Source organism: Winogradskyella immobilis, from assembly GCF_021887715.1.
Classification (GTDB): domain Bacteria; phylum Bacteroidota; class Bacteroidia; order Flavobacteriales; family Flavobacteriaceae; genus Winogradskyella; species Winogradskyella immobilis.
In genome coordinates, this window is sequence record NZ_JAIQXX010000007.1 from 57,672 (window position 1) to 115,342 (window position 57,671).

Annotated in this window: 50 protein-coding genes and 1 tRNA gene (1 of these 51 only partly in view); 26 read left to right on the top strand and 25 right to left on the bottom strand. The window is 32.0% G+C overall.

Translation table 11 applies throughout. The features are described 5' to 3' along the window. Positions 1–110 precede the first annotated feature (110 nt). Complete coding sequence (locus K8Z87_RS07045; RefSeq protein WP_227476785.1) at positions 111–599, top strand: alpha-ketoglutarate decarboxylase; 489 nt, start codon at positions 111–113, stop codon at positions 597–599. 14 nt (positions 600–613) lie between these two features. Here the strand turns inward: K8Z87_RS07045 and K8Z87_RS07050 are convergent, their stop codons facing one another. Together K8Z87_RS07050 and K8Z87_RS07055 are read right to left on the bottom strand one after the other, a co-directional pair. Next, positions 614–964 (bottom strand): hypothetical protein, encoded by a 351-nt coding sequence (locus tag K8Z87_RS07050; RefSeq protein WP_227476786.1) that lies wholly within the window; start codon positions 962–964, stop codon positions 614–616. Continuing rightward, entirely contained in the window at positions 964–1,935 is a 972-nt protein-coding gene (locus K8Z87_RS07055; protein WP_227476787.1) for a polyprenyl synthetase family protein, read from the bottom strand. Before K8Z87_RS07055 ends, K8Z87_RS07050 begins: the two co-directional genes overlap by 1 nt. Before the next feature lie 131 nt (positions 1,936–2,066). Between K8Z87_RS07055 and K8Z87_RS07060 the strand changes: the two genes are divergently transcribed. Genes K8Z87_RS07060 through K8Z87_RS07075 form a run of 4 tightly spaced genes read left to right on the top strand, consistent with a single transcriptional unit; the run spans position 2,067 to position 8,717 of the window. Further along, positions 2,067–2,672 carry a TetR/AcrR family transcriptional regulator gene (locus K8Z87_RS07060; protein WP_227476788.1) on the top strand — a complete coding sequence of 202 codons (606 nt, stop codon included), beginning with the start codon at positions 2,067–2,069 and terminating at the stop codon, positions 2,670–2,672. Between the two features lie 2 nt (positions 2,673–2,674). Further along, positions 2,675–3,991, top strand: coding sequence for a TolC family protein (locus tag K8Z87_RS07065; RefSeq protein WP_227476789.1), 1,317 nt, complete (start codon positions 2,675–2,677; stop codon positions 3,989–3,991). A gap of 27 nt (positions 3,992–4,018) precedes the next feature. Beyond that, on the top strand, positions 4,019–5,206 hold the full coding sequence (locus K8Z87_RS07070; RefSeq protein WP_227476790.1) for an efflux RND transporter periplasmic adaptor subunit: 1,188 nt from the start codon (positions 4,019–4,021) through the stop codon (positions 5,204–5,206). After that, positions 5,199–8,717 (top strand): efflux RND transporter permease subunit, encoded by a 3,519-nt coding sequence (locus K8Z87_RS07075; protein ID WP_227476791.1) that lies wholly within the window; start codon positions 5,199–5,201, stop codon positions 8,715–8,717. The genes K8Z87_RS07070 and K8Z87_RS07075 overlap by 8 nt, the downstream gene beginning before the upstream one ends. A 55-nt stretch (positions 8,718–8,772) precedes the next feature. On the opposite strand, the gene K8Z87_RS07080 is transcribed toward K8Z87_RS07075, so the two are convergent. Continuing rightward, positions 8,773–10,098, bottom strand: a complete 1,326-nt coding sequence (locus K8Z87_RS07080) for a RagB/SusD family nutrient uptake outer membrane protein (RefSeq protein WP_227476792.1) — start codon at positions 10,096–10,098, stop codon at positions 8,773–8,775. 12 nt (positions 10,099–10,110) lie between these two features. Beyond that, the gene (locus K8Z87_RS07085; protein WP_227476793.1) at positions 10,111–13,029 is read right to left on the bottom strand and encodes a SusC/RagA family TonB-linked outer membrane protein; all 2,919 of its coding nucleotides are present in this window, start codon (positions 13,027–13,029) and stop codon (positions 10,111–10,113) included. Positions 13,030–13,231: 202 nt separating this feature from the next. Here K8Z87_RS07085 and aspS point away from each other — a divergent pair, with 202 nt between their 5' ends. The 4 genes from aspS (at position 13,232) to K8Z87_RS07105 (ending at position 17,326) form a co-directional block, all read left to right on the top strand. Continuing rightward, positions 13,232–14,986: an aspartate--tRNA ligase gene (gene aspS, locus K8Z87_RS07090; protein ID WP_227476794.1), complete on the top strand. Its 1,755-nt coding sequence runs from the start codon at positions 13,232–13,234 to the stop codon at positions 14,984–14,986. A gap of 46 nt (positions 14,987–15,032) precedes the next feature. Continuing rightward, on the top strand, positions 15,033–16,811 hold the full coding sequence (locus K8Z87_RS07095) for a chloride channel protein (RefSeq protein WP_227476795.1): 1,779 nt from the start codon (positions 15,033–15,035) through the stop codon (positions 16,809–16,811). Beyond that, entirely contained in the window at positions 16,808–17,044 is a 237-nt protein-coding gene (locus tag K8Z87_RS07100; RefSeq protein WP_227476796.1) for a hypothetical protein, read from the top strand. The genes K8Z87_RS07095 and K8Z87_RS07100 overlap by 4 nt, the downstream gene beginning before the upstream one ends. A 90-nt stretch (positions 17,045–17,134) precedes the next feature. Beyond that, complete coding sequence (locus tag K8Z87_RS07105; protein WP_227476797.1) at positions 17,135–17,326, top strand: cold-shock protein; 192 nt, start codon at positions 17,135–17,137, stop codon at positions 17,324–17,326. Positions 17,327–17,381: 55 nt separating this feature from the next. On the opposite strand, the gene K8Z87_RS07110 is transcribed toward K8Z87_RS07105, so the two are convergent. Next, entirely contained in the window at positions 17,382–17,831 is a 450-nt protein-coding gene (locus tag K8Z87_RS07110) for a nucleoside deaminase (RefSeq protein ID WP_227476798.1), read from the bottom strand. Between the two features lie 72 nt (positions 17,832–17,903). On the opposite strand from K8Z87_RS07110, the gene dxs reads away from it, so the two are divergent. Beyond that, positions 17,904–19,682, top strand: coding sequence for a 1-deoxy-D-xylulose-5-phosphate synthase (dxs, locus tag K8Z87_RS07115; RefSeq protein WP_227476799.1), 1,779 nt, complete (start codon positions 17,904–17,906; stop codon positions 19,680–19,682). On the opposite strand, the gene K8Z87_RS07120 is transcribed toward dxs, so the two are convergent. The 3 genes from K8Z87_RS07120 to K8Z87_RS07130 form a co-directional block, all read right to left on the bottom strand. Then, positions 19,665–19,847, bottom strand: a complete 183-nt coding sequence (locus K8Z87_RS07120; protein WP_227476800.1) for a hypothetical protein — start codon at positions 19,845–19,847, stop codon at positions 19,665–19,667. The genes dxs and K8Z87_RS07120 overlap by 18 nt on opposite strands. Positions 19,848–19,965: 118 nt before the next feature. Next, positions 19,966–21,306, bottom strand: coding sequence for a deoxyguanosinetriphosphate triphosphohydrolase (locus K8Z87_RS07125; RefSeq protein ID WP_227476801.1), 1,341 nt, complete (start codon positions 21,304–21,306; stop codon positions 19,966–19,968). Between the two features lie 97 nt (positions 21,307–21,403). Next, entirely contained in the window at positions 21,404–24,214 is a 2,811-nt protein-coding gene (locus tag K8Z87_RS07130; RefSeq protein WP_227476802.1) for a S9 family peptidase, read from the bottom strand. A gap of 239 nt (positions 24,215–24,453) precedes the next feature. On the opposite strand from K8Z87_RS07130, the gene K8Z87_RS07135 reads away from it, so the two are divergent. Together K8Z87_RS07135 and K8Z87_RS07140 are read left to right on the top strand one after the other, a co-directional pair. Then, on the top strand, positions 24,454–27,255 hold the full coding sequence (locus K8Z87_RS07135) for a TonB-dependent receptor (protein ID WP_227476803.1): 2,802 nt from the start codon (positions 24,454–24,456) through the stop codon (positions 27,253–27,255). Between the two features lie 48 nt (positions 27,256–27,303). Then, positions 27,304–28,485 (top strand): multidrug transporter, encoded by a 1,182-nt coding sequence (locus K8Z87_RS07140; protein ID WP_227476804.1) that lies wholly within the window; start codon positions 27,304–27,306, stop codon positions 28,483–28,485. Between the two features lie 115 nt (positions 28,486–28,600). Here the strand turns inward: K8Z87_RS07140 and K8Z87_RS07145 are convergent, their stop codons facing one another. Continuing rightward, a complete protein-coding gene (locus K8Z87_RS07145; protein WP_227476805.1) occupies positions 28,601–28,966 on the bottom strand; it encodes a toxin-antitoxin system YwqK family antitoxin in 366 nt (121 codons plus the stop codon). 383 nt (positions 28,967–29,349) lie between these two features. Here K8Z87_RS07145 and K8Z87_RS07150 point away from each other — a divergent pair, with 383 nt between their 5' ends. Beyond that, positions 29,350–30,573 carry a porin gene (locus K8Z87_RS07150; RefSeq protein WP_227476806.1) on the top strand — a complete coding sequence of 408 codons (1,224 nt, stop codon included), beginning with the start codon at positions 29,350–29,352 and terminating at the stop codon, positions 30,571–30,573. Positions 30,574–30,637: 64 nt separating this feature from the next. Further along, positions 30,638–32,914 carry an inorganic phosphate transporter gene (locus K8Z87_RS07155; RefSeq protein ID WP_227476807.1) on the top strand — a complete coding sequence of 759 codons (2,277 nt, stop codon included), beginning with the start codon at positions 30,638–30,640 and terminating at the stop codon, positions 32,912–32,914. Positions 32,915–32,974: 60 nt separating this feature from the next. Here K8Z87_RS07155 and chrA read toward each other — a convergent pair whose 3' ends face one another. Continuing rightward, entirely contained in the window at positions 32,975–34,099 is a 1,125-nt protein-coding gene (gene chrA / locus K8Z87_RS07160) for a chromate efflux transporter (protein ID WP_227476808.1), read from the bottom strand. A 77-nt stretch (positions 34,100–34,176) separates the two neighbouring features. Here chrA and K8Z87_RS07165 point away from each other — a divergent pair, with 77 nt between their 5' ends. Further along, on the top strand, positions 34,177–34,896 hold the full coding sequence (locus K8Z87_RS07165; protein ID WP_227476809.1) for a DUF6503 family protein: 720 nt from the start codon (positions 34,177–34,179) through the stop codon (positions 34,894–34,896). 58 nt (positions 34,897–34,954) lie between these two features. On the opposite strand, the gene K8Z87_RS07170 is transcribed toward K8Z87_RS07165, so the two are convergent. The 4 genes from K8Z87_RS07170 to K8Z87_RS07185 form a co-directional block, all read right to left on the bottom strand. After that, the gene (locus K8Z87_RS07170) at positions 34,955–37,423 is read right to left on the bottom strand and encodes a ribonucleoside-diphosphate reductase subunit alpha (RefSeq protein ID WP_227476810.1); all 2,469 of its coding nucleotides are present in this window, start codon (positions 37,421–37,423) and stop codon (positions 34,955–34,957) included. A 202-nt stretch (positions 37,424–37,625) separates the two neighbouring features. Then, on the bottom strand, positions 37,626–38,606 hold the full coding sequence (locus K8Z87_RS07175; RefSeq protein WP_227476811.1) for a ribonucleotide-diphosphate reductase subunit beta: 981 nt from the start codon (positions 38,604–38,606) through the stop codon (positions 37,626–37,628). A 309-nt stretch (positions 38,607–38,915) separates the two neighbouring features. Then, positions 38,916–39,569 carry a DUF547 domain-containing protein gene (locus tag K8Z87_RS07180; protein ID WP_227476812.1) on the bottom strand — a complete coding sequence of 218 codons (654 nt, stop codon included), beginning with the start codon at positions 39,567–39,569 and terminating at the stop codon, positions 38,916–38,918. A 5-nt stretch (positions 39,570–39,574) separates the two neighbouring features. Beyond that, a complete protein-coding gene (locus K8Z87_RS07185) occupies positions 39,575–40,150 on the bottom strand; it encodes a DUF3109 family protein (protein ID WP_227476813.1) in 576 nt (191 codons plus the stop codon). Positions 40,151–40,402: 252 nt separating this feature from the next. Between K8Z87_RS07185 and K8Z87_RS07190 the strand changes: the two genes are divergently transcribed. Both K8Z87_RS07190 and K8Z87_RS07195 read left to right on the top strand, forming a co-directional pair. Then, the gene (locus K8Z87_RS07190; RefSeq protein WP_227476814.1) at positions 40,403–40,984 is read left to right on the top strand and encodes a MarC family protein; all 582 of its coding nucleotides are present in this window, start codon (positions 40,403–40,405) and stop codon (positions 40,982–40,984) included. Between the two features lie 12 nt (positions 40,985–40,996). Further along, entirely contained in the window at positions 40,997–41,191 is a 195-nt protein-coding gene (locus K8Z87_RS07195) for a hypothetical protein (protein WP_227476815.1), read from the top strand. A gap of 22 nt (positions 41,192–41,213) precedes the next feature. Here K8Z87_RS07195 and K8Z87_RS07200 read toward each other — a convergent pair whose 3' ends face one another. From K8Z87_RS07200 to K8Z87_RS07230, 7 genes are all read right to left on the bottom strand, one after another. Continuing rightward, the gene (locus tag K8Z87_RS07200) at positions 41,214–42,821 is read right to left on the bottom strand and encodes a S41 family peptidase (protein WP_227476816.1); all 1,608 of its coding nucleotides are present in this window, start codon (positions 42,819–42,821) and stop codon (positions 41,214–41,216) included. After that, positions 42,814–43,251, bottom strand: a complete 438-nt coding sequence (locus K8Z87_RS07205; protein WP_227476817.1) for a deoxycytidylate deaminase — start codon at positions 43,249–43,251, stop codon at positions 42,814–42,816. The genes K8Z87_RS07200 and K8Z87_RS07205 overlap by 8 nt, the downstream gene beginning before the upstream one ends. A gap of 93 nt (positions 43,252–43,344) precedes the next feature. Then, positions 43,345–43,932: a HupE/UreJ family protein gene (locus tag K8Z87_RS07210; protein ID WP_227476818.1), complete on the bottom strand. Its 588-nt coding sequence runs from the start codon at positions 43,930–43,932 to the stop codon at positions 43,345–43,347. A gap of 160 nt (positions 43,933–44,092) precedes the next feature. Then, the gene (locus K8Z87_RS07215; RefSeq protein WP_227476819.1) at positions 44,093–44,527 is read right to left on the bottom strand and encodes a DUF1801 domain-containing protein; all 435 of its coding nucleotides are present in this window, start codon (positions 44,525–44,527) and stop codon (positions 44,093–44,095) included. Next, complete coding sequence (locus tag K8Z87_RS07220) at positions 44,527–44,907, bottom strand: VOC family protein (protein WP_227476820.1); 381 nt, start codon at positions 44,905–44,907, stop codon at positions 44,527–44,529. Before K8Z87_RS07220 ends, K8Z87_RS07215 begins: the two co-directional genes overlap by 1 nt. A 92-nt stretch (positions 44,908–44,999) precedes the next feature. Next, entirely contained in the window at positions 45,000–46,115 is a 1,116-nt protein-coding gene (locus K8Z87_RS07225) for an alpha/beta hydrolase family protein (protein ID WP_227476821.1), read from the bottom strand. A gap of 87 nt (positions 46,116–46,202) precedes the next feature. After that, on the bottom strand, positions 46,203–46,580 hold the full coding sequence (locus K8Z87_RS07230) for a hypothetical protein (RefSeq protein ID WP_227476822.1): 378 nt from the start codon (positions 46,578–46,580) through the stop codon (positions 46,203–46,205). A gap of 223 nt (positions 46,581–46,803) precedes the next feature. On the opposite strand from K8Z87_RS07230, the gene K8Z87_RS07235 reads away from it, so the two are divergent. The 4 genes from K8Z87_RS07235 to K8Z87_RS07250 are packed head-to-tail and all read left to right on the top strand — an operon-like array spanning position 46,804 to position 51,167. Next, entirely contained in the window at positions 46,804–47,952 is a 1,149-nt protein-coding gene (locus K8Z87_RS07235) for an alpha/beta hydrolase family protein (protein ID WP_227476823.1), read from the top strand. A gap of 1 nt (position 47,953) precedes the next feature. After that, on the top strand, positions 47,954–49,360 hold the full coding sequence (locus K8Z87_RS07240; RefSeq protein WP_227476824.1) for an alpha/beta hydrolase: 1,407 nt from the start codon (positions 47,954–47,956) through the stop codon (positions 49,358–49,360). A 41-nt stretch (positions 49,361–49,401) separates the two neighbouring features. Further along, a complete protein-coding gene (locus K8Z87_RS07245) occupies positions 49,402–50,445 on the top strand; it encodes a sensor histidine kinase (protein WP_227476825.1) in 1,044 nt (347 codons plus the stop codon). Continuing rightward, a complete protein-coding gene (locus tag K8Z87_RS07250; protein WP_227476826.1) occupies positions 50,442–51,167 on the top strand; it encodes a LytR/AlgR family response regulator transcription factor in 726 nt (241 codons plus the stop codon). The genes K8Z87_RS07245 and K8Z87_RS07250 overlap by 4 nt, the downstream gene beginning before the upstream one ends. Positions 51,168–51,233: 66 nt before the next feature. Here the strand turns inward: K8Z87_RS07250 and K8Z87_RS07255 are convergent. After that, positions 51,234–51,315: transfer RNA gene (locus tag K8Z87_RS07255), tRNA-Leu, on the bottom strand. A 133-nt stretch (positions 51,316–51,448) separates the two neighbouring features. Between K8Z87_RS07255 and K8Z87_RS07260 the strand changes: the two genes are divergently transcribed. The 3 genes from K8Z87_RS07260 to pth all read left to right on the top strand — a co-directional run bounded on the left by K8Z87_RS07260 (position 51,449) and on the right by pth (position 53,873). Further along, positions 51,449–52,390, top strand: coding sequence for a ribose-phosphate pyrophosphokinase (locus tag K8Z87_RS07260; protein ID WP_227476827.1), 942 nt, complete (start codon positions 51,449–51,451; stop codon positions 52,388–52,390). A 142-nt stretch (positions 52,391–52,532) separates the two neighbouring features. Further along, a complete protein-coding gene (locus tag K8Z87_RS07265; protein WP_227476828.1) occupies positions 52,533–53,174 on the top strand; it encodes a 50S ribosomal protein L25/general stress protein Ctc in 642 nt (213 codons plus the stop codon). Positions 53,175–53,306: 132 nt separating this feature from the next. Beyond that, on the top strand, positions 53,307–53,873 hold the full coding sequence (gene pth / locus K8Z87_RS07270) for an aminoacyl-tRNA hydrolase (RefSeq protein WP_407704198.1): 567 nt from the start codon (positions 53,307–53,309) through the stop codon (positions 53,871–53,873). Positions 53,874–53,899: 26 nt separating this feature from the next. On the opposite strand, the gene K8Z87_RS07275 is transcribed toward pth, so the two are convergent. Beyond that, positions 53,900–54,364, bottom strand: a complete 465-nt coding sequence (locus K8Z87_RS07275; RefSeq protein WP_227476830.1) for a hypothetical protein — start codon at positions 54,362–54,364, stop codon at positions 53,900–53,902. A gap of 321 nt (positions 54,365–54,685) precedes the next feature. Between K8Z87_RS07275 and K8Z87_RS07280 the strand changes: the two genes are divergently transcribed. Then, positions 54,686–55,312 carry a hypothetical protein gene (locus tag K8Z87_RS07280; protein ID WP_227476831.1) on the top strand — a complete coding sequence of 209 codons (627 nt, stop codon included), beginning with the start codon at positions 54,686–54,688 and terminating at the stop codon, positions 55,310–55,312. Between the two features lie 50 nt (positions 55,313–55,362). Next, the gene (locus K8Z87_RS07285) at positions 55,363–56,430 is read left to right on the top strand and encodes an XRE family transcriptional regulator (protein WP_227476832.1); all 1,068 of its coding nucleotides are present in this window, start codon (positions 55,363–55,365) and stop codon (positions 56,428–56,430) included. 22 nt (positions 56,431–56,452) lie between these two features. Here K8Z87_RS07285 and K8Z87_RS07290 read toward each other — a convergent pair whose 3' ends face one another. Next, positions 56,453–57,361 (bottom strand): PorP/SprF family type IX secretion system membrane protein, encoded by a 909-nt coding sequence (locus tag K8Z87_RS07290; protein WP_227476833.1) that lies wholly within the window; start codon positions 57,359–57,361, stop codon positions 56,453–56,455. Positions 57,362–57,382: 21 nt separating this feature from the next. Continuing rightward, a protein-coding gene (locus K8Z87_RS07295; protein ID WP_227476834.1) for a thrombospondin type 3 repeat-containing protein crosses the window boundary here: on the bottom strand, positions 57,383–57,671 show its end. The gene runs 3,398 nt beyond the window's last position; 289 of the gene's 3,687 nt are visible here — the last part of the coding sequence; the start codon falls outside the window, past its right edge; the stop codon is at positions 57,383–57,385.

A 57,671-nucleotide genomic window follows, 5' to 3' on the forward strand; every position in this document is an offset into this window, starting at 1 on the left:
AAACAGTAAGTATTTTATTATTTTTATAAAATTACAACAAAACAATTACAATGTCTTTTTTTATAGGTCTATTAAAACAGAAAAGCTTACGAATTAGTTTAATAATTTGTATGTTTTCTTTTTTTATGACTAATGCACAAAACTTTAATACTGATTCATCTCATTTTTGGAGCAATGTGCAATATGGCGGAGGTATTGGTTTAAGTTTTGGAGATGGTTTTTTTAGTGGTGTATTAGCACCTAACGCTATATATCGCTTTAATAATTATGTAGCATCTGGTGTTGGGTTAAATTTTAGTTATAGTAGCCAAGAAGATGTGTTTCAATCTACCGTCGTTGGCGGAAGTATTATTGGTCTTTTTAATCCAATTCCTGGAATACAATTATCTACAGAATTTGAGGAACTTTATGTCAATAGAGATATTGATGATGGGTTTATTTCATCCATAGATGACAATTATTGGTATCCTGCTCTATTTTTAGGAGTTGGTTATATTTCTGGTAATATAACTTTTGGCATTAGATACGACGTTTTGTTTGATAGAGACACTAGTATTTATAATGAGGCTTGGTTACCGTTTGTGCGTTTCTTTTTCTAGCACTAAAAAACCCGTTAAGAATATTTGGTTTTATACCAAACCTTTTGCCACTCGCGTTGTAATATTAAAAATGTAATAGACTCTGAAAGCTTTAAAGTATCGTTACCATCTAGAGTTCTTACTTTAATTTCGGACACATCTATAATATATAATAAGTTGAGATATTCTGAAAATTTATTTTGGATCAGATTATATACTTCTTCCTGAAGTATTAATTTTAAACTTGTGGGTAAAACTTCTTCGTCAAATTCTAAATCTACATTAGCATAAAGTAAATCTTTATTTAATTGTTTAACGAGTTTTTTATAGAGTTGAAGTGCGCTAGCATCTTCTATTAAGGCTTCAAAAGTTGTTGGAAGTTTCATTAGGTATTTCTGGTCATTAAACCAATGCCAAATTGTTTCAAAAGTTGTTTTTTATCATCAGGAAGATCTAATATTTCTAAAACAGAAAACGCCTTATTTGTATAAAATTCTACAGCCAGTTTTGTGGCTTGCTCTGCACCGGTTTCAACAAACAATTGCTTGACTGAATTGACCTTTTCTTGAGGATTTTCAGGCTGTGATTGAAACCATTTATGCAACATTGCTTTATTATCTTTATCTAAAGATTCTTCAGCTTTTAAATACAGGTATGTTTTTTTATTTTCTATAATATCACCGCCAACTTGTTTACCAAACGTTTCTGGATTTCCAAAAGCATCTAAATAATCATCTTGTATTTGAAAAGCAATACCAAGATAACGACCAAAATCATAAATACCTCTTTGATCTTCTTTAGAAGCATTAGCAATTATAGCTCCCATTTTCATTGCTGCACCAACTAAAACCGCGGTTTTATATTCTATCATTTTTAAATACTCCTCAATTGACACATCATTTCTAGTTTCAAAATCAATATCGTACTGTTGGCCTTCACAAACTTCTAAAGCTGTTTTACTAAACAATTCTGCTAAAGCTTTAAATGTATTAGGCTCGTAGTTTTCAAATAATTGATACGCTAAAATAAGCATGGCATCTCCAGATAGAATGCCTGTATTTAAATCCCATTTTTCATGTACTGTGGTTTTTCCTCGCCGTAATGGTGCATCATCCATAATATCATCATGCACCAAAGAAAAATTATGAAACACTTCTATTGACAATGCTGCATCTAAGGCTATTTTATAATCAACTCCAAATACATCGGATGTCATTAAAGTTAATATTGGTCTTAAACGTTTTCCTCCAAGTTTTAAAATATAATTTATTGGTTCGTATAAATTATTAGGATGTCTATCAATTGTAAAATCTTCAAGATAATTGATAAATGCTTTTTGATATTTTTCTATATGCATACTGCAAAAATAACAGAATAGATTATGTAATCATAGTTAATTAATTTAATGTTAAAGAGGTTAAATAATTATTAAAACCTTGGAAACTTTTTTTGTTTTTATAGTTTCCAATTGTATATTTGCATCCAATTATGAGAGATAAAATTATACAAAAATCGGCTGAATTATTTTTAAATCTAGGGTTTAAAAGTGTTACCATGGATGACATTGCTAACGAAATGGGCATTTCTAAAAAAACCATTTATGTGCATTTTTCTAACAAAACTAAACTTGTAGAGACCGTAACATTTACCCTTTTTGAAACTATTTGTGATGGTATCGATGGTATTTGTTCAACATCTAACAATCCTATTGAAGAGTTATATGCTATTAAAATGTTTGTAATGCAACATTTAAATAATGAAAAAACATCTCCTCAGTATCAACTAAAAAAATACTATCCGCAAATTTATGATGTATTGAAAGCCAAGCAGTTTGACAAAATGCAAGATTCTGTTTTAGAAAGTCTACAACAAGGCGTCAACACAGGTGTTTTTAGGAATACTATTGATGTTAATTTTATTTCTAGAATGTATTTTAATGGAATGACAGGCATTAAAGACAATTCTATATTTCCTCAAGAAAAATTTAACATGAATTATTTAATGGAAAGTTATTTAGAATATCATTTAAGAGCTATAGTTACAGAAAAAGGAATGACCATATTAAACAATTTTATAACAAAAAATCAATCATAACAATGAGACAATCACTCATATTAATTTTTAGTATTTGTATTTCTGTTTCTGGATTTTCACAAGAGAGCACTAAAAGTTTCTCTTTACAAGAAGCAATCTCCTTTGCACTAGAAAATAATAGAACAGCAAAAAATGCTGCTAGAGATATTGCAGCTGCTGAAAAACAAAAATGGGAAACCATTGCTACTGGTTTACCTCAAGTAAATGCAGAAATTGGTTATCAGAATAATTTAAAACGAAGTGTCGCTGTATTTGACAATCAAACATTTCCTTTGGGACCTAGACAATCAGTGAATGCTACTACCACTATTAATCAATTACTCTTTGACGGTTCTTATTTAGTTGGGTTGCAATCCGCAAAGGTTTTTCTAGAAATCTCTAAAAATGCTAAAGAGAAAACAGATTTAGAAGTCCGAAAATCCGTTATTAATGCTTATGGCAATGTGCTATTAGCTGAAGAATCTATTCGGATACTTGATCGTAACATTGAAGTACTTCAAAAGAACTTGGATGAAACTCGAAAGATTTACGAGAATGGTCTCGAAGAAGAAGAGAGTGTAGAGCAATTACAAATTACATTATCTGGTGTAAAAAGTAATTTAGAAAATACAACCAGATTAAAACACATCGCCTACCAATTGTTAAATATAGCTATAGGTTTAGATATAAATAATGCTGTTGTTTTAAAAGACAATTTAGAAACATTAGCTATTGAAAACATGACGCTTAGTTTACTAGATGCAAATGAACATGTAGAGAATGTTATTGATTATAAAATTGTTGAAAACGATAAAGTCTCTAAAGAACTATTACTAAAACTAGAAAAAAGTAAAGCGCTGCCAACATTAAGAGGTTTTATTAGTGGAGGCTACTTGGGCAATAGCAGCTCTTTTTCTTTTGCTAATTCTGATCAAGAATGGTTTGGTTCTTCTTTATTTGGAGTTACCTTGAATGTTCCTGTTTTTAGTTCTGGTGGGCGACATGCATCAACTCAAAGAGCTAAAATAAATCTTGAAAAAGCAGAGGATGATTTAAAAGAAACCGAACAAAAATTAAAACTTCAAATTTCTTCTGCTAAAAGCGATTACAAATTTGCTATAGAAGATTACCAAAATAAAAAACAAAACTTGGGTCTAGCAGAACGCATAGAGCAAAAAAATCAAATTAAATTTTTCGAAGGTATTGCATCTAGTTTTGAGCTGCGTCAAGCACAAACACAACTCTATTCTGCACAACAAGAATTTTTACAATCTATGTTAGATGTCATTAACAAAAAGACCGAACTAGAAACGGTACTTAATGAAATACCAAAAAACTAATTATTCAAAAAATACAATATCATAAACATGAAACATATATTAACATTAATAAGCTTAGCTTTAATTTTAACCTCTTGTGGAGGAAAAGGCAAGCAATCTGTTGAAGCTATAATAGAAACAGGAGATTTAAAACAAATCCGTTTAAAAAGAGGTGAGATTGTTGCGCAACAACAAGATATTGCAGCAAAACTAAAACAACTCGACGAAAAAATAGCTGTTTTAGACTCTACTAAAAAAACACCTTTAATAACCACATTTACTGTTAAGCAAGCTGTTTTTAATCACTATCTTGAGCTTCAAGGTAATGTAAACACAAAGAAGAATTTGGTTATTTTTCCTGAGTACTCAGGCATTCTAACTCGTGTTTTTGTAAAGAAAGGGCAACATGTTACTAAAGGCCAAAAATTAGCACAAATCGATGATGGAGGTTTAAGTCAACAATTAGCGCAAGTTAAAATACAAGCCGATTTAGCCAAAACAACTTTTGAACGCCAAGAGCGCCTATGGAATCAAAAAATTGGAAGTGAGATTCAGTATTTACAAACCAAATCTAATTACGAGGGGCAAATACAGGTCGTAAATCAAATTCAACAACAGATTAGTAAAACTATTGTTAGAGCACCATTTACTGGTACAATTGATGATATCATTACTGAACAAGGAAGTGTTGTTGGTGCTGGTCAATCACAATTAATGCGTATTGTAAACTTAGACAATATGTATATAGAAACTGATGTCCCTGAACGCTATATCTCAAATGTTACAAAAGATAAGAATGTAAAAGTAGAATTTCCAATCTTAGGCAAAAAGATGAATGCTAAAGTACGTCAAGCTGGTAATTTTATAAACCCTTCCAATCGCACCTTCAAAGTAGAAATTGGTGTCCCAAATAAAGATAGAAGTATTAAACCAAATCTTACAGCACGATTAAAAATTAATGATTATACTAATGAAAAAGCACTTTTAATTCCGCAAAGTATTATTTCTGAAAATGCTGAAGGCGAACAGTATATATATATTATTTCGGATAAAAATTCTGAAAATGAAGGTACTGCTAAACGTCAAATAATTACAACTGGTAAAACACAAGGTGATGTTATTGAAGTATTAAGTGGATTAGAAAATAATGTTGAAATTATTGAAGAAGGTGCTCGTAGTGTAAGAGACGGACAAACTGTTGAAGTAATTAACTATAACGAAGTTGACGATGAGTAAAAAAAACAAAATAAACGTCGATAAAGAATTCGCATTATCATCATGGGCAATTGGAAACAAGACCACCATGTATGTGCTTATTCTATTGTTCTTTTTCTTAGGTATCTCTGCTTTTTTTAGTATGCCTCGCGAAAATTTCCCCGAAGTCAACGAAACTAAAATATATGTGAGTACTGTTTTTCCGGGAAACACTGCCGAAGACATTGAAAAACTTATCTCTGACCCGTTAGAAGACAAACTAAAAACGGTAAGTAATTTGGTAGAGTTAACCTCAACCTCGCAGGAAGATTATTCGATTTTAGTTGTAGAATTTGATGAAAATATTACGGTTGAACAAGCCAAACAAAAGGTGAAAGATGAAATTGATTCTGAAACTTCAAGTGAAGATTGGCCTACATTTAATGGTGCAAAAGTAGAGCCTAATGTTTTTGAATTGAGTCTTTCTGAAGAAATGCCAATTTTAAATATTAATATTTCTGGAGATTATACAGTTGAAAAATTAAAAGAATATGCCGAATATCTTCAAGATGAAATTGAAGATTTACCAGAAATTAAAAAGGCAGATATTCGTGGTGCACAAGACCGCGAGGTTGAAGTTGAAGTTGACATCTATAAAATGATGGCAGCAAAAGTGACCTTCAATGATATTTTGGGAGCTATTGGTAACGGAAACGTCACACAATCTGCAGGTAATTTAAAAGCCAGCGGACAACGACGTACCATTAGAATTATTGGTGAAATTACTAAACCTTCAGAATTAGAAAACTTTGTAGTTAAGTCAGAAAACGGAAATGCCATTTACTTAAAAGACGTTGCAAAAATCTCTTTTCATGAAGAAGATAAAACCACGTTTGCACGCAAATCTGGGAAACCTGTAGTGATGCTCGACGTAAAAAAACGAGCAGGAAAAAACATGGTTGCGGCTGCAGAGCAAATTCAAACTATTGTAAAAAACGCAATTGAAAATGAATTTCCACAAGATTTAGAAGTGTCTATTACCAACGACCAATCTTCGGTAACAATCGGTCAAGTTGATGATTTGGTAAACAACATCATCTTTGGTGTTATTCTCGTGGTAACGGTTTTAATGTTTTTTTTAGGATTTAAAAATGCCTTATTCGTAGGTTTTGCCATACCAATGTCCATGTTTATGTCTTTAATGATTTTAAATCTTATTGGCTATAGTTTAAACACCATGGTGCTTTTTGGACTTATTATGGGTCTAGGAATGTTAGTAGATAATGGTATCGTGGTTGTAGAGAATGTGTACCGCTTAATAGAAGAAGAAGGTTTATCTCGTCTCGAAGCTGCAAAAAAAGGTATTGGTGAAATTGCATTTCCTATTATTATTTCCACATTAACAACCGTAGCCGCCTTTGTTCCGTTAGCATTTTGGCCAGGTATCATGGGAGAATTTATGAAGATTTTACCAATAACATTGTCTATAGTTTTAGGCTCTTCATTATTTGTCGCTATCTTTTTTAATTCAGTTTTAGTGTCACAGTTTATGAAGATTGAAGACAAAGAAATGCCATTAAAACAAATCATAAAAACCACTATTATTGTTGCTGTAATTGGCCTGCTAATTCTACTTTTTGGAGGTGCCTATCGTGGTTTAGGAACAGTAATGATTTTTACAGCTCTTATGCTTTGGGCGTACCGTTTCTTTATCAGAAAATGGGCGAATAATTTCCAAAATAAATCTTTAGTGAAATTAGAAAATTGGTATGAGCGTATGCTTACTGGCGCATTATCTAAAAAGCGTCCTTATACCTTAAGCATTATCACATTCTTTTTACTCATTGGAGCATTTATAGCGTTTGGCGCTTCTGTTGGAATGCAGCGTACCAAAATTGAATTTTTCCCAGACAATAAGCCAAATCAAATTATTGTTTATATCGAATATCCTGAAGGTACGGCAATCGAAAAAACCAACGCCATTACCAAGCAGGTTGAAAATCGGGTTTACGATGTCATTAACCAAAATCAGTATATCGATGATGGCAAAAATTTCTTAGTAGAAAGTGCAGTTTCTCAAGTTGGCGAAGGTGCAGGAAATCCACAAACCGATGGTGGCTCTAATGCCGAAATGCCACATAAAGCAAAAATTACAGCCTCAATGCGAGAGTATAAATACCGTCGTGGTGAAGACTCTGAAATTTTAAGGCAAAAAGTACAAGAAGCTTTAGTTGGTATTTATCCTGGTGTTTTAATTTCTGTCGAAAAAGATGCTGCTGGCCCGCCTGCTGGTCCGCCAATCAATATCGAAATTGAAGGCAAAGATTACAATGAATTAATTGCCACAGCCGAAAAAATGCAAGAATTCATAAACTCAAAAAATATTTCTGGTATTGATGAACTTAAGATAGATGTAAACAAAGACAAGCCAACCATGCAGGTAGAAATCGACCGTGAAAAAGCGGGTGAACTTGGCATAAGTGCGCTTCAAATTGGTAACCAATTGCGTAATTCTATCTTTGGTTCTAAAGCCGGTATTTATAAAGAAAATGGCGATGATTTTGATATTTACGTCAGATTTAATCAGAATTTAAGATACAACACCAGTGCTTTATTTAATCAGAATATTACGTTTAGAGATAACACAGGTAATCTCAAAGAAATTCCCTTGTCTGTTGTAGCAAAGCAGAAAAATAATTCTGGTTTTAGCGCTATTAAGCATAAAGATACTAAGCGTGTTGTAACACTATATTCGGCTTTAACACCTGGTGAAACAGATGCAGGAGCTGTTGTTGCAAAAATTCAGAATGAAATGGAAAGTTTTAAAGACTTACCATCTGATATTAAAATTGATTATACAGGTCAAATCGAAGAACAAAATAAACAAATGTTGTTTTTAATGGGAGCATTTTTCACTGGACTTGGGCTTATTTTCTTCATACTTATTTTTCAATTTAATTCTATTTCAAAACCAACAATTATAATGCTTGCTATCTTTTTAAGTTTAATTGGTGTGTTTGGCGGGATAGTTATTTCGGGAAGCTCTTTCGTGATTATGATGACAATGGTTGGTATTATTTCATTGGCTGGTATTGTAGTAAATAATGGTGTGGTACTTTTAGATTACACCCAACTATTAATAGACCGAAAGAAGAATGAACTCGGTTTAGAAAAAGGAGATTACCTCAGTCCTGAAGACTTATTTAGTGCCATTGTAAAAGCCGGAAAAGCACGTTTACGACCTGTGCTTTTAACCGCAATCACTACCATTTTAGGATTAATTCCTTTAGCCATTGGTTTAAACATTAACTTCTTTACACTTTTCGCAGACTTTAACCCTAACATTTATATGGGTGGCGATAATGTAATTTTTTGGGGACCATTAGCGTGGACCGTAATTTATGGCCTATTAATCGCAACATTCTTAACACTGATTGTTGTTCCTACATTATTTTTATTGATCACAAAGTTTAAAATGTGGTTAAAATATAGATCTAATGAAACTGAAGCTGAAGTTATTCCTGAAAAGATTATTCTTAATATAGACAAGTAATTATAAAAAAAGAGCCTCAATTGAGGCTCTTCTTATTTTGAAATTATAAAATTGGTTATTGTCCTTCGTTCTCTGTAAGTGGAACTGGTAAAGTATCAAAGACTTGATCTCCTGGGCGATCAATTGGCAATGTACTATTTAAATTATAACGTCTTAAATCAAACATTCTATGGTTTTCACTCCATAAAGAATAACGTCTTTGGTTTAACATTTCTGTTGTTAAATCACCTGCTGTTTGTGCGCCACTATAATCTGGTAATCCGGCAGCATTTCTAACTACATTTAAAGCGTCTTCAGCATCTTGAAGGTTATTAGATAGAATACTTGCTTCAGCATAAATAAGGATTAACTCCTCATTTCTTATTAAATCTATAGGCGAAACATTAGTCGGGTATAACTCTGTTTGATTTGTTCCATTTAACATATCTTGACTTGTAGGATTAGAACGCACAGATGTTTTGGAAGTCACACGAGTATCACCAGCTTCTGCATCTGCAATCCAAGAATCATGAACAATAATTTGATCACCATTATTATCCGTAATCTTAAACAAGTCATTAGTAACATCACCACTTCCTAAACTAAATACATGTTGAGGTCCTGTAGTTAAATCTCCCATTAAATCAAAATGAGAACCATTTAATGCTGTTAGTGTTGCTTGTGCATTTCCATCATACAGATATGCTGTAGCTGCAACTGCTCTATTAAATTGCGCAAAAGTAGATGGTGAATCAAAACCTGAAAAACCAGCTAAACTGAACGCAAAATCACTACCTGCGCTATTAAGATCTGATAAACCATCTTCTAACATTGCTATAACTTGGTCTAAAGCTGCATCAAAATCTAAAATTGGTCCTAAATTATCTGGGTCTGCAACATCTATTCTAGCCCTATTGTATGATTTTAAAACATCTATAAGCTCATGAGCAATTATAGTTTTTGCAAATCCACTATAGCCTGCACGTTGTTGATCTGTTATAGATGTTGTATTATCTATAGCATCTAATATAAGATTAGCGTTTTTAATGGCTCTATAACGTCCAGCCCATGGAGCTGTTGAATAAAATGAATTATTATCTAACATCGCTCCGTTTGCACCTAATAAATCATTAGTGTTTCTAGGGTCAGCATCAAATAAATACAATTCTCTACCCATAGTACCCGAACCTGTTGTTTGTATCGCAATACCATTTCTCATAGTTGATTCTACACCAACAACTAAATTATTTAATTGATTGATGGAAGCCCCTGTTAATACACCTTCAAGACTTGGTCTATTAGGATCAACTTGGTCATCAAAACTACACGATACCAAACTAAAAATAAGGACGGTCGCAAATAGCATTTTCAAATATGCTTTATTTATTATATATTTTTTCATGTCTTTATTTTTTTAAAAATTAACGTTTAAGTGAAAATAAAATTGCTTAGCACTTGGGAACGGCGTTACTTCTATTCCACTAGATAAACCAGAGCCACCATTAACAGAAGTTTCAGGGTCATAACTTGTATAATCTGTAATTGTAAATAAATTACGTGCTGACAAACCTAATTTTACTCCACTAATATCTTTTCCTAACCAACTATAAGCACTCTCTGGAAGCCTATAGTAAGTAGCTAATTCTCTTAATCTTAAATAACCTGCAGGCTCCACAAAACGTGTTGCTACAAAACCTAAAGCGGTTCTGTCTTGTCCTGCTTGGGTATCTAAGTCAGGTGTTAAACCACCCAAATCAGACAATAAACGAGATAAGTTTAAGTTGTCTCCTCCACTTTTCCAATGTAGTAAAAATGATATGTCCCAATTTTTAAATAATGTAAATGAATTATTAAATGACATTTGAAAATCAGGTTCAACATCTCCAACACGTGTCGGAGTTCCATCAATATTACCTACAAGTTGTGTTACAGGTGAACCTTCTTCTATAAAGAATGTTCCTAAACCAAGTCCAAAACCAGCTCCTGGTTGTGGAAATGCCGGAACCTCTAAACGTGTTACTTCTGATCGGTTAAACCAGAATTGAATTCCTGTATTCCAATAAAAATTATCATTATTAAAAGCATCAAATCGTACTGCTGCTTCTAAACCATAATTTTCTAAATCTGCCAGGTTAGTAGTTTCCGTACCAAAACCTGAAGACGTTGGTAGTGTTCTACTTAAAATTAAATCGTTTACATCTCTGTTATAATAAGTTAACTCTACATTAAATCTATCGAATAAACGTGCATCAATACCAACTTCAAATTCCTGAGACGTTTCTGGGTCAATATTAGCATCACCTCGCAATGCAGAAATTGAAGAACCTCCATTAGAACCAATAGAAACTTGGTTTAAACTTGTAAAAGCTGAACCAAATGCTGCAGATGAGCCTGTTTCACCATATGCAGTTCTAAATTTTAATTGATTAATTGCGTTGCTATCCCAAAAATCAAAATTATGCAAATTCACAGCTAAAGAGGCTTTTGGAAAACCAAAGTATTCGTCAGGGTCACCATTTAGTGTTGATTTATCTCTTCTATAACCAATTGTTCCGATTAATTGATCTTTATAATTTCCTTCAACTTGTGCAAAAAACCCAAACTCTCTTACAGTAGATTCTGTTTGCTCAATTGCTTGAGCTGCACCTTGACCCAATGTTGTTTGATTAGGAATTAACTGTGTTGCTTGATTAAATATAATTGAGGCTTGTTGCTCTAAATAAGATATACCTCCTTGGGTTGTTAATGCTAAATCATCATTTAATAGACTTGTATTCCAAACTCCAATAGTTTGAAAATTATAATTTGTGAAATTATTTCTTCCAACACCAATAAATCCATTTTGATTACCTCTCTGTGCTTGATGTGTCTCTGGGACATATACATAGGTTTCATTTGCTAAATAATCTAATCCACCATTAAAAATAACTTTTAATCTATGTTTATCCGTGTTTAGTATTTTAGTTGTTAATTTCAATCCTTGAATAAAACGATTATTACGATCAGTATTCAACGCATTATCTCTTACAAAAATTGGATTTCCTGTATAATTTGGATTATCTGGATAGTTTCCGTTTTCATCTGGAAATTGGTTTATCCAAGGTCTTGTAAAAGATAGTGTATAACCAAAACTTAATCCTCCTTCATTTTCATTACCAGTAAAACTTCTATTAGAACTTGTTCTACTATAGCTAGAAGAAACCGAAAGGTCAAAAGTATTAGATATTTTTTGATCTAAATTTGCTCTTATAGAGAATCTTTCAAAACCTGTACCTTGAATAATACCATCTTCATCTCTATAAGATGTTCCGACATAGTATTTTGTGTTTTCATTTCCTCCACGAGCGCTTAAACGCGTTTCAGTAATAAATCCTTCTTCTCCATAAATTTCATCTTCATAATCAATAAGCCCACCGTTAGCTATAGCTTGATTAAATAATGGCACTTCCGCTGCTCCAAATGTAGATTCAACATTAGCAGCATTCCATTGACGTTGACCTAATGTATTAATTATGGTATTAAATCCTAAATCTTGACTAAATCTAATATTTGTTTTTCCAGATTTACCTCTCTTTGTTGTAATAATTACAACACCAGCATTAGCTCGAGTACCATAAATAGCTGCAGCGGAAGCTCCTTTTAACACTTCTATATTTTCGATATCATTAGGATCAAGGTCTGCAATTCTGTTTCCAGAATTTTCTTCATTCCCTCGATTTGCACCAGAAGCAAAACGAAGTCCGGAAGGTATCTCTGCATTATTAACATAAACCCCATCAATAATATAGAGAGGTTGGTTATTACCGTTAATAGACGAAATCCCTCTTAAACGTAATGCAAAACCACCACCAGGTGCACCAGAGGATGCTGTGATATTAACCCCAGTTACTTTACCGTATAACGCGCCATCTAATGTAGCCTGGGCCGTTTTACCTACTAATTGTTCTGAACTAACCGTTGAAATAGCGTTTGCCGAATTGGCTCTTTTAATGCTAGTTCCTAGTCCTGTAATTACAACTTCATCTAGCGCTGTGGCATCTTCTACCATTTCAACATTTAATGTTGTTGCAGAATCAACTGTAATTTCCTGCCTTTCATACCCTAGATATGAAAAAACTAAAACAGCTGGAAAAGTTTCTACACTAATAGAATAATTTCCATCTATATCTGTAGCTGTTCCATTTGTAGTACCCTTAACAGATACTGTTGCGCCAAGAATTGGCTCACTTGTAGCTTTATCAGTCACCTTACCTTTTATCTCCTGTGCAAATATTAAGCACGGCAAAAAAATAAATGTGAACAAAAGCCATTTAGAAAATAGTTTTTTATTCATTTTATTAAAGTTAATTGATTAATTATCCCAAATTAATAAATAAAATATTAAATATTAACATAATTTAAGAGTTTATTTGTTTTTGTTGTGATAGTTGTTGTTCTATATATCAAAGGATTTCTCTGACAACCTCTTTAAATCATGCAGTTATAATTATAATAATGTTAAATTTGCAGCTTATTTATAGCCAATAAAAATTACAATGTATAGAAGTCATAATTGCGGAGAATTAAGAGCATCACAGATTAATACTGAAGTCACTTTATCTGGTTGGGTACAAGGAGTTAGAGATAAAGGATTTATGGTATATATTGATTTACGTGATCGTTATGGCATTACACAACTCTATTTTGATGAAGAGCAAACAACTAAAGACATTTTAGAAAATGCTCAGAGATTAGGTCGTGAGTTTGTCATTCAGGTCAAAGGGAAAGTACAAGAACGTGCTTCAAAAAACCCAAATATACCAACAGGAGATATTGAATTATTGGTTTCAGAATTAACTGTTTTAAATAAAGCTACAATTCCTCCATTTACTATAGAAGATAATACTGATGGCGGTGAAGATATAAGAATGAAGTATCGGTATTTAGATATCCGTCGTAATCCTGTAAAAGACAATTTAATATTTAGAGCAAAAGTTACTCAAGAAGTAAGGAATTATTTGTCTAGCAATGGTTTTATTGAAGTTGAAACTCCATACTTAATTAAATCAACTCCAGAAGGAGCGAGAGATTTTGTAGTTCCGTCTCGTATGAATGAAGGAGAATTTTATGCACTACCACAATCTCCTCAAACTTTTAAGCAATTGCTTATGGTTGGTGGCATGGATAAATATTTTCAGATTGTAAAATGTTTTAGAGATGAAGATTTACGTGCAGATAGACAGCCCGAATTCACACAGATAGATTGCGAAATGGCTTTTGTTGAGCAAGAAGATATTTTAAATGCTTTTGAAGGACTAACACGCCATTTACTAAAAAAGGTTAATAATATTGACATCGACAAGTTTCCTAGAATGCTTTATGATGATGCCATGCGTTTATACGGCAATGACAAACCAGACATTCGTTTTGGAATGGAATTTGGCGAGCTAAATGTAGTTGCTCAGCATAAAGACTTTAATGTTTTTAATAATGCTGAATTAGTTGTTGGTATAGCTGTCCCAGGAGGAAATTCTTATACAAGAAAAGAAATTGACAAACTCATTGATTGGGTTAAACGGCCACAAGTTGGTGCCTTAGGTATGGTTTATTGCCGATGTAATGAAGATGGCACCTATAAATCTTCAGTAGATAAGTTTTACGACCAAGATGATTTAGCAAAATGGGCTGAAGTTACTGGAGCCAAAGCTGGTGATTTAATTTGTGTATTGTCAGGTGACACAAATAAAGTAAGAGCTCAATTAAGTGCTTTACGCATGGAATTAGCAGAACGATTAGGACTTCGTGATCCAAAAACATTTGCTCCTTTATGGGTTATTGATTTTCCGTTATTAGAATTAGATGAAGAAACTGGACATTATCACGCCATGCATCATCCATTTACGTCTCCAAAACCTGGTCAAATAGAATTATTAGATACTAAACCTGGTGAAGTTAAAGCTAATGCATACGATTTAGTATTAAATGGAAATGAAATTGGAGGAGGTTCAATTCGTATTCACGATAAAGAAACGCAGGCCATAATGCTAAAACATCTTGGTTTTTCTGAAGAAGAAGCAAAAGCCCAATTTGGCTTTTTAATGGATGCTTTTGAGTATGGCGCACCACCACATGGTGGTATAGCTTTTGGTTTAGACCGATTAGTTTCCATACTTGGAGGTCAAGAAACGATTAGAGATTTTATTGCATTTCCTAAAAACAATTCGGGACGTGATGTAATGATCGATGCTCCTGCACCAATAGATGATGAACAACTCAATGAATTAAGTTTAAAACTAAATTTAAAATCATAATTAAAAAAAATCCTGCAATTAGCAGGATTTTTTATTAGTTTTAAATATGCCAACATCTAACTTATTAAAACGCGCATTAATTTGGAGATATAGACATATTTCTGAAAAGAATTTTGTCTTTTTATTAAGCTTAATCATTGGTTTACTCGCTGGTTTAGTCTCTGTAATTATTAAAAATATTACGTTTGCCATAGAAAGTTTATTAGAAAAAGGTATTGCGTTTTCTAATAATCAGCTGTTCTTTATTTTACCAATAATAGGCTTATTCTTTGTTTATCTTTTTATAAAACACGTTACAAAAAAGCCTATTGAACATGCCATTCCTTCTATTCTATATGCATTATCTAAAAAGGACGGAATTATAAATAAAAAGAAAATATATTTTCCACTAATTGCAGCTCCATTAACAGTAGGTTTTGGTGGTTCTGTGGGTTTACTTGGTCCTGCAATTGCATCTGCTTCTGCAGTAAGTTCAAATCTAGGTCGGTTACTTCATATAGATAGAAAAACTCGAAATTTGCTTATTGGTTGCGCTGCTGCAGGCGCAATAGCATCTATATTTAAATCCCCGATAGCTGCTATTATTTTTGCTATAGAAATTTTTAGTCTAGATCTAACATTTACTTCGTTATTACCATTACTCATTGCTTCTGTCTCATCTGTAATCACTTCGTATTTCTTTTTAGGAGATGATACCCTTTTAAATTTTACCGTTAGTGAAAAATTTATCATTAAGGATACTTTGTTTTATATTTTATTAGGAATTGGAACTGGTATTTCTTCAATTTATTTTTCAAAAATCCATTTTGGAATAACACGTCTTTTTAATCGAATAAAATCCTCTAAACACAGATTAATTATTGGCGGAATTGCCATTGGAATCATGTTGTTCTTTATTCCTCCACTATCTGGAGAAGGTTTCGGTTTTATTAACGATTTAATGTCTGGTAATGTTCTTAATGCATTAGAGAATACACCTTTTGATAAATATTTAGATAATATATGGATAGTTATTGGTCTGTTATTTGGTATTACCATATTTAAAGCTATAGCTATGACTACCACTTTTGCTGCAGGTGGAACCGGTGGAATTATTATACCAACTATGGTTATGGGGAGCGCTTTAGGTAATTTAGTTGCAAAGGTTATTAATAATGTAGGTTTAAATTTTAGTGTTTCTGAGGCTAATTTTACTCTAGTTGGAATGGCTGGTTTAATAGCAGGCGTACTTCATGCTCCGTTAACTGCTATTTTTTTAATTGCAGAAATTACCGGTGGTTATGAATTATTTGTTCCTTTGATGATAACAGTTTCAATGTCATTTATCATTAATAAAAATGTTTTAGATCATACCATATATACCAAAGAACTATTAGAAAAAGGCGCCTTATTAACTCAAGATAAAGACAAGAGTGTATTAATACTTATGAAATTAGATAATGTTATCGAACAGAATTTTATCACTCTACATCCTGAAATGACATTAGGCCATATGTTACAAATTGGAGTTTCTAAATCTAATCGAAATTTATTTCCGGTAACTGAAAAAGATGGAAGCTTTATAGGTATTATTCTTTTAGATAATATAAGAACTGTAATGTTTGATCATTCGCTTTACGATTCTACTACAGTTGAAACATTTATGATAAAACCTCCTGAATATATTTTCTATGAAAAAGATAGTATGGGAAGCGTAATGAAAAAATTTCAGCAATCTGGAGCATGGAATTTGCCCGTTATTAAAGATAATAAGTATTACGGATTTATTTCTAAATCAAAATTATTAACAGCTTATCGTCGTGAATTAATTAATTTTACATCATGAAGCTACTTATTTGGGTTACATTTTTAATTGCTTTTCTCCTCATATTAATGGGCTTCTTTTTAGACCTTTTATACTCAAAAAAGCTTATTGGTTTTGGAGTTGTTACTCTATTTTTTATTGTTTTTCCATTATTTTCTTACTACAGGTGGAAAGACAAAGACCCTAAAGATTATATGTTAACTAAGGAAAATCTTGATAAAATGAGGGAAAGTCAGAAACAAAAAAAGCACTGATTATCAATATTTTGAAAAAAAACCTTTTATTAACATACCGTGTTAATATATCACTTACCTTTGTACTTTAATTTATATATTTTTATTACAATGACTGGAACAGTTAAATTTTTCAATGATTCAAAAGGATTTGGATTCATTACAAACGAAGAAACAGGTAAAGACATTTTCGTACACGTTTCTAACCTAAATGGTGTAGAATTACGCGAAGGTGATCAAGTAGAGTACAACGAAGAAGAAGGAAGAAAAGGTATGGTAGCTGCTAACGTGCAGGTATTATAAGATATATCTTATTAGGTTTCAACGCTCAATCAATGATTGGGCGTTTTTTTTGTTTTTAATTTAAATTACGTTTTTCAATAAAAAAACGTTTCAATAACTCAGAAGCTTCAGCTTCTAAAACTCCAGATACTACTTTTGTTTTAGGATGGAGTTGAGTTCTCATCTTTATAAATCCACGTTGTTCATCTCTTGCAGCATATACAACCTTTGTTATTTGACTCCAATACAAGGCTCCTGCACACATTTGGCAGGGTTCTAAAGTTACATACAAGGTGCAATTTTGAAGGTATTTACCACCTAAATAATTAGCAGCAGATGTAATGGCTTGCATTTCTGCATGCGCAGTAACATCATTTAAAAGTTCTGTAAGATTATGCGATCTCGCAATAATCTTATCATCAATAACAACAATAGCACCTACAGGAATTTCTCCTTTATCAAAAGCTATTTCAGCTTCCTGAAGTGCCTTTCGCATAAAATAGGTGTCGTCAAATGGATTTTGCATAATTGTAAAAGTAAAAAATTCAAAATATATTTATAGATAATAATTGTTTGTCATTTATTGTAGCTTTGCGATATGTCAAAATCGCTTCTAAATCACATAAATTACCCTGTTGATTTAAGAAAATTGTCTAACGATGATTTACCTAAACTTGCTCAAGAGTTACGCCAATCTATTATTGATATTGTCGCCGTAAAAGAAGGTCATCTTGGTGCTAGCCTTGGTGTTGTAGAATTGACGATTGCTTTGCATTATGTGTATAACACTCCTGAAGATTTATTAATTTGGGATGTAGGTCATCAAGCCTACGGGCATAAATTATTAACAGGAAGAAAAGCCGATTTCCATACCAATCGCCAACTTAACGGAATTAGTGGTTTTCCTAAACGTAAAGAAAGTGTTTTTGATGCTTTTGGTGTTGGTCACTCATCAACCTCTATTTCTGCTGCTTTAGGTATGGCTATAGCTTCTAAATTAAAAGGAGACACCCAAAAACATCATATTGCCGTTATTGGTGATGCCTCTATTGCTAGCGGTATGGCTTTTGAAGGTTTAAATCATGCTGGAGTTACAGATGCTAACCTCTTAGTTATACTTAATGATAATGCCATAGGTATTGACCCTAGTGTTGGAGCGTTAAAACAATATTTAACTAACGTAAAAAAAGGCACTCAAAAACAAGATAATATTTTTGAAGCTCTAAATTTTGATTATTCTGGACCAATAGATGGGCACGATTTACCAAAATTAATTTCTGAATTGCAACGTTTAAAGACCGTTAAAGGTCCTAAATTTTTGCATGTTATTACAACCAAAGGAAAAGGCTTAAAACTGGCCGAAGACAATCAAGTAAAATACCATGCGCCTGGAAAATTTAATGCTAGTACTGGAGAACTTCTTGCGAAGTCTAACTCTATTGAGCCTCCAAAATATCAAGATGTATTTGGTGAAACCATAGTTGAACTTGCTAAGAAAAATAAAGCTATAATAGGCATAACACCAGCGATGCCAACTGGGAGTTCTCTTAAATATATGATGGAGGAAATTCCTGATCGTGCTTTTGATGTCGGTATTGCAGAGCAACACGCCGTAACACTTGCAGCTGGCATGGCTACTCAAGGCTTAATTCCTTTTTGTAATATCTATTCTACATTTTTACAACGTGCTTACGACCAAGTGATACATGATGTAGCGCTTCAAAATTTGCCTGTAATTTTCTGTTTAGATCGCGCAGGTTTGGTAGGTGAAGATGGAGCTACACATCATGGAGTTTTTGATTTTGGGTATTTAAGATGTATTCCTAATCTTATTATTTTTTCTCCAAGAAATGCTATTGAATTACGCAATATCATGTACACCGCGCAGTTAGGATTAAATCAGCCTATTGCTATACGCTACCCTCGCGGACGCGGACATTTATTAGATTGGAAAATATCTTTTAAATCTATTGAAATTGGGAAGAATTTATGCTTAAAAAAAGGGAATTCTTTAGCTATTTTAACAACAGGTACAATTGCCCATAGTGTCACTTCTATTATAGAAAAATCAGATGTTTACAAAGATGTAGGACATTATGATATTCGCTTTATTAAACCTTTAGATACTGATCTTTTACACAATATCTTTAAACAGTATTCTTCTATTTTAACGATAGAAGATGGAGTGATAATTGGTGGAATGGGAAGTGCTATTATAGAGTTTGCAAATACGCACCATTACAATATTCCGATAAGGACATTAGGTGTCCCTGATCAATTTATTGAACACGGAAAAGTTAATGAGCTTCAGAATTTAATAGGCATAGATACTGAAGCATTAATCAAAGAAATTAATCAATTAATCTTCGAGCTCTAAATCTGTTGTAGCGAGATCGCTTTGCTCAATTGATGCTTTAACTTGCATTTTTGCTTTAAAATCTGTCTCTTTAGTTTCATTAGAATAAGACAAATCATCTATGATTAATAAACACGCTACTACAGCAAAAAAGATAACCATAGCTCCTAGTATATTATTTTTCATGATATTGTAGATTTGGGGTTAATATCATAACAAACAAACATAAAATATCGTTAAAAAACAAATTTTATCGATAAAGTGTTTATTTTAAAAATCAAATCACTGATTTACAGCTATTTAATTAAATAAGGTTTCCTTTCAATCTATGGTATAAAAGCATAGCATTTGAGTCTGATAGTTTAGAAACAAACAAACAAACTGCCATGACATTTTGATAAAGAGATGTATTATCTAGCTTTACAGTTTCTGGCAAAGCTTTTAGCACAAGCTTATCGTAATTAGATAATTCTCCATTATAACTATGATATGCCGCTTTACCGAAAACTTTCAGTAAACCATTGAGAACTTCGTAGCCCGCAATTTCTTTATTTATAACCTCATTAGATTGGTAAACATTTTTAATACTTATGGCAATAATATCCGAGATTTGCGCTTTGTAACGACTTACATCTAACAATCCGGTTTTAAAATTACCGCTAAGTATTTCTTCTTCGTTTTCCATAAATAAGTCCACTGTCTCTTCAATTAAAGCGCCAATAGCCAAGGCTCTTAAATAACTCACACGATCTTCAGTAGTTTTTAAGGCATTGTAATTCTCGGTTTTAATCTTATCTCTAACTAAGTTAATTAAATACTCTAAAGCATATTCTTCTTCAATAAGTCCAAGGTTAATACCATCTTCAAAGTCGATAATGGTATAACAGATATCATCTGCAGCTTCAACCAAATACGCTAAAGGATGACGTGAAAAACGCATACTAGAATCGTCTCTACTGTGTAAACCTAATTCTTCAGCAACGTCTTTAAAAATTAATTTTTCGCTCTGAAAAAATCCATATTTTTTATCTACTATATGGTCTGTTGGTTTTTTTGGCAAAGATGCTTTAGGGTATTTCATAAAAGCACCAAGCGTAGCATAACTTAATCGTAAACCACCTTCTCGGCCAGCTCGGCTTTCTGTTAAAATTTTAAATCCGTTTGCATTACCTTCAAAATCACATAAATCTTGATATTCTTCTTCAGAAAGATTTTCTTGAAACAATTTTCCTTCACCATCTTTAAAATAAGCACCTATTGCTTTTTCTCCAGAATGCCCAAATGGTGGATTTCCAATATCATGAGCTAAAGCAGCAGCAGCTACTATAGCACCAAAGTCATTATTTTGATACCCGTGAATGTTTTGAAGATGCGGATATTTTTCTAACAATCGTCTTCCTACTTGTCGTCCAAGAGAACGTCCAACTACACTTACTTCTAAGCTATGCGTTAAACGTGTATGCACAAAATCAGTTTTAGATAAAGGCACTACTTGAGTTTTATCTTGAAGGCTTCTAAATTCTGAAGAAAATATAATTCTGTCGTAATCAACTTCAAAGCCTAAACGCGTTTCGTCTTGTTCTTTTCGTAATCTTTTATTTGTATCGCCAAAGCGTTTTAGCGAAAGTAGTTGTTCCCAATTCATACTTAATAAATATGCAAAGCAAGATAGTTATTCTACATAAAAAAGTCTCTTATTTTCAATTGAAAATAAGAGACTTTTACTATTTATTTAATACAAATTAATTTTTATCTGAACGCTCTAACTCATACCCTTGATTGATCCCTTTTTCAATTGCTGGTACTCCGCGTTTCATCCAAACTGGCATTGGATCTCCTTTTAAATAATGATCAAAAAACTGAGCCATACGCACATTAAAATCTCTTCGGTTTTGATATTTTAACGGCCAATGAGGTTCTCCATTATAATTTAAAAACCAAGAAGGCTTTTGCAAACGACGTAATGCTGTAAATAATTCTATACCTTGATACCACGGCACATGTCCATCTGCATCATTATGCATTACTAAAAGTGGCGTGTTAATTTTATCAATATTAAATATTGGAGAGTTTTCTATATAACGCTGTGGGTATTGCCATGGCGTGCCTCCTATTCTACTTTGCGTATGCTCGTACTGAAATTGTCTGCTTAATCCTGTCCACCAACGTATTCCGCCATAAGCACTAATCATATTTGGTACAGGTGCTCCAGCCTCAGCAGCTTTAAAAATATCCGTTTTAGTCACTAAATACGCTATTTGATAGCCTCCCCAACTATGGCCTTGAACACCGATATTGTCCTTGTCTATAAAACCTTTTTCAATCAAAGCTGTTACTCCTGGAATAACACAGTTATAAGCGCTTTCACCCGGATAACCAATACGATATTGTACATCTGGATTAAAAATGACATAACCTCTACTGGTGTAAAAACTATAATTAATGGTTGATCGTCCTGGTGATGGTGCTCTATGATTGTATAACCCATCCGAGCTACGCTCGTAAAAATTAACAATCATTGGATATTTTTTATTCGGGTCAAAATTTTCAGGTTTTATCAACATTCCTTTTAATTCTACCCCATCTAAAGATGTCCATGTTACCAATTCTGATGTTCCCCAATTATAGTCTTTTTGTTGTGGATTGGCATCAGACAAAACATCATCTTTTTTGAAACTTAGATCTGAGTATCTAATATTAGGAAACTCTGTAAAAGATTCTCTTGTATAAATTAATCCTTTGCCATTTTGCGCTTTTTGTAATCTTCCAAATCGATACGGACCAGATAGTAATGTTTTTAATTTCTGAGATTTTGTATCTAATTCTGCATAGCCAGAGTGCTTAGTTTCTTCATTAAATGTAGTTAATAACCATTTACCGTCTTTAGCCAAAGAACGTTCTTCAAAATCGGTACGTTGATATCTATATACCGTTTTATCTGCTCTTCCGTTAGTGAGTCGTTTCTTTGTCCCTGTTTCAGGATTAAAGCTCCATAAATCGTAGCGATCATACAAAATAATAGTCTCATCATTGGTCGTCCAACCTGCAGAGCCATAAGATCCTGGATGTCTTGGCGAATCGTTAAGTTCGTTATAAAATACAGAACCATCCGTGAGTTTAGAAAATTTAGAAGTTTCAACATTATGCGTTATCCATGTGCTATCTACAAATTCATAACCAAATGCATACTTTGCCATTGGGCTTAAACTTAATCTTCCTAAAACACCTTCAATCTTGTCTTTTACATCACCCGTTTTAGTATTAACAATTGCATAATCTTGTCTTGTGTTTCCATCCCATTGTTGCGTTATCGCGTATGGTAAATCTGTATTTACTAGAGCGTACTCAGCATTACCTTCATTACCAAGATTTGAATTAGGGTAATCTGTTGTAGCAATCTGAGTTAATTGATTATTACTTAAATTAATAGCTGTTGTATACGATTTTCGTTTATCGTTATCAACTTGTAATTCTTGTACGGTATACAATCTTGGCTCATTATAAGTCCATACCTCAACATTAACAATTTCTTCATCTAGTAATGTTGTGTCTTTTACAATAGGTGGCGTTGCTAAACCAAAAAAGAGTTTACTTTCATCTTTCGAAAATGATATTGTTCCGTCCGAAGACACACGATATCCTTTAGGTGCCGATTGCGCATCTAGTATTTTTTTAGCTGAAGATTCGCCTTCTTTCCATGTATATAATTCATTTGGCCTCACCTGTACTTTAGTAGTATCTGCATCTACAACAAATGCTAAATGCTTTCCTGTTTCGCTAAAATTAACGCTGTAGTATTTGGCTTTTTTAGCCGTGTATAATTCAGAAAGATTATTGTTTTCTAAATTCAATACATAAACACCGCCATTAGTATCTTTATCTTTTCCTGTTGTAGTATACGTTAGTTTTTTTCCTTTTTCAGCAAATCGGTAATCGGTAACAAACTTAATGGTATCTTCTTTACCAGTTGCTAAAGTCCGTACTACTATATGGTAGCCATTATCTTTACTCACTTTTTTAGCTTTACTTTTCTTTTTATCTGCTTTAGCCGTTTCTTCAGTTTTAGAATCCTTGTCTTCTTTCTTCTTATTTACTTTTATATCTTCTAACAAATATGCTATATGTGTTGACCATTTTCTAGGAATTTGATACGATTTTACATTCGGGATCTTAGACAATGTATTTTTCTTAATATCAAAAATTCCTAAAGTGTCTTTTGGGAGTTTTGCTTTCTTAGTCTTTTTACGCTTTAGTGCTTTAACTTCATCCTTCCATGGTTTTACTGTAAACACCACAAATTGACCGTCGTCAGTAAATCGTCCTCGTTCTGAACGTTCATGCTCAAAAGTAAGATTTCCATTAGGTGTTTTTAGTTTGAGATGACTGTCTTTCTCACCTTTAACTAGAGTGTATAAAATATGATTCCCATCTGTTGCTATAGAAGTTCCTTGAATGGTATTCCATATTTCAAAATCTTGATGATCTAAAGTTTTTTTCTGAGCTGTAATAGACAATGTTGTTATTACTAATAAAAAAGAAAAGAAGGTTTTCATGTGTTTTTATTTAGTTAGACAAACAAATATAAGGCATTAACCAATACACTCATTAGGTCTAGACTAATACCCTATTAAGAAAACAAATCTCAATGTTACCAAATTGTTTCCTAAAACTAATTTTGGTTAATATTAAGCTAACCTTTAAATAACCTTTTTATTACGAATCATTAATTTTTGATTAACCTCAAATCTTGATATCGGTGGTTTCTTTGCATCAGCAATTTTTTATAAAACTGATGAAAAAATTATTCTTATTAATAGCATTATTATTTACAGCACTTTCTTTTGCACAAGAGATTGGATCTGTTAAAGGTCTAATCACGGATAAAGAGTTTAACAATGAACCTTTACCATATGCAAGCGTAGTAATTAAAGGGACTTCTAAAGGTGTTTCTTCTAATGAAGAAGGTATCTATGAATTTAAAGATCTAGACGTTGGGTCATATATTTTAGTTTTTAGTTTTGTGGGTTACGAAACCCAAGAAATAAAAGTTGAGGTTGTCGCTAATAAAGTAACTGTAGTTAATGTACCATTAGGTGTAAGTGCTGCAAGTCTTAGCGAGGTTGTTATTACTACAACTACACGTAAAGAAAGTGAGGCTGCATTATTATTAGACCAGAAAAAAGCGACAGAAATTAAGCAAAGTATTGGAGCTGTAGAGCTTTCTAGAAAAGGAGTTGGAGATGCTGCTGGTGCTGTATCTAAAATTTCTGGAGTTTCTAAACAAGAAGGTTCTAGCAACGTATATGTCCGTGGTTTAGGTGATCGTTACTTAAACACAACATTAAATGGTTTATCATTACCGTCTAATGACGTTAACAAGAAAAATGTTGATTTAAACTTATTTTCAACAGATATTATAGAAAATGTATCTATAAGTAAAGCCTATTCTTCAAGATTTTATGGTGATTTTTCTGCTGGTAATGTAGACATCTCTTCAAAAGATTATAAAGGAGATTGGTTCTTCGATTTTTATACAGGTTCATCTGTAAATACAAATGCTGCCGACCAGAATTTCTTAAAAAGTGAAGGCACAAGTTATTTTGGGTTTTACAACAGATTTGATAATGATCCTTTCGCTGTAGTATTATCTCATGGTTTTGACTCTGTAGATTTAAATACACCAATCAATATTAATTTTGGTGGTTCTTTCGGAAAATCTTTTGATTTTGAAAATGGTAGTCGTTTAAGTTTTTATGGTACGGGTTCATTTGAAAACAGTTTTGAATACCGTAGAGGTTCTAACATTAATTTTACTAATGTTGAAGACAGAGCTTTTGAAGATGCTGAAGAGTTTGAATATAGCACAAAGACCACTGGAATGTTAGCTGTTAATTACAAGTTAGATAATAACAATAGTTTTAAATTTAACTCATTATTTATCAATGACTCATCTGATAGAGTTGGTAATTTTGGAATTGATGGTGGTGGTAGAAATAGAAACGCTATACAAAATACGGATGAAGGATTTTTTCAATCTAATGTGCAATTTGATCAAAACTTAATCTATGTCAATCAATTATTAGGTAAACACAATTACGAAAAATTTGAAATTGATTGGGGTATTGGTTACAATGTAGTAAACGCTCATCAACCAGATAGAAGACGTATTAGTTTAGAAAACTATCAATTGGCTTTAGATAATGATCCTAATACAAATCCTACACTTTTTAGTAATGTTGTTTTTGATAATCAACGTTATTTCCAAAACATAGAAGATGAAGAGTTAAACGGACGTATTAATTTTGAATACGACTACGCTGAAAATATTAAAATAAATGCTGGTTATAATGGACGAACTAAACAACGTGATTTTGATAATATCCGTTTTGGTTATGATATTGTAAACCCAAATACACCTGTTACTGATGTTAATGATTTTGATAGCTTATTTTCATTAGAAAATTTAAATACTTCAAGTAACCCAAATGGGCTTTTTAACATTAGAGTTATTAATAATCTTCCTGGTCAAAGCAATACAAATCGTCCTGGCTTACCAGAAAACACCTATAATGGTCAATTAGATGTACATGCTGGTTATGTTAATGCAGAAATAACTGCAGATGATAATAAATGGTTATTTGTACCTGGGTTGCGTGTTGAATCTTTTGATCAAAATATTAGTTTCGATGTCATTAACTTAGGTAACGAAGGTCAAAGTAGTCGCTCTTTTTCCGATGTAGTTTACTTGCCGAGTTTAAGTGTTAAGTATAATATTAATGAAGATCAAAATGTCCGTTTTGCAATTAGCGAAACCATTTCTCTTCCTGAGTTTAAAGAAGTTGCACCTTTTGTTTACGAAAGTGTATCACAACGTATTGGTGGTAATCCGGATGTATTAGGTTTCTCAAGAATATTAAATATAGATTTAAAATATGATTGGTTTTTAAGTAAAAATGAAATCATCTCTATTGGCGGATTCTACAAACGCATCAATGACCCTATAAACCAAGTTGTTGCTTTTGATGCAACAGGAACCCAACGTTTCTTTAGAACAGGTGATAATGCTGAAGTTATTGGGCTTGAATTAGAGCTTCGCAAAAATATTATTATGCAAGATGAAGATAATGCTAAATTATCTGGTGGTTTCAACGTAACCTTAACAAACACAAAACAAGATTTATTTGAAACTGTTGACGGTACTATATTCGATGTAAGCTTTAGTAGCGACGAAGAAGAATTACAAGGAGCTTCACCTGTAATTATAAACGCAGATTTAAGCTACTCACCAAAAATTGGAACATATGAACCTAATGCAAACTTAGTGTTCTCTTATTTCTCTGATAGAATCGATGCTTTAGGTTCTGGCCAATTAGGTAATGTTATAGAAAAAGGTATTCCTACTCTAGATTTTATTCTTAAAAGTGAGATTACAGAAAAGCTAGAGTTTAACTTTTCTGCAAAAAATCTTTTAAATCCAACCATTCAATACGAAAGAGAAGGCACAGGAGTTTTAGTAACCTCGCCTAATGGTAAGGATGTTACAGATTATAGAAGAGGACTTAATATAGGCTTTCAATTAAAATATAAATTTTAAATATAAACACATAAATATTAATTAAACATTTAATCAAATTTAAAAACAATGAAAAAGAATTTTTTATTAGGGTTAGCGATTTTTGGATTACTTTTTAATTCATGTACATCAGATGATACTGCTGATATTATTATTAATGATAACGGAGGAGGTGATGACACTCCACCACCATCTGGCACTATATTTTTATCAGGTACATTTACCGAAGATTTAACCTTAGATGCTAACGAAACTTATGTATTAAATGGATCATTAATAATGGCTGCTGGTACTACATTAACTATCCCTGCTGGGATGACAATTGAAGCCTTAGCTGAGGGTTCTGATGTGTATATAGCAATTGCTCAAGGAGCGCAGATTATAGCTAATGGTACTGCTGATAACCCAATTATTTTAACTTCTGATGCTTCTGCACCACAAGCCGGAGATTGGGGAGGTGTTATTGTACTTGGTGAAGCACCAATTAATTCTGTAACAGGTGCAGCTACTGCAACTTCTGAAATTGCAAGTTTACCTTATGGTGGTACAAACGCAGAGGATAATTCTGGTAGTATAAGATATATGCGTGTACAATATTCTGGTGCTGCTGCTGATGGACAGTCAGAAAATAATGGGTTCTCTTTCTACGGGGTTGGTAGAGGCACAGTGATTGAATTTATTCAAGTATTTGAAGGTAGTGATGACGGTGTAGAATTCTTTGGAGGAACTGTAAATGTCAACAATGTTGTTGTTGTTAATTCTCAAGATGATTCTATAGATTGGACAGAAGGATATTCTGGAACTATTACAGATGCCTATGTGCTTCATGGTGCTGAGCACGATAAAGGTATTGAGGCCGATGGTTACAATACAGATATAGGAAACAATTCTAATCCTTTATTCTTCTCTAGACCAAACATTAACAACCTAACTATAATAGGAAATGGTTCTGGTACAGGTAATGAAGCTATACGTTTAAGAGCTGGTACACAAGGTATTTTTACTAATGTTTTAATCGAAGGTTTTGAAGAAGGTTTTGATTTAGATGGCGATGATGGAGATAACCCAACAGGTGCTGGTGTACTAAGTGGTGATTTATCTGTAACTGATGTAACATTTACTGATGTTATACTAGAGGTAAAGAATGATACAGGAGAAACATTTATGGATTCAGATTTCTTATCTGGTATCGGTAGTGCTACAGGAACTGACTTTGCAACCTGGGGCGCAGGTTGGACTGTAGGTCTTTAAATCATTAAAATAAAATAGACTAAACTATCATTTGAGTTCGTAGTTTAAGTTTATAGTAATAAAAAAGCATCCTAATAATTAGGATGCTTTTTTGTTGTTTTAGTAATTCTATTTATTAATTCCGTATGGCCAAAGAGGTTTTATCATCTCTCTTCCATTCATTAACACTAACAATAGCATTATTTGTATAATCTACTTCTTTTAAGGTTTCATTTGTCCAAAAAAACCACTTGCCGACTTTTCTCCCATTATCATAATTCGCTGAAACATTCTTTTTACCTTCAGTATTAAAACTCAGCCATTCACCTTGTAATTTACCATCTAAAGTATAAGATCCTGTCTGGCTTACAACTCCATTGTCATGATAATATGTTACATCAATTAAATTGCTGTTTTTGTTAAGTTTTAGTATTCTCTCTTGTTGAGCAAAAGAAACGATACTGATTAATAAAACGAATAAGAGCAAAACTTTTTTGTTCATAATTATGGGTTTTATAATTTACTTATTACACGAATATAAAGATTCATTAATATTTAAGCAACAATTAATTAACATTAAATTTACATTAAAACGTTATTTATTTGAAAATCAGTTATTTAAAAATATTTTTTTATTAATAAAGTTTAATAATTAGTTAATAATAGCGTTACAATAACATTAAACTCCTCATTTACATTTGTCACCATCTTATATAAGAGATATTAGTTTCGTATAATCTATTAGTTTTTGTCGACTAATTATCATGAATTCTAATGACTGCCTTTGGCCAAGGCAGTTTTTTTGCTTAAAAATTAATACTTAGGAAACATTTAGTTAACATTAGAATTAGTTCTTTGCACCTGACAAAAACTAATAATATTTTAATGAAACTTAAATTTACTATAGTTGCTATTGTAATAGCGACTATAACTTCGCTTAATGCACAGGAAATCAGTGATTCTAAATTCGGAAAAGGAATTTTTAATTTTGTTGCTAAAGACAGCTCTTTTAGCATAAAATTCGGAGCTCGTATTCAAGTACGTTCTACATCTACTTGGAATTATGATCAAGCAGGTAGTCAATTCGGAAGTCCAGATCACAATTTTGATGTGCGTAGAGCACGTTTAAAATTTGATGGTTTTGCTTACAGTCCTAAACTTAGATATAAAATAGAATTAGGATTATCTAATAGAGATCTTTCTGGTGCGAATGAATTTAACAGAGAAACACCACGTCAAATTCTTGATGCTGTTATTATGTGGAATTTTGCAGGAAATTGGGAACTTTGGGCCGGACAGACAAAACTACCTGGAAATATAGAACGTGTTGTGTCTTCTGCTAATCTTCAATTTATAGATCGTTCGTTATTAAACAGTCGTTTTAATATTGATCGTGATTTAGGAATACAAATTCGCCATAAAGATGTCATAGGAGAAAAGTTTGTTATAAGAGAAAAGTTCTCACTATCACAAGGAGAAGGACGTAACATTACTGAAGGTAATATTGGTGGTTTACAATATACAGGTCGTGTAGAATTTTTACCTTTTGGTGAATTTGAAGCTAAAGGTGATTATGTGCAATCAGATTTAAAACGCGAAGAAACACCTAAGTTATTTTTAGCATTTACTTATAATTATAATGAAGATGCTGTAAGGTCTAGAAGTGGTTTAGGCAGCTTTCTATTTATTGATGGTGGAGATAATTTATTTGAAAGTGATGCAACTACTATATTTGCAGATGCTATGTTTAAATATAAAGGATTTGCCTTTATGGGAGAATATGCACATCGTGATGTAGATAATGTAATTGCGCTTAATAGTGATGGTACAACAACAGGAAGTGGATTTAGTACTGGTAATGCACTAAACTTACAGGCTAGTTATGTATTTAAAAACAATTATGAAATTGCGGGACGTTTTACAACATTAGATGAAGAAAATGTAAGCAACGCCACAATTGTAGATTTAGACACTAACGAGTATACTCTAGGAGTTTCTAAATTTATTGTAGGTCATAAATTAAAAGTACAATCGGATTTAAGTTATAGAACATTTAATGGTAATGAAGGTAGAATTGAATACAGGCTTGGTTTCGATTTACATTTTTAAAACATAACATTTAGATAACACAACGCAAAAATTATCTTAAGACTTTTGCAAAACGAATCAAATTATGGAAAATATGTACTTATTTATGTTGATAGCCATTACCGTTTTAGCGGTGGCAGACATAGTAGTTGGTGTTAGTAATGATGCTATTAATTTCTTAAACTCAGCAATAGGCTCAAAAGCCATTTCTATGCGTACAATAATGATTGTAGCGAGTTTAGGTATTTTTATTGGAGCTGTCTATTCTAGTGGCTTAATGGAAGTAGCACGTAAAGGTATTTTTGTGCCTGGTATGTTTAGCTTTCATGAAATTATGCTCATATTTATGGCAGTAATGATTACCGATATTTTGTTATTAGACTTTTTTAATACACTTGGTCTACCAACATCTACTACGGTATCTATTGTTTTTAATTTACTTGGAGCAGCAGTAGTTACGGCTTTAATAAAAATTGGTCATTCTGATCAATATACTTTATCTGACTTAGGGAGTTTTATTAATACAGCTAAAGCTATAGAAATTATTAGCGGTATTTTACTCTCCGTTGTTATTGCTTTTAGTGTTGGCGCTATAGTTCAGTGGATATCACGTTTAGTGTTTACTTTCCATTATGAAAATAAAATAAAAAATTTAGGTGCAATATTTGGAGGTCTAGCATTAACCGCAATATTATATTTCATTTTTATGAAAGGTCTTAAGGGCACTCCTTATTATAAAGATTTAAAAGGTTATGTAGAAGGCAATGAAGTGTATATTATATCTATTGGCTTTGTTTTATTTACACTACTATCATATGCATTTCAAAAAATTACAAAAAAGAGTATTCTTCTTATTGTAATCGCTGTAGGTACATTTGGGTTAGCTTTAGCATTTTCTGGTAATGATCTTGTAAACTTTATTGGTGTACCAATGGCTGCTTATCACTCTTACGAAGCATGGATTGCTAGCGGAACTGAAGCATCTGGTTTTATGATGGATGTCTTAGATAAGAAAATGCCAGCAGAACCTTTCTTGTTATTTATTGCTGGTGGCATAATGGTAGTTACATTATGGTTTTCTAAAAAAGCAAAGACAGTTGCTGAAACTGAAATTAGCTTATCTCGTCAAGGAGAAACACATGAAAAATTTGAACCTAATGCTTTATCTCGATCTGTTGTAAAAGGAACATCTTGGTTATCTAATGCTTGTAGTTCTATTCTTCCTAAAGCTACGCAAGAACGTATTGATAGAAGTTTTCATAAACCAGAAAATAATTTAACCAAAGCACAAAGCATTGATGCACCTGCTTTTGATATGATTAGAGCATCTGTTAACCTTATGGTCGCTGGTGTATTAATCGCTATAGCAACGTCTATGAAACTACCATTATCTACAACATATGTTACATTTATGGTAGCTATGGGTACATCTTTAGCGGATAGAGCTTGGGGAAGTGAAAGTGCTGTATATAGGGTCGCTGGTGTTTTAAATGTTATTGGCGGATGGTTTGGCACAGCCTTTGGAGCTTTTACAGCTGCAGGTATTGTTGTTTTCCTAATCAATTGGGAACCTCAAGTAATCACTCCTATATTATTAATAGTTACCGTATTCTTATTATATAGAAACTACAAAGCTCACCAAAAGAACTCTAAAAAAATTGTTGAAGCAGATAGTTTATCAACTTCTGAAGAAAGCAGTTCTGTACAAGGAGTTATTTATGAAAGTGCTAAAAACATTTCTAGCGTTGTTAACCGTGGTAACAGAATCTACACCAATGCTATTAAAGGTTTAGCTAAACAAGATTTATCATCTCTTAAAAAGAATAAAAAACAAGTCTCTAAACTTTCTGATGAAGTAGATAGTTTACGTGATAACATCTTTTATTTTATTAAAAATTTAGACGAATCTAGTGTTGAAGCTAGTAATTTCTATATTAATATATTAGGATATTTACAAGACATGACACAATCTTTAGAATATATTTCTAATACTAGTCATAAACACATTAATAATAACCATAAGAAACTTAAGTTTAGTCAGGTTAAAGAATTGAAAGAAGTTGATGATGCTCTAGAAGTATTATTTGTTGATATTAAAAGTGCTTTTGATTCTCGTTCATTTGAAGAAATTGAAATTATCTTAAATAAAAGAAAAGAGACTTTTGATATAGTAACGTCTAAAATCGTTAAACAAGTAGCACGTACAAGAACTGAAGAGTCAAGTCCTAAAAACACGACGCTTTACTTTAGTTTATTACTAGAAACTAAAGACTTACTTACTGCAACTATGAACTTATTAGAAGAATATCATAATGCTCATGATGGTTCAGTTGAGCCTGCTAAAATTACACCTGAATCGTAATTTTACAATAATTATAAAAACAAAAAGCCTTAATTCTTTAAAAGAATTAAGGCTTTTTTATTAAAACAATTTTAATAATAGAAACCCTAATACAGCACCAATAACAATTGTCCAGATGGTGCTAACCTTAGTTTTAAAAGTTAATATAATAGCTGCTATTGCAATAACAATACTCTGCCATTGTATCAATGTTTCTTTTCCCATAACAAAAAGTACAGCCAACATTACTGCAACAGCTGCAACATTAACCGAATCTAAAAAGCCTCTAAGAATTTTAGAATTTCTCATTTTTGGAATAAATGGATTTAGCAATAACACAAATAAAAACGATGGAAGAAAAATACCTGTCGTAGCAACCAAAGCTCCTGAAAATCCAGAAAGTTGATATCCTATAAACGTCGACGTTGACAACACAGGCCCTGGAGTAAATTGACCTATAGCAATTGCATCAATAAGCTCAGTTCTAGTTAACAAACCTCTAGTAACTAATTCTGCATCTAAATATGCGAATAAAACATAACCACTTCCGTAAAGTATAGCACCAACTTTTAAGAAAATTAAAAATAATTTTAGTGTTGATACTTTTGTAATTGTAGCATTAATACCAAATAAAAAGAATAATGGAGTAATACTTTTAATGGTCGTTGTTGTTTTGTTTTTAATATAAAAATATGCCATTCCTAAAACACCAGCGCTAAGTAGTGCAATAACTTCATTAACTCCTAAAAGACTTGCTGCTAAAACTAATACCCCAAGTATGGCTAATTCTGTACTTTTTATAGCTTTTTTGCCTAACTTAAAAATAGCTGCTGCTATAATTGCCAATACTGCGGGTTTAATACCATAAATAAAAGGTTCTACCTCTGGCAATTGACCATATTTAACATATAAATATGCCAAAATAGCTGTGATAATAGTAGCCGGAAAAATAAATGCAATTCCAGCTACAAAAAGACCTACTTTTCCTGCACGTTCGTAACCACAATGCATCGTCATCTCAGTTGAGTTTGGGCCAGGAATTAAATTTGTTGTTCCTATAAGATCTAGAAAATAATCTCTAGACATCCATTTACGCTTCTCAATGATTTCGTCTTCCATCATCGCTATATGTGCTGCTGGACCACCAAAAGCAAAACAACCTAACTTAAAAAAGACTTGAGCGACTTCTTTTAAATTTTTATTCATACTTAACTATATATTACCTCTCACAAAAATATTACAAATAAAACTTATATTTTAGTTGAATAGTAAAACCTATTACAATGAAGAACCTTATACTTATTACTTTAATAATTTTTAATATTAATTCTTATTCGCAAACTGCTACTCCTTCTCAATTATTAGATAAAGCCATAGCCTATCACGATCCAAATGGACATTGGCAAACCTTTAATGATTCTTTTAATGTAACCATGACTACCCAAAATGCTAACCCAAGAGAGAGCAAAATAATTATTAACCTACTTCATCAATATTATAGTGTAGCTGCAAAACGAGATGGCACTACTACAACATATACTATGGACAAAGGCAAATGTATTATGAGTTATAATGGCGCTGTTTTAGATGAAGTTTCTGCTAAAGCAAAAGGTATGACTTGCGATAGAGCCGAACTCTATAAAAATTATTATAGTTATTTGTATGGCTTACCTATGAAGCTTAAAGATAAAGGTACTCATCTAGGAGATAAAATAGAGCGCAAAACATTTAAAGGAAAAGACTATCTCGTTTTAAAAGCAACTTATGATGCCTCTGTTGGTAGTGACGAATGGTATTTTTATTTCAATCCAAAGACTTATGCTATGGAAGTCTATCAGTTTTATAAAACGGATGATAATGGTAATGTAATCCCAGATAGTGGCGAATATATTTTATTATCTGAAGAAGCTATAGTTAGTGGTATTAAAATGCCTAAAGTTAGAGCTTGGTATTATAATAAAGATGATAAGTATTTAGGGACTGATACTTTGGTAGAGAAGTAGATCCTAAAATAAAAAAACCAACGCTTTCACGTTGGTTTTTAATAACACTTAATTTAGATTAAGAACCACACATTAAACAATCATCACCTTCAGCTTCTTTAGCCTGGGCAATTAATGCTTTCATTTCTTCTGCCGTCATTGGCTCAGCTTCTGTAGTTTCTTGTGCAAACTTAGCAGCGGTCTTTGCTGCTTGTTGTTTTTGTTGTGCAATTACGGTTTCTTGTACTGCTATTTTCTCTGCAACAGGTTGTTGTTTAACCTCTTTAGTTACTGTAAACTTCTTAGCATCTACTGCTGCTTTTGTACGTAAATAATACATCCCTGTTTTTAAGCCACTCTTCCATGCATAGAAGTGCATAGATGTTAGCTTAGCCATAGTTGCTCCTTCTAAGAATAAGTTTAATGATTGTGATTGATCAATAAAATAACCACGCTGACGAGACATATCTATAATGTCTTTCATACTCATCTCCCAAACTGTTTTATACAATTCTTTAATATCTGCAGGAATATTATCTACACCTTGAATAGAGCCATTAGCTCTCATAATTTCGTTTTTAAGACCTTCGTTCCAAAGTCCTAATTCTACTAAATCTTCTAATAGGTGTTTATTAACTACAATAAACTCTCCAGATAATACACGGCGTGTATAAATATTAGATGTGTACGGCTCAAAACATTCGTTGTTTCCTAATATTTGAGATGTAGATGCTGTTGGCATTGGTGCTACTAATAATGAATTACGTACACCATTTTTTAGTACTTGCTTACGTAATTTTGCCCAATCCCATCGACCGCTTAATTCATCGTCTTTAATGTTCCATAAATTATGTTGAAAATCTCCTTTACTTATCGGAGATCCTTTATATGTTTCATAAGGTCCATCAGCTTTTGCTTCTTCCATGGAAGCTGTTACTGCAGCAAAATATAGAGTTTCAAAAATTTCTTGATTTAATCTTTTTGCTTCATCACTTGTAAAAGGCAAACGCAGTTTAATAAATGTATCTGCTAAACCTTGTACTCCTAAACCAATTGGACGGTGACGAAAGTTAGAATTTTCTGCTTCTTTTACTGGATAATAGTTACGATCAATTACTTTATTTAAATTCTTTGTAACACGTTTTGTGATTCTAAACAATTCTTTATGATCAAATTCACCATTCTTTACAAACATTGGTAGTGCAATCGATGCTAAATTACATACTGCAACTTCATCAGGAGAAGTATACTCCATAATTTCAGTACATAAGTTAGAAGACTTAATTGTTCCTAAGTTCTTTTGATTAGATTTACGGTTAGCCGCATCTTTGTATAACATATACGGCGTACCTGTTTCGATTTGAGATTCTAAAATTTTCTCCCAAAGCTCACGTGCTTTTATAGACTTACGCCCTTTTCCTTCTGTTTCATACTTAGTATATAAAGCTTCAAATTCTTCACTATGTGTATCCGATAAACCTGGACATTCGTTAGGACACATTAATGTCCATTCACCATTTTCTTGCACACGTTTCATAAATAAATCTGGCATCCACATGGCATAAAATAAATCACGCGCACGTAATTCTTCTGCTCCATGGTTTTTCTTAAGGTCTAAGAAACTCATAATATCTGCATGCCAAGGCTCTATGTACATTGCAAAACTCCCTTTACGTTTTCCTCCACCTTGATCTACATAACGTGCTGTATCGTTAAATACTTTTAGCATTGGCACAATACCATTACTTGTTCCGTTTGTACCAGCTATATAGCTCCCTGTAGCTCTAATATTATGTATAGCTAAACCAATTCCGCCCGCAGATTGCGAAATTTTAGCGGTTTGCTTTAACGTATCATATATTCCATCAATACTATCATCCTTCATTGTTAACAAGAAGCATGATGACATTTGAGGTTTTGGTGTCCCTGAATTAAAAAGTGTTGGCGTGGCGTGTGTAAAGTATTTTTTAGACATTAACTCATAGGTTTCAATAGCGGCATCTAAATCATTTAAATGAATACCAATTGAAACACGCATAAGCATGTGCTGTGGACGTTCTGCAATTTGTCCGTTTAATTTTAAAAGGTAAGAACGTTCTAAAGTTTTAAACCCAAAATAATCATAACCGAAATCTCGGTTATATATAATTGTAGAATCTAAAACCTCTTTATTTTCTATGATAACGTTATACACCTCATCAGATAATAAAGGTGCATCTTTACCTGTACGTGGATTTACATAGGTATATAAATCCGTCATTACTTCACTAAATGTTTTCTTTGTGTTTTTATGTAAGTTAGAAACCGAAATACGTGCTGCTAAACGAGCGTAGTCTGGATGTGCTGTAGTCATTGTCGCTGCAATTTCTGCTGCTAAATTATCTAGTTCACTTGTTGTTACTCCATCGTACAAGCCCTCAATAACGCGCATTGCCACTTTTAATGGATCAACAAGCTCATTTAAGCCATAGCACAATTTACGAACACGCGCCGTAATTTTGTCGAACATTATCTGCTCTTTTCTTCCGTCTCTTTTAATTACAAACATACTTTACACATTTAGTTTAGTTCCTTTCTGAAAAAACGCCATTTTCAGAAAAAGGGATAGTTAGTTATTCTAGTTTTATAATACTCTGATGTTAGCAGTGTATTACATTAGGTCAATGATTAATTATAAAATAGGCACTACAATGTTTTAAAATTGTAAAATGCGTTTTCTAATAAATTGTTTTATTAATGAGATGGCTCGATTAAAAATCGAAATCCATATTGTATTTATCCTCGTCAACTTCTTTATTTAAAACTCCAGCCTTTTGGTAATCTCCTACTCTCTTTTCAAAGAAGTTTGTTTTACCTTGAAGCGAAATCATATCCATAAAGTCGAAAGGATTTGCTGTATTGTATACTTTTTCGCAACCTAGATCTACGAGAAGACCATCAGTTACAAACTCTAAATACTGAGACATTAAAGTTGCATTCATACCTATTAAACTTACAGGCAGAGATTCCGTAATAAATTCTCTTTCAATATTTAAAGCATCAACAATAATTTCTTTTATACGTTCTTTTGGTACTTTATTTACCAGATGATTTTCGTGTAAATGCACAGCAAAATCACAATGCATACCTTCATCTCTAGAAATAAGTTCGTTTGAGAATGTTAAACCTGGCATTAAACCACGTTTTTTAAGCCAGAAAATAGAACAAAAAGATCCTGAAAAGAAAATACCTTCTACTGCAGCAAATGCAATTAAACGCTCTGCAAAACTTGGCGAATCAATCCATTTTAATGCCCATTCTGCTTTTTTCTTAATCGCAGGAAATGTTTCGATGGCATTAAAAAGCATCGCTTTTTCTTTTTCATCTTTTACATAAGTATCAATAAGTAAAGAATAGGTTTCGCTATGAATATTTTCCATCATAATTTGGAATCCATAGAAAAATTTTGCTTCGCTATATTGTACTTCGTTTACAAAATTCTCTGCTAAATTTTCATTTACAATACCATCACTCGCCGCAAAAAATGCTAAAATATGTTTAATAAAGTAACGCTCATCGTCGTTTAACTTTTCTGCCCAATCGGTAAGATCTTGATGTAAATCTATTTCTTCAGCAGTCCACATACTCGCTTCAGATTTTTTGTACCACTCCCATAAATCATGGTGTTGAATAGGGAATATTACAAATCTATCTTTGTTTTCTTGTAAAATGGGCTCTACTGTTTGCGACATTGTTATTGTTTTTATAAAAAATTAATAGCGAATTTTGGTATCATTCTAGACTAACAAATATTCAAAATTGTAGTTGATAATGAAAGGTAATTTTATAAACATTGTCAACAAGTTTTTAACAACACGAAAATTCCTTCAAAAAGATGAACCTTTTATTAGATTTATTTTAAAAATTTGATTATCAAGTATTTACAATATTTTGTTTAATGCAAAAAAGTAAGTTTTTTCGTATTAAAAAACCTTTAAAGACTTTAAAAATAAGGGTTTTTAATACTCAAATAAATAGTTAGATTATAAACAAAATAAAAATTACAGAAACCAACTATAAGGCCTTTTAATTACTGAATAATCTTTAAATTTTGGATGATCTAAATACATGTTACTAAAATCTTCTTTATACCAAATAAAAATTTCAGAACACATAATTGTTTGTGTTTTATCATCAATTATAAACTCATTTTCGGTAAAAACCGATGTCGCTAAATTTAATTCAGCATCAATATTTGCCAAAGTGTAATTTGCAATAGGTGGACAAGATAATGCTCCGCAATTTAGAGCAAAGTGGATTCTATAATCTAAGTTATCGACCATAAATTGCAGGCGTTTATCATTAGGTAAAATATGTTTTCGGGCATTTTTACGAAGCAAACCATGTTCTATGTCATCTAGTGAAAAGGTGTATTGATTTAATGTAATTATAGGAATCTTAAAAAAATCGGGGATTTCTTTTACACTCTTTTTTACACCTTCTTTAATAATTAAATAACTTGTAAATCCATTATATAGATTTATAAAAAATGCTTTTTTCTTGAGATCGTTATCTAGAAGATTTAAATCCATAGCTTTAAAAGCATTTATATATGTTTCAAATTGATCTACAATAACTACATCACCTTGAAGATAATTGTTTTTTGCAATTTTAAGTTGTTTGGAAAAATTTTGAGATAATAAAAACACGTCCATACTGACTATGTTTTGGTTTGCATTTTGTTTGCTACCTGCTCTAATTCGGCATACCAATCTTCTCCAAATTTTCTAATTAAAGCTTCTTTTACAAACTTATATATTGGCACTTGCAATTCTTTACCAAGCGCACAGGCATCATCACAAATTTCCCAATTGTCATAATTAACTGCAGAGAATTCTGAATAATCCTTAACACGAATTGGATATAAATGACACGATACGGGTTTTTTCCAATCTACCTCACCTTGGTTATAGGCTTCTTCTATACCACAAAGTGCTGTCTTTTTTTCATCAAAAATAACGTAAGCACAATCTGCACCACCAATTAATGGGGTTTCTATTTCGCCAAAAACTGTAGTAATTGAAGTGCCTTGTTTTTCTATTACTTCAATACCTTCTTTACGCAAAAAAGGTTTCACTTTTGGATAAATCTCTTCTAATGTTTTAGCTTCATCTTCTGTTAAAGGCGCGCCAGCATCTCCATCGATACAACATGCACCTTTACAAGCCGATAAATTACAGACAAAATCTTTTTCAATAATATCTTCTGAGACTATGGTTTTTCCGAGTTGAAACATGCTTCAAAAATACTAAAGTTTACACATATTTAGCGTGCACTCTTCTTAACTTTTTCTATTGCTTAAAAAATGATTCTAATTCACTCATAACTCGTTACTTTTCCTATTATATAACTCTGCTATATACTTCAAAAAAGTGCCTCTTATAAGCAAATTTTAATGCATTTTCAGCTTAACACAAAAAGTTAGAATAGTGCATTGAATATCAGGATTTAAATTGCAACTTTGCGGCGAATTTTAAATCTATAAAAAATGGAATTCAACATTAAAGAAATAGTCACTGCCTTTATGGTATTATTTGCCGTAATAGATATTATTGGAAATATTCCTATAATTATAGATCTACGCAAAAAAGTAGGTCATATACAAAGTGAAAAAGCATCAATAATAGCAGGTTCTATTATGATTTTATTTCTATTTGTAGGAGAACGCTTGTTAAGTTTTATAGGCGTAGATGTCAACTCGTTTGCAGTTGCTGGTGCTTTTATTTTATTCTTTATCGCTTTAGAAATGATTTTGGGTATTACCCTTTATAAACAAGAAGAAAGCAATGCCATAACTGCCTCTGTATTTCCGTTAGCGTTTCCACTTATTGCTGGCCCAGGTAGTTTAACTACATTATTATCCTTACGTGCTGAGTTTAGAATTGAAAACATTATTATTGCCGTAATCGTTAATGTTTTAGTTATTTTTATTGTACTAAAGACTTCAGCACGTATAGAACGTTTTATAGGAAAAAACGGAATACAAATCATTAGAAAAGTTTTTGGCGTAATTTTGTTAGCTATAGCCGTAAAGTTATTTGCTCATAACATAAAGGCTTTATTCGTTTAATTCTATATTATTATGAAAGTATTTACACTTGTTTTTTCAATTATAGCAGTAGCGTTAATTATTTTTAATACAACAAAGCTAAATTTTGATGCCCTTTTAGATGGGGAAAGCTTTACTGCTATTGTTACAATTATTGCAGCTGCATGTGCTATAATTTTATTACAGATTCTTAGAATATCTAAAAAAATAGAAAAATTGCAAAAATAAGTATTGGCTTAAATTATAAGATTTACTGTTTAAGCTCTGGGTTTTCTTTGCTTAGAAGAATAACTTCTTCAATCATTATATCGTCACTGTTAATGATTTCTTCAAATGCATTGTCATCATATAACTGACGTGCTAAAGTGGCTTTTATTAAGCGCTTAATCACATCATTATATGCCACAAATGTAATGTTAGTACGTTCTCTTCGATTTACAAATTCTTGAAAGCGCACAACGATATCATCACTAACTTCAAAATTATCTATAAAGTCGCGCTTAGTAACATCTTTATATATGCTTCGGTCTTTATCTAATTCTTCAAACACAAAAAACCCAAAATGTCCAACGCGACGCATATAGTTAATGGTTTCATTATCGAAAGATTTATCTAATGGCACAAATACATCTGGGATAATACCTCCGCCGCCATATACTATTTTACCTTCAGGAGTTTCAAATTTTAAAGAGTCTGCAACTTTTATTTTATCAGAGTTTGTAAACTCACCCGTTCTTAATCGCTTAAAATAATCGTTATAATACGAGCGATTGTTTCCGTTAGTATATGGTTTTTGAATAGAGCGTCCTGTAGGTGTGTAATATCTAGAAACCGTTAATCTAACAGCGCTTCCGTCTCCTAAGGCCATGTCTTGTTGAACCAAACCTTTACCGTAAGAGCGTCTTCCTAGTATAACTCCTTTATCATTGTCTTGTAATGCTCCAGCTACAACTTCACTTGCCGAAGCTGAATTTTCATTCATTAAAATGTATATATCTCCTTCTTCAAAATCTCCTCTTCTAGTAGCATAGGTTCTTTTCTCTATTCCTTTTTTGTCTTTTGTAAAAACAATCAACTTATCATCTTCTAAAAACTCATCTGCAATTTGTACTGCGATATGTAAAAATCCTCCTGGATTATCTCGAAGGTCTAGCACTAATTTTGTAGCTCCTTGATCTTGTAATTTATCTAAAGCTGTTTTAAATTCTTTATAGGTAGATTCAGCAAAACGATTAATTTTTATGTATCCTAAATTATCTGTGAGTAAATATCCGGCATCAACACTTTTAATAGGAATATCTCCACGCTTTATAACAAAGTCTATATATTCGTCAGTTTGTGGACGATACACTTTGAGTTTAACTTTAGTGTTTTTTGCGCCTTTTAATTTAGATACAATAGAATCGTTAGTCAGGTACTTTCCATAAATAGTATCTCCATCTGCCATAATAATACGATCGCCACTAATAATACCTGCACGAGCACTTGGGCCTCCTTCAGACGGACGTATTACCGCTATACTATCTTTATAAGGATAAAAATTAACACCTATCCCTACAAAATCTCCTTTCATGTTTTCGTTAACGCGTTGTAAATCTTTTTTCGGAATATAAGTTGAATGTGGATCTAAATTATCTAAAATACCATTGACAGTAACATCTACAATACTATCGGTATTAATCTCATCTACATATTCATAATCGATATAATCGATAAGTCGATTGAGCTTATCTTTTTTACTGTTTGTTGTAAACAAACGGTCTGATGTATCACTGAAATTTAATTTTCCACCAATATAAACACCTATTGCAATAGCAACACCAATAATAAGCGGTATGTACTTTTTTGTGTTAGACATTAGCTTCCTCCTCTTCAATTAATTCTATTTGAACACCAGCTTTTTCTAGAAATCGCAATCCAGAATCATCTCTATAGCCTCTAGAATATACAACCCTAGTAATGCCTGACTGATGGATGAGTTTACTACACTCTTTGCATGGTGAAAGTGTTATATATAACGTTGCCCCTTTACATGATTGCGTTGAAGATGCCACTTTTAATATGGCATTGGCCTCTGCATGTAAGACATACCATTTTGTATAGCCTTCATCATCTTCGCAATAATTTTCAAAGCCTGTTGGTGTTCCATTATAACCATCAGATATAATCATACGGTCTTTTACAATTATTGCTCCAACTTGTTTACGTTTACAATGCGATAGTTTACCCCATTCTAATGCCATACGCAAATAAGCTTTATCGTAACGTAATTGTTTTTTTTGAGACATTAATTTTATTGATTGTTATTGTAATTAACGAATATAGGCGCTTACTATTTTATATACAACGCCTGTCAGTTAAAGTTTTACCAAACTTTAGGGTTAAAAAATATTGTTTTCTATGAGTATAGGTATTACCAAACCTACAACTACAGACGAGAGTACCATTACCCAATCGCGTTGTGAGAATCTAAAAATAGTTTGAAATAAGAAGCCGAAAAATAAAACTACAAATACAATGATAATTTGTGCAATTTCAATACCTAGAGCAAACTCTAATAATGACACTAGTTTGTTATCTGCTCCACCAAAAACCATGGTAAACTCACGTGCAAAACCAAGGCCATGAACTAAACCGAAAAATAGTGCTGCAAATAAAAGTAAGCCTACTTTTTTATTTTTATCGTGTTTGCCTGCTGTAAACACATTATATATCGCTGCTACTAATATGGTTATAGGTATTAAAAACTCAACCAATTTCCCATTAACTGAGACAACATCATAAGCCGCTAAAACTAAGGATAATGTATGACCGATAGTAAATAAGGAAACTAATAGAAGTACACGTTTCCAATTTTTAAAAAGATAAGGCACAGCAAGTACCATTAAAAAAAGCACGTGATCGTAACCATTAATATCTAAAACATGATTAATGCCATATTTGACATTAAACCAAAATTCATCCAACATAATTATTGTTATTTAGGGTTGAACCAAAGTTACAATTATTAGATAATTATGAAAGTAAAAAATGTTTTTTAGATGTTTAAAAATGACATTTATATAAAAAAACCTCAACAGAACTAAACGGGCTTTATATTTATATTAAAAAAATATTAAGATTTGAGTATTATTTAATTTTAGAGATTATTTGCCCTTCAAATTTTGTTTTAATTGTAGAGTCTTTTTTAGAGAATTCAACTGCAGATAAAATCAAATTTTTTATAGATTCTTTATTATAATCTTTGTGAGTCTTAATAGGGATATGTCTAATATGTTTTCCTGTGCCTTGTAGTAATTTTTTTGGATCGGGAAGTAAAACACCTTTATTGAATCCTAAATTGAGGTGATTGGTATAAATGGGAATCATACAAAAAGCATCTCCCATTTTTTCTGAAACAGAATATACCGATGTCAATGCATGTGTATGATATAATAACTCGCAACTTTCAGGATATAAATCTAAGATAAAGTTTCGTAAACCTGAATAAACATCAATTAATTCTTGATCCTTATATTTTAAATGATTCCAAAAATCGGGATGAATTTCTCTTGTAATTGCCATTATACTCTTTTATGATATTGGATTGCACAAAGTATATTTCCTTCAGTATCTAAAAACTTGACTAGCCAACCTACATGGGGAATTTCAGTTTTTGGCATTACAATTTCACCATTATTATTTTTAATTTTTAGTATTAACTCATCTATATTTTCAGTTTCAATAGAGCATTCAAACCCATTTATCTTTTCAGCTATTGGACTATATTTTCTGGATTGTAAAGCACCAATAAGTTGTGCATCATTAGTATCACTATCTTTTATTTGAAGAAAATCATCTGGTCCATAATTATTATAGTTCCATCCAAATAAATTAGAATAAAATGTTTTCGCTCTATCCATATCATCAATATAAATAGCGAAGTGTACAGGTTTATGTTTCATTGTTATTTAACTCTAGTTTTCTGTGATTAATCCTGTTATCAAACTCAATAATATACTTACTATTACTAATATAGGGAATATGACCGTACCATCTATATTTTCTTTATAGTATTTAGAAAAGGTTTTAGAGCATCCCAGTATTCTTTTGCATCTGTTCGTCCGTTCCATAAAGCTTTGGATCCGTGTTCTCCTGTTCCTTTGGGTGTAAAATGAACTTGATTTTCTTTAAGTACAATTCCTTTTAATAAATCAGATATAATAGACGCTTCTACTCTTGCAGAAGACATAAACAACGGCTTATCTATTTTAGGAATAAGAACTGATAATGATGTTTTGTTTTCACGAAAGTGATCAAAAGCACTAAAAGCAATAGCCGCATTTACTTTCTCACTTTGTGAAGCGGCAAATATTCCTAAAGTAGCAGAACTAGAACTGCCCCAAATGGTAATTTGTTTATTGTACCTCTGGTATAAATAATCTATAGCTGCAGCTATTTCTTCTTCGGCAGCATAAACAATAAGCATAGAATTTCGATCTATAGGTGTTGCGGTTTTTTCAATAGTTTCATTTTTTGCCCCTTGAAAATCACCTCCTGTGGTCAAATCTACAGCTAAACAGTTAAAGCCTAGTTCATTTAGTTTAGGTGCTATATCTACATATTCATATTTATTAAAATTGGATTGATGACAAAGTAATATAACAGAGCTATCTTTACCTACTTCATACAGTTCACCATAAACGGTTCTCTTATCGGTAACTTTAAAAGTTACTTTTTTTGAAGGATACTTTTTTGATAATTCTTTATCGGGGTTTGGTTTTGCATTTCTTCGTTCTCTTGACTCGTTAACAAGGTTGTCAAACAACTCAATTTTTGTAATTTTTCTTTTATCGTTAAAATGCATAGCGGAAGTTCGTTCCCCCAAACCATTAAAATTATAATTAATTAACGTGTTAGTTGTGTTAGTCTCTTTTACTGTCAAAGAAGTAAGTGGTAATTGTGTAAACAATTGATTAAGTGCTAATGGTATTTGTTCTTTATTAGATACACCAGAAATCGTGAAGTCTGAACTCAAATAGGGCTTTAATTTATCACCACTTTTATCTTTAAAGCATTCTTTATAAATTTCTATGACCTCACTATAATCTTGAGCGTTTACACCCATAGAAATTATGAATATAAATAATAGCGATATGTATTTAGTTCTCATCGTTTTTCTCTTTATTTAAATTAATGAAAACTATTTACTGTCCATTTCTTTTTGCTCTAGCTTCTTTCATAAGATTTTCAATAATCTCTATTTTAGTAATTTCGCCTTCATCATTAAATAGTATGCAGACTTTCGCTTACCAGCACCAACAATATTATACGCTATAGTTACTTTTCCTGGTTTACTTTTTTTAACTTCCATAGAATTTAACTGTTTCGTAAATAATTGACTTAATACATTGTCAATACGATCTGGAGTTACGTGTTCTTTTGGTAAGAAAGGTGGGAATGCAATATCAGAACTTAAATAAGGTTTTAATTTATCACCACTTCTATCTTTAAAGCATTGTTTAAACGCTTCAATTTGTTCTGTGTAATCTACTGTTTGTTTGTTTTTCTTTTGGGCATTCATTCCTAAAGCGCCTACTAAACATAATAGTAATAAGATTCGTTTTAAATTCTTCATTTGTTTAAATTTTAATTAATATTCTTTTGAATGAGAGATAAAAGTAATCGTGCATATAAAAGACTCTAAGTGTTTTATGACAAGCGGTCACTAGCTCTGATGAGCGGTCTACTTTTTGGATATATCCTTTTATAATAGTTAATAACCGTTCGTCATAATTTACTTTTCCGAAAGAACAATGCCTTCTAATTTCACGGATTAATTCAAAAAAACGAAATCGATTATGCAACGAACTCTAATACTATGTATAGCAACCGTATTTATTTTATTATGTTTCTCTTGTACAGAAACTGTTGAAGGTGATTGGACAGGAACCTTAAATGTTCAGGGCACAAAACTGCCTGTCAATTTTCATATTGTAACATCTGGAGATACGTATAAAACTACTATGGATGTTCCTTCACAAGGAGCAAAAGATATTCAAGCCACAAATACTACGTTTCAAAATAATGAATTGACTATTACTGTAAAAAATATGCAAATGCAATATAAAGGTGTTTTTGGAGGTGATGTCATTTCAGGAACGTTTACACAAAGAGGAAATAGTTTTCCTTTAGATTTTACTCGAATGACTAAAGATGTTATAAGTAAAACAAGACCTCAAGACCCTAAAGCACCTTATCCATATCTTTCCGAAGAAATAAAATTTACTAATAATAATGCCAATAACATTGAACTTGCAGGAACTTTAACCTTGCCTGAAAATGTTGAACAACCACCTGTAGTTATACTTATAAGTGGAGATGGTGGGCAAGATAGAGATGCAGCTATGTTTGGACATCGTCCATTTTTAGTATTGTCTGATTTTTTAACTAGAAATGGTATTGGTGTACTGCGAGTTGACGATAGAGGTGTTGGAGACAGTAAAGGCTCACAACGGGGTATTACTCTTAAAGAAATAGCTACAGATGTGGAAGCCGCATTTTCTTTTTTACAATCTAGAACAGACATCAACGATGAGCAAATAGGGGTATTGGGGCATAGTGATGGAGGCTATGTAGCTCAAATAGTAGCTTCAAGAAATGATAATATAGATTTCACTATTCTATTAGGTAGTCCCGGAGAACCTTTTGAAGGATCTAAAGTGCATCCTAAAGAATATTTATCAAAAATAAAATGTCCTGTATTAGCTTTAAATGGAGATAAAGATGTGATTCGAAATGCAAAAACACATTTACCTGCTATTGAAACTGTTTTGAAAGAAAGTGGCAATACAGATGTGACGGCAATGGAACTGGAAAATATCAATCACTTTTTTCAGACCACCACAGAGCGAGGCAGTATACGAGCTGTTTCTAGCATAGATGAAACCTATGCACCAAAGGTGCTCGATATTATTAAAAACTGGATTACTTCAAAAACAAAACAATAAAATGAAGCAAATAATAATCATATGCAGCATAGCATTTTTAATCGTATCGTGTTCGTCAAATGCTCAGGATATTATAGGGGATTGGACGGGAGAAGTGAGAGGCGATAACATTGCATTACCTATTAATTTTCATATTTCTAAAACAGATGGAAATTATAGTAGTACGATAGATTTTTTGAGTCAAAAAGTTATGGGTTTTAAAACATCCAGTACAACTTTTAATGACAATAGATTACTAATTACTATTGAAGGTCAAGGCATTGTATTTGATGGCAAATTAAAAGATGGTATCCTATCGGGTAGTTATACACAAAGAACAAACCGTCTATCTTTTAAACTTTCACGATTACTAATAAAAGAAACAACTAAAAAAGTACGTCCTCAAGATCCAAAAAAACCATATCCGTATTCTTCAGAAGAAGTACGTTTTACAAACTCAAAAGCAAATCATATAAAATTGGCAGGAACACTTACCTTTCCAAAAGATATTAAAAACCCACCTGTAGCGATATTAATTACGGGTACGGGTGCGCAAAATAGGGATGAAGAAATTTTTAATCATCGGCCGTTTTTAGTACTATCAGATTATCTTACCCGTAAGGGTATTGCCGTTTTGCGGTATGATGACCGCGGTGTAGGGCAAAGTGAAGGAACTTTAAAAGATACTAATTCTGAAGATTTAGCGACAGACGTTGAAGCAGCAATACGGTATCTAAAAACCAGAACGGATATAAGTCCTCAAAAGATTGGGTTAATAGGTCATAGTGAAGGTGGTTTAATAGCACCTATAGTTGCTTCTAAAGATAAGAGTATAGCGTTTATTGTTTCATTAGCGGGAACTGGAGCAGACGGATTAACACTCTTACTATCTCAAGAACGTCGTCAGGCAGAACTAAGAGGTGTTTCTACTAATGAAATCGATTTTAACGAACGTATTTTAAAACGAGCATTTACTATTGTTAAAGAAGAAAACGATTTTAGTAAAATTTCTGAATTGGTACAAAAAGATTTAGAGCTTTTTCGAAAAGAAAATGCAAATAATCCCTACATTAACTTGTTAACAGATAATGAAATTACTGGTCATACAAAAGCAGCTAGCAATCCTAAGAACATCTATTTTTTTAAAACCGACCCTAAACAGTTTTGGGAAAAAGTACAATGCCCTATACTTGCAATTAATGGTGATAAAGATTCGCAGGTGAGTTCTAAAATTCATTTAGCTGCTATAAAAGAAGCTATAGAAGAAGGAGGCAATTCAGAAACAACTATTAAAGAATTAAAAGGATTAAATCATTTGTTCCAAACTGCCAAAACAGGAAGTGTAGAAGAATATGAACAGATTGAAGAAACATTTTCGCCAAAAGCATTACTAATGATTAAAGATTGGGTTATTGCACATACAAAATAAATATTGCACTTTTATCATTCTTCTTATTTAAGAAACCATAGATGAAATTAACGAATACTACTTGGTTTTGGGTTTTACAGCTCTTTGGATGGGGATTATTTGTTGCTGCACAAAGACTTAACGAGCTGTTTAATATAGAATATCCTTATAAATACTCTGTAATTCTATATAGTATAACAACACTTTTCTTCGGTGTTTTATGTACTACATTATTACGATATTTTTTAAAAAATCAGTTATCTTTTGACCAGTATAAGAAAAGAGAAGTCATTCAAATAAGTATCGCTTATAGTGTTGCTTCTATACTACTCTCTGTATCTTTTTTTATTACAAATCCCATACGTAACCATTATGCAAACCATATTGAAAAGTTTGATAAAAACACTTTTTTAGAAAGTTTTTTCAGTTCATTTTTAGTTATTTTCATTTGGTTATTCTTTTATTTTTTAATTAAAAATAGCAGGCGAATTAATGAAAATAAATTAGAACGTTTACAGTTAGAAACCAACTTAAAAGAAGCGCAATTGAATACTTTAAAAGGACAGATCAACCCACATTTTATGTTTAATAGCCTTAACAATATTAAAGGGTTGATACGTGAAGATGCTGAAAAATCAAGAGAAATGATTACACGTTTGTCTGAGATGTTACGGTATTCTCTAGCTAAAAACAATATCGATACCATTGCCTTAGAAAATGAGATAAAAATGGTAGAACATTATATAGCACTCTCAAAAATTCATTTAGAAGACAGACTTACATTTGAAAAAGAAGTCCCTAAACATCTTTTAGATATAAAAGTTCCGCCTATGCTCATACAAATCCTTGTAGAAAATGCAGTAAAGCACGGAATCTCTGATTTAGAAGAAGGAGGCATTGTATCTCTAAAAGTTTTTGATACCAACAATAATTTAGAAATAAGAGTAACCAATACAGGTACCTTAAATAATGTCAAAAACACTACAAAAATAGGAGTAAGCAATATTAAAAAAAGGTTGCGTTTACTTTATGCTGAAAAAGCGAGATTTTCACTTTCTGAAAACAATAATCTAGTAACGGCTACAATTAAAATTCCAATCTTATGAAAAAAATGACCGCTGTTATCGTTGAAGATTCCCGTTTGGCTAGAAATGAGCTCAAAGAACTCATAAGCGAATATTCACAAATTGAAATCATTGGAGAAGCTGAAAATGTTAATAAGGCATATCAATTGATGACGAGTACATTTCCTCAATTATTATTTTTAGATATCAATATGCCTAGAAAAAACGGTTTTGAACTTCTAGAAATGTTAGATGAAATCCCTATCGTTATTTTTACTACTGCCTATGATGAATACGCCATAAAAAGTTTTGAGTATAATGCCTTTGACTATTTGTTAAAACCAATAGACAGTGAACGTTTTGCAAAAACCATCAAAAAATTAACGCCTATTATAGAAAGCAAAGAAAGGCTTCATAGGAGTGATTTGTTCTCTGAAAACAGTGAGATTTTTATTAAGGATGGTGAGAATTGTTGGATGATAACTATAAAAGATATCATTTTATTCGAAATTGTCGGTAACTATACACGAGTCTATTTTAACGATAAAAAGCCATTGATTTATAAGTCACTCAACCAGATAGAAAGCAAATTACCCAAAGGATTATTTTTTAGAACCAGTCGCCAACAAATCATTAATATTAAAATGATTAAAAAAGTCATTCCTTATTTTAAAGGAACGCTTAAAATAATTATGAATAATAATATAGAAATACAAACATCAAGACGACAATCTAAACTATTTAAAGAACACTTTGATTTTTGAAAGAACTAAGTTTAAAATAAAAAAACCTCAACCTATTATTAATTAAATAGTTGAGGTTTTGATCTGTACTCAAGGTGGGAATCGAACCCACACTCTCGAAAGAACCGGATTTTGAATCCGGCGCGTCTACCAATTCCGCCACTTGAGCAATTTCGGATTGCAAAAATAGAAAAAAATTATGAGTTGTTCCTATTAAAATAGTAAGGGTTATAGTTTCGGCTAGACAAATAATTTTCTAACTTTGAGGCCTATAAAAAACACATCTAACAACAACACAACTCATGCTTAACGAAACAACAGAAGCCAAAATATTTACATGTACACAGAGTAAAGATTTAGCCAACCATATAGCTGCCGCTTATGGTGTTAAACTCGGTAATGTTATTACCTCAACGTATAGCGATGGAGAATTTCAACCTTCATATGAAGAATCTATTAGAGGCACACGTATTTTTATTATTGGCTCTACAAATCCTGGTCCAGAAAATTTAATGGAAATGCTTTTAATGATCGATGCTGCTAAACGTGCTTCTGCAAGACATATCACAGCTGTATTACCTTATTTTGGCTGGGCAAGGCAAGATCGTAAAGATAAACCTAGAGTACCTATCGCTGCTAAATTAGTAGCTAAGATGTTAGAGGCTGCTGGTGCGACTCGGATTATTACTATGGATTTACATGCCGATCAAATACAAGGCTTTTTTGAAAAACCAGTAGATCATTTATTTGCTTCCACTATATTTTTACCGTATTTAAAATCGTTAAATCTAGACCATCTTACTATTGCTTCTCCAGATATGGGAGGTTCTAAACGTGCATATGCGTATTCAAAAGCGCTAGAAAGTGATGTTGTTATTTGCTATAAGCAGCGCGCTAAAGCCAATGTTATTTCTCATATGGAATTAATCGGTGATGTTACTGGTAAAAATGTCGTTTTAGTTGATGATATGGTTGATACAGCAGGCACATTGACTAAAGCTGCAGATTTAATGATGGAACGTGGTGCTCTTAGCGTAAGAGCCATTTGTACGCACCCAATATTATCTGGCAATGCGTATGAGCGTCTTGAAAACTCTAAACTCGAAGAACTTATAGTCACAGATTCTATTCCTCTTAAACAAGAGAGTAAAAAAATTAGAGTGCTTAGCTGTGCAAATCTATTTGCCGAAGTGATGCAAAATGTTCATCATAACAAATCCATCAGTTCTAAATTTGTAATGTAAATATAGTATTCTATTTCTATATAAATACATAGATCTATATGGCTATAAAAAAACTTAAACTAGTCATCGCTTTTTCATAATATATTATTACATTTGCAGCCCTCAAAATGAGGTATTTAATAATTTAAATTAAACTTTTAAAATGAAATCAATTACAATTAATGGATCTCAAAGAGAAAGCGTAGGCAAAAAGTCAACAAAAGCCTTACGTAATGCTGGTCAGGTTCCTTGCGTTATATACGGAGGAGATAAGCCATTGCATTTCTCAGCACCAGAATTGGCATTCTCTAAACTTGTATACACACCAGACGCGCATACGGTTGTGATTGCCTTAGATAACGGAACGTCTCTTAATGCAATTATGCAAGACATTCAATTTCACCCAGTAACTGATAGAATTCTACACATAGATTTCTATCAAATCTTTGATGATAAAGAAATTTCTATGAACATTCCTGTTCATATTATCGGAACATCTAAAGGTGTTTTAAACGGTGGTGTTTTAAGACGTAACCAACGTAAACTTAGAGTAAAAGCAATACCTGCTAACTTACCTGATTTTATAGAAGCAGATATTACTCCTCTTAAAATTGGCAGTAAATTATACATTACTGAACTAGCAAATGATGCTTACAAATTTTTACACCCAGATAACACGGTGGTTTGTCAAGTAAGACGATCTAGAGCTGCTATAGTTGAAGATGAGGAAGAAGAGGAAGAAGATGCTACTACTACTGAAGAAGGAGCTACAGATGCACCAGCAGCAGAAGCGACTCAAGAATAGATAATAACTATTTAGTAAATACTCAAAAGCATTCTGTTATTCAGGATGCTTTTTTATTTTTGAAGAAATTCTATATTTATGCTTAAATGGTTTTCTCAATTATTTAATTCTAAAAAAGAAAATAGCACAGACATGAAAAAATTCTTAATTGTTGGTTTGGGCAATATTGGAGAGAAGTATAATGATACCCGACATAATATTGGTTTTAAAGTGTTAGATCATTTTGCTAAGACTGAAGATTTTTCTTTTTCTACAGATAAATTAGGAGATATAGCTACTTATAAATTTAAAGGACGAACTTTTATTTTTTTGAAACCAAGCACCTATATGAATTTAAGCGGAAAAGCTATAAAATATTGGTTGACAAAAGAGAAAGTCTCACTAGAGAATTTATTAGTTATTACCGATGATTTAAATTTACCTTTTGGAAGTATTAGACTAAAAACAAAAGGAAGTGATGGCGGACATAATGGTTTAAAAGATATTCAAGATAAGTTACAAACCACAAAATATAATCGTTTTAGGTTTGGTATTAGTGATACCTTTTCTAAAGGAAGACAAATTGATTATGTGCTAGGCAAATGGTCTGACGAAGAATACTCAAAACTCAATGAACGTTTAGACACCTCTATTGCATTAATTAAATCTTTTGCTCTTTCAGGGGTTAACAATACCATGAATAGTTTTAATGGAAAGTAATGTGTTTGTGTAGATATTGTGTGTTTTTATTTCGCTTGTTTATAATTTCGTACAGTTTTAAATCCGCTATACGCCATTAACCCAACTATTAATATTTGAGCTAAATATAGAATTATTGAAACATTGTTAAACATATTGTTTGTTACATGAAGATTATGTTCAGTTGTCTCTGTTACTCCAATAAGAGAATTAATCATTGAAATCATTCCTGCTAGAATCCAAATGCTCAATAATCCGCTTATCATAAAAACCAGATTCGCAGTTAGGTTTTTAAAATTCTGCCTTAACATTCGTATTAGGTAAACAGCAAAGAAAATCAACGTTATTATCAAAAAAATTAGATGACTATTTTCAATCACAAAATATGTGTCGTGAATATTTATATCAGTAAATGCCTCAGATTTCAGTCCATCAATTCTGAAAACCCAAAGTGTTAAAATTAGAACAAAACTTGTTGTTCCGATTAACCAAAATATTTCTTTTTTTCTCAATCTTTTAATTCGGTTTTCGTTTTTTAGACATTATTCTTAACGTATTTGTGTAATATATCGTTACTGAAAAATCTCCAGGATTCTTTCCGCAGTAACCGAAAGATAGTAAATTGCAATAAATTCCGTTTAGGTATTCAGTTGCATGAATCATGCAGAGTATTCACAGTCGTTTTTCTTCGTTAATAACTTTTCACAACTTATCTGACAAAATATTACAACTATTTTTTAATTTTATATATTTGTAGTTGAAAAAAAACTCTGTTGACGCAGAGTTCTTTTTATGTTCTTTGATTTAAGGTGTCCCAAAAATCATAATTTCGTATGACAAATATAGTAACAAAAATTGATTCCACAATGCGCAGTGGAAAAAGACGGCAAGTCTCCCAGGATGAATGCTTGCTAGATTTAAAAAAGGAATTACCCAGAATTTTCAAAGCTTTTAATAGAGGTGTTAAAAAATTTAATAAGGTTTCATCTATGTTTAATCCAGAATCAAAAGTTCGTTTTGATGCTTCTGTTTTAAACACTTCAATAGTTGAGAGTTTGCAAGTTGAATTTTCTAATAATTGGAAATGGGGTAATTACAAAAGGTTTATTTTAAGGTTGAATGATTATATTTTCCTAGTAAAAAAATTGAACAACAATAATATGCCAATGAATATTAAGACAAAACATGTAAACACAATTTCTAATCAATTGAGTTTGCCAATGTTTAGTAGTGACGTCTATCAGGATGATCCAATATTATTTTTTGGATACAAAGTTGATAGAATGGGGGAAATAGTATCTCCTCAAGTAGTGTACATTGATGAAAATCAAGTTAAATGGATTGTTACTGAAAATGATGTAACAAGTACAGAAACTTTATTTAAACCTATTGCACAAAATAATACTGTAAAAGTCTCTTTAAAAGAGCAATTAGTTAGAAAAAAAGCTTCTAATGAATAATTAATAATCGACACCTTAAATTTTAGAATAATTTTTGAAATTTTAAAACTATGAAATTTAACCACTCACAATTTGTATTTGCTAGAGAATATAGAGGAATAGGTCAAACTGATTTATCAAAAAAAGTTAAAGGTTTATCTCAGTCTAACTTGTCAAAATTTGAAAAAGGATTTGATGTTTTATCTGAGAATGTTATTTATGAATTAATTAGTTTTCTTAATTTTCCTATAAAATTTTTCACTAAAACTATCAACAATCATATTGATATTGCTCATTATAGGAAAAAGTCAGGTATAACTAAAGCTGTAAAAGTACAATTAGAGTCAAATAATAAAATCATTGGTTATTTAGTAGACCAGTTAAATGATTCAGTTGATTATCCTGATTTTTCTTTAAGACCATTAGACCCTGAAGAATATACACCAGAAGAAGTAGCTAAGTTTACTAGAAAATTAATGGGTCTTGATAAGCGAGAACCTGTTATAAATATATTTAATCATCTTGAAAGTAATGGTGTCGTTGTTATAGAATTTGATGATGTAACTGACAAATTTGATGGTGTTTCATTTAAAACAGATAAAGGAAATCCAGTTATAGTTATTAATAGAAACTTTCCTAATGATAGAAAAAGATTCACTCTTGCTCATGAGTTAGGTCATATTTTAATGCATTGTGCAGGTGATTTTCCTAATCCAACACATCGTGATGAAAAACTAAAAGAGAACGAAGCCAATCGTTTCGCCTCTGAATTTTTAATGCCTGCTTTTGGTATTCAAAACTCCTTAATTGGATTGAGTTTATATGACTTAGCTCCATTAAAAAAATATTGGCATACGTCAAAACAATCTATTATAAGAAGAGCAAAAGATTTACGAAGTATTCCTGATAATAGAGCCACTTATTTTATGATTGAATTAAGTAGAATGGGTGAACGTAAAATAGAAAAAACACTTGTAGATATTGATAAGCCTGTCATATTTAGAAATGCTTATGAATTACATAAAAAAGAATTAAATTATTCTAATGAAGATTTGTCTAAGGCTTTCTATTTGCCTTATGATATTCTTAAAAAGTATTTCAATTTTTCTGATAAATCTAAGCTTAGGGTTATCGTTTAGCTTAAATGGCTGTCAACTTCTTTTAATAAGAACTAAACAATCCTTTTCCTAAATTAAAACGCACTAAAAACTCATGAGTACCACTGGTGATGTTATTAAGTTCGGTTCTTAAAGTGCCTTCATAAGCATATCCTAAATCTATCCAATCTGTTAGGTTTATCAAAAAGAAAGCTGCCCAAGCAGCATCTGTTCTATAAGTAATTCCGCCTTCGTAACGTTCTAAATATCGTACTGCAGCTGTTAAATCTGCAGAAAGCGGAGCTCCATCAACATACCTTACTAATGTTGATGGTCTTAATTCTGTACTTCTATTTATTTTAAAATTATAACCTCCAGACAAAAATGCATGCGTTTTATCTGTTCCTATAGTTACTCTTCCGTTATCGTTATCAATCCTATCGCTGAGTATTAAACTCGGTATAGAAAACGACACAAAATATTTTTCGTGCACTAAATAAGCTCCTAAACCTACATTAGGCCTAAAACCTGTATCTACATTACCAATAGCTGGATCTATAGGAAGATTTGCGTTTAACCCATCGATATCTACATTATACGTTCTTCCTCCTGCTTTTAATCCTAGATAGAGATCCAAATCTCTATTAATAGGCAAGTAATATGACACATCCAAATTAAAACTCGTTGTTTTTTCAATAAAAACTTCGTCCGTAATCACAGATACTCCCAAGCCCAATCGGTCTGCTATTGGCGTAGCAGCAAAGAAACTTTTGGTTTCTGGAGCATTGTCTATGTTTACCCATTGTGATCTTATATTCGATGTAAATGTAGTTTCTCCATCCCAAGCCGCATAAGCCGGATTAATGACATTCATGGTATATCTATAAAGCGTATAATTGGGTTGTTGCTGTCCAAACAAATTACCAACAATAAGAAATATAGCGATTTGTAATATATATGTATAGTGTTTCATTTTTCTTCCTTATGGGTTTTACTAGTAAACTAAGTATAACCAACCTGTAATAATATTAGTTCCTGCTCCTGATTCATCAATTTGATAGTAGTACGATCCACTCGGCAAAAGACTTCCACTATTACCATTAGTTCCTCCCCAATCATTATTATAATTATTTGAACTAAAAACTTCATTTCCCCATCGATTAAAGATCTTAACTGTAGTATCAGGAAAGAGGTTTATATTAATAATAGTCCATGTATCATTAACTCCATCATTATTAGGAGATACAACTTCATTAGCGGTTAATTCTGGGTCACAAACATCT

Excerpts from the sequence above, each read along its gene's own strand:
- K8Z87_RS07045 (WP_227476785.1), top strand. The coding sequence starts at position 111 with ATGTTTTCTTTTTTTATGACTAATGCACAAAACTTTAATACTGATTCA.
- K8Z87_RS07050 (WP_227476786.1), bottom strand. The coding sequence starts at position 964 with ATGAAACTTCCAACAACTTTTGAAGCCTTAATAGAAGATGCTAGCGCA.
- K8Z87_RS07055 (WP_227476787.1), bottom strand. The coding sequence starts at position 1,935 with ATGCATATAGAAAAATATCAAAAAGCATTTATCAATTATCTTGAAGAT.
- K8Z87_RS07060 (WP_227476788.1), top strand. The coding sequence starts at position 2,067 with ATGAGAGATAAAATTATACAAAAATCGGCTGAATTATTTTTAAATCTA.
- K8Z87_RS07065 (WP_227476789.1), top strand. The coding sequence starts at position 2,675 with ATGAGACAATCACTCATATTAATTTTTAGTATTTGTATTTCTGTTTCT.
- K8Z87_RS07070 (WP_227476790.1), top strand. The coding sequence starts at position 4,019 with ATGAAACATATATTAACATTAATAAGCTTAGCTTTAATTTTAACCTCT.
- K8Z87_RS07075 (WP_227476791.1), top strand. The coding sequence starts at position 5,199 with ATGAGTAAAAAAAACAAAATAAACGTCGATAAAGAATTCGCATTATCA.
- K8Z87_RS07080 (WP_227476792.1), bottom strand. The coding sequence starts at position 10,098 with ATGAAAAAATATATAATAAATAAAGCATATTTGAAAATGCTATTTGCG.
- K8Z87_RS07085 (WP_227476793.1), bottom strand. The coding sequence starts at position 13,029 with ATGAATAAAAAACTATTTTCTAAATGGCTTTTGTTCACATTTATTTTT.
- aspS (WP_227476794.1), top strand. The coding sequence starts at position 13,232 with ATGTATAGAAGTCATAATTGCGGAGAATTAAGAGCATCACAGATTAAT.
- K8Z87_RS07095 (WP_227476795.1), top strand. The coding sequence starts at position 15,033 with ATGCCAACATCTAACTTATTAAAACGCGCATTAATTTGGAGATATAGA.
- K8Z87_RS07100 (WP_227476796.1), top strand. The coding sequence starts at position 16,808 with ATGAAGCTACTTATTTGGGTTACATTTTTAATTGCTTTTCTCCTCATA.
- K8Z87_RS07105 (WP_227476797.1), top strand. The coding sequence starts at position 17,135 with ATGACTGGAACAGTTAAATTTTTCAATGATTCAAAAGGATTTGGATTC.
- K8Z87_RS07110 (WP_227476798.1), bottom strand. The coding sequence starts at position 17,831 with ATGCAAAATCCATTTGACGACACCTATTTTATGCGAAAGGCACTTCAG.
- dxs (WP_227476799.1), top strand. The coding sequence starts at position 17,904 with ATGTCAAAATCGCTTCTAAATCACATAAATTACCCTGTTGATTTAAGA.
- K8Z87_RS07120 (WP_227476800.1), bottom strand. The coding sequence starts at position 19,847 with ATGAAAAATAATATACTAGGAGCTATGGTTATCTTTTTTGCTGTAGTA.
- K8Z87_RS07125 (WP_227476801.1), bottom strand. The coding sequence starts at position 21,306 with ATGAATTGGGAACAACTACTTTCGCTAAAACGCTTTGGCGATACAAAT.
- K8Z87_RS07130 (WP_227476802.1), bottom strand. The coding sequence starts at position 24,214 with ATGAAAACCTTCTTTTCTTTTTTATTAGTAATAACAACATTGTCTATT.
- K8Z87_RS07135 (WP_227476803.1), top strand. The coding sequence starts at position 24,454 with ATGAAAAAATTATTCTTATTAATAGCATTATTATTTACAGCACTTTCT.
- K8Z87_RS07140 (WP_227476804.1), top strand. The coding sequence starts at position 27,304 with ATGAAAAAGAATTTTTTATTAGGGTTAGCGATTTTTGGATTACTTTTT.
- K8Z87_RS07145 (WP_227476805.1), bottom strand. The coding sequence starts at position 28,966 with ATGAACAAAAAAGTTTTGCTCTTATTCGTTTTATTAATCAGTATCGTT.
- K8Z87_RS07150 (WP_227476806.1), top strand. The coding sequence starts at position 29,350 with ATGAAACTTAAATTTACTATAGTTGCTATTGTAATAGCGACTATAACT.
- K8Z87_RS07155 (WP_227476807.1), top strand. The coding sequence starts at position 30,638 with ATGGAAAATATGTACTTATTTATGTTGATAGCCATTACCGTTTTAGCG.
- chrA (WP_227476808.1), bottom strand. The coding sequence starts at position 34,099 with ATGAATAAAAATTTAAAAGAAGTCGCTCAAGTCTTTTTTAAGTTAGGT.
- K8Z87_RS07165 (WP_227476809.1), top strand. The coding sequence starts at position 34,177 with ATGAAGAACCTTATACTTATTACTTTAATAATTTTTAATATTAATTCT.
- K8Z87_RS07170 (WP_227476810.1), bottom strand. The coding sequence starts at position 37,423 with ATGTTTGTAATTAAAAGAGACGGAAGAAAAGAGCAGATAATGTTCGAC.
- K8Z87_RS07175 (WP_227476811.1), bottom strand. The coding sequence starts at position 38,606 with ATGTCGCAAACAGTAGAGCCCATTTTACAAGAAAACAAAGATAGATTT.
- K8Z87_RS07180 (WP_227476812.1), bottom strand. The coding sequence starts at position 39,569 with ATGGACGTGTTTTTATTATCTCAAAATTTTTCCAAACAACTTAAAATT.
- K8Z87_RS07185 (WP_227476813.1), bottom strand. The coding sequence starts at position 40,150 with ATGTTTCAACTCGGAAAAACCATAGTCTCAGAAGATATTATTGAAAAA.
- K8Z87_RS07190 (WP_227476814.1), top strand. The coding sequence starts at position 40,403 with ATGGAATTCAACATTAAAGAAATAGTCACTGCCTTTATGGTATTATTT.
- K8Z87_RS07195 (WP_227476815.1), top strand. The coding sequence starts at position 40,997 with ATGAAAGTATTTACACTTGTTTTTTCAATTATAGCAGTAGCGTTAATT.
- K8Z87_RS07200 (WP_227476816.1), bottom strand. The coding sequence starts at position 42,821 with ATGTCTAACACAAAAAAGTACATACCGCTTATTATTGGTGTTGCTATT.
- K8Z87_RS07205 (WP_227476817.1), bottom strand. The coding sequence starts at position 43,251 with ATGTCTCAAAAAAAACAATTACGTTACGATAAAGCTTATTTGCGTATG.
- K8Z87_RS07210 (WP_227476818.1), bottom strand. The coding sequence starts at position 43,932 with ATGTTGGATGAATTTTGGTTTAATGTCAAATATGGCATTAATCATGTT.
- K8Z87_RS07215 (WP_227476819.1), bottom strand. The coding sequence starts at position 44,527 with ATGGCAATTACAAGAGAAATTCATCCCGATTTTTGGAATCATTTAAAA.
- K8Z87_RS07220 (WP_227476820.1), bottom strand. The coding sequence starts at position 44,907 with ATGAAACATAAACCTGTACACTTCGCTATTTATATTGATGATATGGAT.
- K8Z87_RS07225 (WP_227476821.1), bottom strand. The coding sequence starts at position 46,115 with ATGAGAACTAAATACATATCGCTATTATTTATATTCATAATTTCTATG.
- K8Z87_RS07230 (WP_227476822.1), bottom strand. The coding sequence starts at position 46,580 with ATGAAGAATTTAAAACGAATCTTATTACTATTATGTTTAGTAGGCGCT.
- K8Z87_RS07235 (WP_227476823.1), top strand. The coding sequence starts at position 46,804 with ATGCAACGAACTCTAATACTATGTATAGCAACCGTATTTATTTTATTA.
- K8Z87_RS07240 (WP_227476824.1), top strand. The coding sequence starts at position 47,954 with ATGAAGCAAATAATAATCATATGCAGCATAGCATTTTTAATCGTATCG.
- K8Z87_RS07245 (WP_227476825.1), top strand. The coding sequence starts at position 49,402 with ATGAAATTAACGAATACTACTTGGTTTTGGGTTTTACAGCTCTTTGGA.
- K8Z87_RS07250 (WP_227476826.1), top strand. The coding sequence starts at position 50,442 with ATGAAAAAAATGACCGCTGTTATCGTTGAAGATTCCCGTTTGGCTAGA.
- K8Z87_RS07260 (WP_227476827.1), top strand. The coding sequence starts at position 51,449 with ATGCTTAACGAAACAACAGAAGCCAAAATATTTACATGTACACAGAGT.
- K8Z87_RS07265 (WP_227476828.1), top strand. The coding sequence starts at position 52,533 with ATGAAATCAATTACAATTAATGGATCTCAAAGAGAAAGCGTAGGCAAA.
- pth (WP_407704198.1), top strand. The coding sequence starts at position 53,307 with ATGAAAAAATTCTTAATTGTTGGTTTGGGCAATATTGGAGAGAAGTAT.
- K8Z87_RS07280 (WP_227476831.1), top strand. The coding sequence starts at position 54,686 with ATGACAAATATAGTAACAAAAATTGATTCCACAATGCGCAGTGGAAAA.
- K8Z87_RS07285 (WP_227476832.1), top strand. The coding sequence starts at position 55,363 with ATGAAATTTAACCACTCACAATTTGTATTTGCTAGAGAATATAGAGGA.
- K8Z87_RS07290 (WP_227476833.1), bottom strand. The coding sequence starts at position 57,361 with ATGAAACACTATACATATATATTACAAATCGCTATATTTCTTATTGTT.